Annotated in this window: 49 protein-coding genes, 1 tRNA gene and 1 pseudogene; 20 read left to right on the top strand and 31 right to left on the bottom strand. The window is 43.0% G+C overall.

Annotated features, from left to right (window positions below; all coding sequences use genetic code 11):
• A partial coding sequence (locus tag H6F41_RS12995) for an IS630 family transposase (RefSeq protein WP_190401965.1) occupies positions 1 to 446 on the top strand: 446 nt, incomplete at its 5' end.
• A 4-nt stretch (positions 447 to 450) separates the two neighbouring features.
• On the opposite strand, the gene H6F41_RS12990 is transcribed toward H6F41_RS12995, so the two are convergent.
• From H6F41_RS12990 to pcrA, 3 genes are all read right to left on the bottom strand, one after another.
• Positions 451 to 789, bottom strand: coding sequence for a hypothetical protein (locus tag H6F41_RS12990; protein ID WP_190403902.1), 339 nt, complete (start codon positions 787 to 789; stop codon positions 451 to 453).
• Between the two features lie 76 nt (positions 790 to 865).
• Positions 866 to 1,699: a hypothetical protein gene (locus H6F41_RS12985; RefSeq protein WP_190403901.1), complete on the bottom strand. Its 834-nt coding sequence runs from the start codon at positions 1,697 to 1,699 to the stop codon at positions 866 to 868.
• A 384-nt stretch (positions 1,700 to 2,083) separates the two neighbouring features.
• Positions 2,084 to 4,459, bottom strand: a complete 2,376-nt coding sequence (gene pcrA / locus H6F41_RS12980) for a DNA helicase PcrA (RefSeq protein WP_190403900.1) — start codon at positions 4,457 to 4,459, stop codon at positions 2,084 to 2,086.
• 130 nt (positions 4,460 to 4,589) lie between these two features.
• On the opposite strand from pcrA, the gene H6F41_RS12975 reads away from it, so the two are divergent.
• The 6 genes from H6F41_RS12975 (at position 4,590) to rnc (ending at position 9,865) form a co-directional block, all read left to right on the top strand.
• Entirely contained in the window at positions 4,590 to 6,044 is a 1,455-nt protein-coding gene (locus tag H6F41_RS12975; RefSeq protein ID WP_190403899.1) for a protein kinase domain-containing protein, read from the top strand.
• 307 nt (positions 6,045 to 6,351) lie between these two features.
• The gene (locus H6F41_RS12970) at positions 6,352 to 7,695 is read left to right on the top strand and encodes a nicotinate phosphoribosyltransferase (protein ID WP_190403898.1); all 1,344 of its coding nucleotides are present in this window, start codon (positions 6,352 to 6,354) and stop codon (positions 7,693 to 7,695) included.
• Between the two features lie 129 nt (positions 7,696 to 7,824).
• Positions 7,825 to 8,055, top strand: a complete 231-nt coding sequence (locus tag H6F41_RS12965) for a DUF433 domain-containing protein (protein WP_190403897.1) — start codon at positions 7,825 to 7,827, stop codon at positions 8,053 to 8,055.
• Positions 8,052 to 8,384 carry a DUF5615 family PIN-like protein gene (locus H6F41_RS12960; RefSeq protein ID WP_190403896.1) on the top strand — a complete coding sequence of 111 codons (333 nt, stop codon included), beginning with the start codon at positions 8,052 to 8,054 and terminating at the stop codon, positions 8,382 to 8,384. The genes H6F41_RS12965 and H6F41_RS12960 overlap by 4 nt, the downstream gene beginning before the upstream one ends.
• Before the next feature lie 318 nt (positions 8,385 to 8,702).
• Entirely contained in the window at positions 8,703 to 9,098 is a 396-nt protein-coding gene (locus H6F41_RS19385) for an HNH endonuclease (RefSeq protein ID WP_408962544.1), read from the top strand.
• An 86-nt stretch (positions 9,099 to 9,184) separates the two neighbouring features.
• Positions 9,185 to 9,865, top strand: a complete 681-nt coding sequence (gene rnc / locus H6F41_RS12950; protein ID WP_190403894.1) for a ribonuclease III — start codon at positions 9,185 to 9,187, stop codon at positions 9,863 to 9,865.
• On the opposite strand, the gene H6F41_RS12945 is transcribed toward rnc, so the two are convergent.
• From H6F41_RS12945 to H6F41_RS12935, 3 genes are read right to left on the bottom strand one after another with little or no spacing between them, the layout of a single operon-like run.
• A complete protein-coding gene (locus tag H6F41_RS12945; RefSeq protein ID WP_190403893.1) occupies positions 9,842 to 10,009 on the bottom strand; it encodes a hypothetical protein in 168 nt (55 codons plus the stop codon). The genes rnc and H6F41_RS12945 overlap by 24 nt on opposite strands.
• Positions 10,006 to 10,239, bottom strand: a complete 234-nt coding sequence (locus tag H6F41_RS12940) for a hypothetical protein (RefSeq protein ID WP_190403892.1) — start codon at positions 10,237 to 10,239, stop codon at positions 10,006 to 10,008. Before H6F41_RS12940 ends, H6F41_RS12945 begins: the two co-directional genes overlap by 4 nt.
• Positions 10,220 to 10,498, bottom strand: coding sequence for a BrnT family toxin (locus tag H6F41_RS12935; RefSeq protein ID WP_190403891.1), 279 nt, complete (start codon positions 10,496 to 10,498; stop codon positions 10,220 to 10,222). Before H6F41_RS12935 ends, H6F41_RS12940 begins: the two co-directional genes overlap by 20 nt.
• 268 nt (positions 10,499 to 10,766) lie before the next feature.
• On the opposite strand from H6F41_RS12935, the gene H6F41_RS12930 reads away from it, so the two are divergent.
• Positions 10,767 to 11,003, top strand: a complete 237-nt coding sequence (locus H6F41_RS12930; RefSeq protein ID WP_190403890.1) for a hypothetical protein — start codon at positions 10,767 to 10,769, stop codon at positions 11,001 to 11,003.
• Complete coding sequence (locus tag H6F41_RS12925) at positions 10,993 to 11,406, top strand: type II toxin-antitoxin system VapC family toxin (protein WP_408962546.1); 414 nt, start codon at positions 10,993 to 10,995, stop codon at positions 11,404 to 11,406. The genes H6F41_RS12930 and H6F41_RS12925 overlap by 11 nt, the downstream gene beginning before the upstream one ends.
• Before the next feature lie 340 nt (positions 11,407 to 11,746).
• On the opposite strand, the gene H6F41_RS12920 is transcribed toward H6F41_RS12925, so the two are convergent.
• The 8 genes from H6F41_RS12920 to H6F41_RS12890 all read right to left on the bottom strand — a co-directional run bounded on the left by H6F41_RS12920 (position 11,747) and on the right by H6F41_RS12890 (position 14,424).
• Positions 11,747 to 11,977: a type II toxin-antitoxin system HicA family toxin gene (locus H6F41_RS12920; protein WP_190403888.1), complete on the bottom strand. Its 231-nt coding sequence runs from the start codon at positions 11,975 to 11,977 to the stop codon at positions 11,747 to 11,749.
• Positions 11,974 to 12,210 carry a type II toxin-antitoxin system HicB family antitoxin gene (locus H6F41_RS12915; protein ID WP_190403887.1) on the bottom strand — a complete coding sequence of 79 codons (237 nt, stop codon included), beginning with the start codon at positions 12,208 to 12,210 and terminating at the stop codon, positions 11,974 to 11,976. The genes H6F41_RS12920 and H6F41_RS12915 overlap by 4 nt, the downstream gene beginning before the upstream one ends.
• Before the next feature lie 144 nt (positions 12,211 to 12,354).
• A complete protein-coding gene (locus tag H6F41_RS12910) occupies positions 12,355 to 12,615 on the bottom strand; it encodes a DUF4926 domain-containing protein (RefSeq protein ID WP_190403886.1) in 261 nt (86 codons plus the stop codon).
• The gene (locus tag H6F41_RS12905) at positions 12,615 to 12,959 is read right to left on the bottom strand and encodes a DUF6883 domain-containing protein (protein WP_408962545.1); all 345 of its coding nucleotides are present in this window, start codon (positions 12,957 to 12,959) and stop codon (positions 12,615 to 12,617) included. Before H6F41_RS12905 ends, H6F41_RS12910 begins: the two co-directional genes overlap by 1 nt.
• Before the next feature lie 9 nt (positions 12,960 to 12,968).
• On the bottom strand, positions 12,969 to 13,094 hold the full coding sequence (locus H6F41_RS19165; RefSeq protein WP_277873994.1) for a hypothetical protein: 126 nt from the start codon (positions 13,092 to 13,094) through the stop codon (positions 12,969 to 12,971).
• A 4-nt stretch (positions 13,095 to 13,098) separates the two neighbouring features.
• Complete coding sequence (locus H6F41_RS12900; RefSeq protein WP_242023036.1) at positions 13,099 to 13,443, bottom strand: type II toxin-antitoxin system RelE family toxin; 345 nt, start codon at positions 13,441 to 13,443, stop codon at positions 13,099 to 13,101.
• Complete coding sequence (locus tag H6F41_RS12895) at positions 13,349 to 13,558, bottom strand: hypothetical protein (protein WP_190403884.1); 210 nt, start codon at positions 13,556 to 13,558, stop codon at positions 13,349 to 13,351. Before H6F41_RS12895 ends, H6F41_RS12900 begins: the two co-directional genes overlap by 95 nt.
• Before the next feature lie 281 nt (positions 13,559 to 13,839).
• Positions 13,840 to 14,424, bottom strand: coding sequence for a Uma2 family endonuclease (locus H6F41_RS12890; protein WP_190403883.1), 585 nt, complete (start codon positions 14,422 to 14,424; stop codon positions 13,840 to 13,842).
• 135 nt (positions 14,425 to 14,559) lie between these two features.
• Between H6F41_RS12890 and nagA the strand changes: the two genes are divergently transcribed.
• Positions 14,560 to 15,567, top strand: coding sequence for an N-acetylglucosamine-6-phosphate deacetylase (nagA, locus tag H6F41_RS12885; RefSeq protein ID WP_190403882.1), 1,008 nt, complete (start codon positions 14,560 to 14,562; stop codon positions 15,565 to 15,567).
• Here nagA and accD read toward each other — a convergent pair.
• Both accD and H6F41_RS12875 read right to left on the bottom strand, forming a co-directional pair.
• Positions 15,503 to 16,477, bottom strand: coding sequence for an acetyl-CoA carboxylase, carboxyltransferase subunit beta (accD, locus tag H6F41_RS12880; protein WP_199288768.1), 975 nt, complete (start codon positions 16,475 to 16,477; stop codon positions 15,503 to 15,505). The genes nagA and accD overlap by 65 nt on opposite strands.
• 158 nt (positions 16,478 to 16,635) lie before the next feature.
• Positions 16,636 to 17,232 carry a hypothetical protein gene (locus H6F41_RS12875; RefSeq protein WP_190403881.1) on the bottom strand — a complete coding sequence of 199 codons (597 nt, stop codon included), beginning with the start codon at positions 17,230 to 17,232 and terminating at the stop codon, positions 16,636 to 16,638.
• A gap of 158 nt (positions 17,233 to 17,390) precedes the next feature.
• Between H6F41_RS12875 and aroH the strand changes: the two genes are divergently transcribed.
• The 5 genes from aroH to H6F41_RS12850 all read left to right on the top strand — a co-directional run bounded on the left by aroH (position 17,391) and on the right by H6F41_RS12850 (position 22,821).
• Entirely contained in the window at positions 17,391 to 17,771 is a 381-nt protein-coding gene (gene aroH / locus H6F41_RS12870; RefSeq protein ID WP_190403880.1) for a chorismate mutase, read from the top strand.
• A 91-nt stretch (positions 17,772 to 17,862) separates the two neighbouring features.
• Positions 17,863 to 19,935 carry a tetratricopeptide repeat protein gene (locus H6F41_RS12865; RefSeq protein WP_190403879.1) on the top strand — a complete coding sequence of 691 codons (2,073 nt, stop codon included), beginning with the start codon at positions 17,863 to 17,865 and terminating at the stop codon, positions 19,933 to 19,935.
• Positions 19,936 to 19,976: 41 nt separating this feature from the next.
• Positions 19,977 to 21,029: a UDP-3-O-(3-hydroxymyristoyl)glucosamine N-acyltransferase gene (gene lpxD / locus H6F41_RS12860; RefSeq protein WP_190403878.1), complete on the top strand. Its 1,053-nt coding sequence runs from the start codon at positions 19,977 to 19,979 to the stop codon at positions 21,027 to 21,029.
• Positions 21,030 to 21,439: 410 nt separating this feature from the next.
• On the top strand, positions 21,440 to 21,994 hold the full coding sequence (locus H6F41_RS12855; RefSeq protein WP_190403877.1) for a hypothetical protein: 555 nt from the start codon (positions 21,440 to 21,442) through the stop codon (positions 21,992 to 21,994).
• A 137-nt stretch (positions 21,995 to 22,131) separates the two neighbouring features.
• Positions 22,132 to 22,821 (top strand): GUN4 domain-containing protein, encoded by a 690-nt coding sequence (locus tag H6F41_RS12850; protein ID WP_190403876.1) that lies wholly within the window; start codon positions 22,132 to 22,134, stop codon positions 22,819 to 22,821.
• 80 nt (positions 22,822 to 22,901) lie between these two features.
• Here H6F41_RS12850 and dnaK read toward each other — a convergent pair whose 3' ends face one another.
• The 6 genes from dnaK to H6F41_RS12820 all read right to left on the bottom strand — a co-directional run bounded on the left by dnaK (position 22,902) and on the right by H6F41_RS12820 (position 30,104).
• Positions 22,902 to 24,761 (bottom strand): molecular chaperone DnaK, encoded by a 1,860-nt coding sequence (gene dnaK, locus H6F41_RS12845; protein ID WP_190403875.1) that lies wholly within the window; start codon positions 24,759 to 24,761, stop codon positions 22,902 to 22,904.
• A 214-nt stretch (positions 24,762 to 24,975) separates the two neighbouring features.
• A complete protein-coding gene (grpE, locus tag H6F41_RS12840; protein WP_190403874.1) occupies positions 24,976 to 25,722 on the bottom strand; it encodes a nucleotide exchange factor GrpE in 747 nt (248 codons plus the stop codon).
• 267 nt (positions 25,723 to 25,989) lie between these two features.
• Positions 25,990 to 27,930, bottom strand: coding sequence for a pentapeptide repeat-containing protein (locus tag H6F41_RS12835; protein ID WP_190403873.1), 1,941 nt, complete (start codon positions 27,928 to 27,930; stop codon positions 25,990 to 25,992).
• Positions 27,927 to 28,823: a protein phosphatase 2C domain-containing protein gene (locus H6F41_RS12830; protein ID WP_190403872.1), complete on the bottom strand. Its 897-nt coding sequence runs from the start codon at positions 28,821 to 28,823 to the stop codon at positions 27,927 to 27,929. The genes H6F41_RS12835 and H6F41_RS12830 overlap by 4 nt, the downstream gene beginning before the upstream one ends.
• Positions 28,824 to 28,931: 108 nt before the next feature.
• On the bottom strand, positions 28,932 to 29,273 hold the full coding sequence (locus H6F41_RS12825) for an MgPME-cyclase complex family protein (protein WP_190403871.1): 342 nt from the start codon (positions 29,271 to 29,273) through the stop codon (positions 28,932 to 28,934).
• A gap of 69 nt (positions 29,274 to 29,342) precedes the next feature.
• Positions 29,343 to 30,104: a TIGR01548 family HAD-type hydrolase gene (locus H6F41_RS12820; RefSeq protein WP_190403870.1), complete on the bottom strand. Its 762-nt coding sequence runs from the start codon at positions 30,102 to 30,104 to the stop codon at positions 29,343 to 29,345.
• Positions 30,105 to 30,253: 149 nt separating this feature from the next.
• Between H6F41_RS12820 and H6F41_RS12815 the strand changes: the two genes are divergently transcribed.
• Positions 30,254 to 30,553, top strand: a complete 300-nt coding sequence (locus H6F41_RS12815; protein WP_009627931.1) for a 30S ribosomal protein PSRP-3 — start codon at positions 30,254 to 30,256, stop codon at positions 30,551 to 30,553.
• 97 nt (positions 30,554 to 30,650) lie between these two features.
• On the opposite strand, the gene psbC is transcribed toward H6F41_RS12815, so the two are convergent.
• From psbC to H6F41_RS12790, 5 genes are all read right to left on the bottom strand, one after another.
• Positions 30,651 to 32,042 carry a photosystem II reaction center protein CP43 gene (psbC, locus tag H6F41_RS12810; protein ID WP_190403869.1) on the bottom strand — a complete coding sequence of 464 codons (1,392 nt, stop codon included), beginning with the start codon at positions 32,040 to 32,042 and terminating at the stop codon, positions 30,651 to 30,653.
• Between the two features lie 206 nt (positions 32,043 to 32,248).
• Complete coding sequence (gene psbD, locus H6F41_RS12805; RefSeq protein ID WP_190403868.1) at positions 32,249 to 33,316, bottom strand: photosystem II D2 protein (photosystem q(a) protein); 1,068 nt, start codon at positions 33,314 to 33,316, stop codon at positions 32,249 to 32,251.
• A gap of 414 nt (positions 33,317 to 33,730) precedes the next feature.
• Positions 33,731 to 33,804 (bottom strand) — tRNA-Pro (locus H6F41_RS12800).
• 103 nt (positions 33,805 to 33,907) lie between these two features.
• A complete protein-coding gene (locus H6F41_RS12795; RefSeq protein ID WP_190403867.1) occupies positions 33,908 to 35,242 on the bottom strand; it encodes an ATP-binding protein in 1,335 nt (444 codons plus the stop codon).
• A 13-nt stretch (positions 35,243 to 35,255) separates the two neighbouring features.
• Positions 35,256 to 35,546 (bottom strand): DUF7734 family protein, encoded by a 291-nt coding sequence (locus tag H6F41_RS12790; protein ID WP_190403866.1) that lies wholly within the window; start codon positions 35,544 to 35,546, stop codon positions 35,256 to 35,258.
• A 146-nt stretch (positions 35,547 to 35,692) separates the two neighbouring features.
• Here H6F41_RS12790 and H6F41_RS12785 point away from each other — a divergent pair, with 146 nt between their 5' ends.
• Together H6F41_RS12785 and H6F41_RS12780 are read left to right on the top strand one after the other, a co-directional pair.
• Entirely contained in the window at positions 35,693 to 37,285 is a 1,593-nt protein-coding gene (locus H6F41_RS12785) for a hypothetical protein (RefSeq protein ID WP_190403865.1), read from the top strand.
• Positions 37,286 to 37,428: 143 nt separating this feature from the next.
• Positions 37,429 to 38,118 carry a response regulator gene (locus H6F41_RS12780; RefSeq protein WP_190403864.1) on the top strand — a complete coding sequence of 230 codons (690 nt, stop codon included), beginning with the start codon at positions 37,429 to 37,431 and terminating at the stop codon, positions 38,116 to 38,118.
• A gap of 37 nt (positions 38,119 to 38,155) precedes the next feature.
• Here H6F41_RS12780 and lpxA read toward each other — a convergent pair whose 3' ends face one another.
• Positions 38,156 to 38,986, bottom strand: coding sequence for an acyl-ACP--UDP-N-acetylglucosamine O-acyltransferase (gene lpxA, locus H6F41_RS12775; protein WP_190403863.1), 831 nt, complete (start codon positions 38,984 to 38,986; stop codon positions 38,156 to 38,158).
• 251 nt (positions 38,987 to 39,237) lie between these two features.
• Here lpxA and thyD point away from each other — a divergent pair, with 251 nt between their 5' ends.
• Positions 39,238 to 40,158, top strand: a complete 921-nt coding sequence (gene thyD / locus H6F41_RS12770) for a thylakoid membrane protein ThyD (protein WP_190403862.1) — start codon at positions 39,238 to 39,240, stop codon at positions 40,156 to 40,158.
• Between the two features lie 54 nt (positions 40,159 to 40,212).
• Here the strand turns inward: thyD and acsF are convergent, their stop codons facing one another.
• Together acsF and H6F41_RS12760 are read right to left on the bottom strand one after the other, a co-directional pair.
• The gene (gene acsF / locus H6F41_RS12765) at positions 40,213 to 41,286 is read right to left on the bottom strand and encodes a magnesium-protoporphyrin IX monomethyl ester (oxidative) cyclase (RefSeq protein ID WP_190403861.1); all 1,074 of its coding nucleotides are present in this window, start codon (positions 41,284 to 41,286) and stop codon (positions 40,213 to 40,215) included.
• Between the two features lie 206 nt (positions 41,287 to 41,492).
• Positions 41,493 to 43,205 carry an alpha/beta hydrolase gene (locus H6F41_RS12760; protein WP_190403860.1) on the bottom strand — a complete coding sequence of 571 codons (1,713 nt, stop codon included), beginning with the start codon at positions 43,203 to 43,205 and terminating at the stop codon, positions 41,493 to 41,495.
• 250 nt (positions 43,206 to 43,455) lie between these two features.
• Here H6F41_RS12760 and chlP point away from each other — a divergent pair, with 250 nt between their 5' ends.
• Positions 43,456 to 44,676, top strand: coding sequence for a geranylgeranyl reductase (gene chlP / locus H6F41_RS12755; RefSeq protein WP_190403859.1), 1,221 nt, complete (start codon positions 43,456 to 43,458; stop codon positions 44,674 to 44,676).
• 362 nt (positions 44,677 to 45,038) lie between these two features.
• On the opposite strand, the pseudogene H6F41_RS12750 reads toward chlP, so the two are convergent.
• A pseudogene (locus H6F41_RS12750) lies at positions 45,039 to 45,281 on the bottom strand (hypothetical protein); the annotation flags it as partial.
• Between the last annotated feature and the right edge of the window lie 463 nt (positions 45,282 to 45,744).

Genomic DNA, 45,744 nt, shown 5'->3' with positions numbered 1-45,744 from the left:
TTCCCTATGCTTGGCAAGAGAAAGGGACGGGTTTAAGCTTACCCAGTCAACGCAGTAAGAGGTTAAATGTCGTGGGTTTGATGAATCGAAACAATGACTTATCTGCTTATGTTTTTGAACGCAGTATCACCAGTGCAGTCATTCTCGCTTGTATCGATGACTTTGCTCGTCAATCTACCAAGCCAACAGTGATTGTTATGGATAAAGCCTCTATTCATACCAGTCAACTGATTCAAGAGAAATTAGAGCAGTGGAAGAACCAGCAAGTTGAGATTTTCCAGTTACCCCCTTATAGTCCCCAGTTGAACTTGATTGAAATTTTGTGGCGTTTCATGAAGTATGAGTGGATTGAACTCAATGCATATGAATCTTGGGAAAGTTTAGTCTCTTATGTTGAAAAAGTTCTTCGAGACTTTGGTTCAACTTATGTAATTAATTTTGCTTAGCTACTTATGTGTTATCAGTCTTGTCTACAACAATCTTATATTGTCCGATCAATTTGCAACCTACATCAGACACTTTTTTAGGTGCTGTAGCTTCAATTGTCCTCTTACCATCAAGACTCCTGATTTGAATCTTTTTTGGTTCTTTCACAATACTGATTATGTCTACTAGAACTGAAAAAGTCAAAGTGTGTACAAACTCACCATCACCATTATCTTCTATGGTGTTTTCAATCTGAAAAGGTACAAAACCACTACTAACTTTAGCGTTATTGGAGTTGTGGTAGTTCAGTAAAAACGAAACAGGTCGTGTGAGCTTTTGCTTGTGATTAAATGAAAGCTGCATTATTTACTCACTAAGTTGATGCATATAATTAAATTTACATAGAAAAAGCTAAAGTCTACTAAACACAGTCTTTTTTCTATGTACTTTTCTTAGTTCGCAAGTTCTCTACTTGAGTTGACCTAGCCTCACCGTAAAACATCTCTCTAGCCCAATGCTCACAGTTATAAAGCAACTTATTCCAGAGCTTATCTTTAGCTGCGATGAACTTCTTTCTTGACTCATCTATACGCGACTCTATTTGGCTGTCAGAAACAGATTCAGGTCGCTCTTTAAATAGCCACTCAGACTTATAAGGAGAGAAATAGACATAACCTAACCCAACTTCTGCAACCCGACCTTGAGGTCTAATAGTCTCAAACGTAAAGAAGTGCGCGATACTATAGCCCTGATGAGTTGCCCTCACAATTCCATAGTGTTCATAAGGTCTTTCCTCCTCATCTTGAGACGGATAAATAACCAGATCATTAGGTCTGATTACATTACCGTTAAGATCGCAAATGTCAGGAACAGCACTTAGAAGAGAAACCAACTGTCCAAGCCTATCTAACTGAGCATCTGTAGCTTCTTGCAATCTTCTATACCAAATAGGATCGCAATTTTCTAAGAAGGGCTTAACCTCCTTATACTTGTCCTTAACCCAAACACCGTGATTTTGAAGCTTTTTAACAGCATCAAAATGTTGATTGACATCATTTCTTACAAAAGCTTGGTCAAACTCTATTTGTAATAACTCTGCAATCGCCTCACAGTTTTCGATTACCTTCTTGTCTTTAGTATGTCTAGCAATCTGACTTAAAGCCTTCTTGATAGTGTCACCATCGTATAAGCGATCTTGAGTCTCAGCAAATAAGCGTAATACCCTAGACGGATTTGGATTCATCAGCTTTAGGCTTTGCTTTTTTCTGCTCATCTTCTTGTGTCATCTTTTTGATAACGTATTCACTCACAACACCTGTAGCTTTCTTACTAGATTGCTTGACAGCATCATCGTTGACCATAAGTTACCTACACTTTTTGTATAACTTTCCCTTGGTAAACAATACAACCAACTTTAAAAGAAAGCTACGGTGTCACGAAAAATAAAAAATTAAACTGATTATTATCTTAATTTGTATCCTAATAGCAAAGATGGTAAAGCATTTGCGGATCGAGATTTTGCTGGGAAGTTACAAAATAGCGGTGCAAATGCTCTACCCCTACGCTTCTCTTGGGATATACATTTGATTGATTAAAACGCAAAAAAATCTTGTCTATCTCATTTTTGCGATCGCAAAAATCTATAAAACCTACCAGCTTAGATCTTCTGAATTGGGGCAATTTTAGGATCGATGATTTTTTTGCCTTGTCCTGCAAAGGCCACGGCTAAATACATCTTGTCGCCAGTACCTAACAAATTCGAGACTTGACCTTCGCCAAATTTTTCGTGCATGACGCGATCGCCGACTTGCCAATCGATGCGAGGTTTTGGTTTTACCGCATTGACCTTCGGTGGTGCAACGGTGCGGAGTGAACCTCTGACACTGGTGGCTTCGGCGCGTTGACTCGCTTTACTGATAAATTTATCGATGCCATGTCCTGTGAGATATTCCTTCGGTAATTCCGCAAGGAATTGTGAGGGAATCGCGTATTCACGATTGCCATAGAGGCGGCGGGCTTGGGCATGACTGAGAAATAGTTTCTCTTGGGCGCGAGTAATCCCCACATACATCAGGCGGCGTTCTTCTTCAAGAGCCATGGGGTCATTAATAGAACGGAAGCTAGGAAATAGTCCTTGTTCTAGACCCACGAGAAATACAACAGGAAATTCTAAACCTTTAGCAGCATGGAGAGTCATCAATGTGACTTTCTCCGCATTCTCGCTACTGTCATCAAGGCTAGAGGCAAGAGCCGCATTGGCTAAGAAGGCATCAAGGGAAGCATCTTCGTTTTCTTCGGCAAACTGGACAGCGGCATTATAGAGTTCCTGCAAGTTGGCGATGCGATCGTTGGCTTCATCATTGCTCTGTGACTTCAATTCATCGACATAGCCCGATTCCGCGAGAATACCCTGAATGATATCGGCTGCGGGTGTGGTGGCTACTTTTGCTTGCCATTTTTGCATCAACTCCACAAAGGAAAGAACGCCTCGTGCCGAGCGACCTGCTAAGGTCTTGACCGTGGTTTCGTCACTAATGATTTCCCAGATCGGGACACTCAGTTCTTGGGCAGCTTGTTGGAGTTTATCGAGGGTAGCTTTGCCGATACTGCGTTTAGGAACATTGATAATTCGCATCAAACCCAGTGTATCGGCGGGATTAGAGAGTAGTCGCAAATAGGAGAGAATATCTTTAATTTCTTTGCGATCGTAAAAGCGTAAACCGCCGACGACTTTGTAAGGAATATTCCAACGTACTAGCATTTCTTCAAAGGGACGGGACTGCGCGTTAGTGCGATAGAGAATTGCAAAATGTCCAAGATTAGCGCTGGGAGTTTTAGATTTAACCCGACGAATCTGCTCGATCACAAACTGGGCTTCATCGACTTCATCATCGGCACGAAATAGCTCAATCAATTCACCATCGGGTCTAGTGGCTTTGAGAACTTTATCAATACGTTGGGAATTGTGGTCAATTAATTGATTGGCGATTTCGAGAATATTGGCGACGGAGCGATAGTTCTCTTCTAGCTTGATCATTGTGCCAGTGTGAGCATCGGGCAGACGATCGCCAAAGGCTTCCTGAAATTCCATCAAGATCGTGAAGTCGGCGGAGCGGAAACTATAAATCGATTGGTCAGCATCACCGACGACAAAAATGGAACGATCTTCCCAAGTGGGCTTGGTGTCATTGGTAGCAAGCAGACGAATTAAGTCATATTGGGTGCGATTGGTATCTTGATATTCATCAACAAGAATATGCTTGAAGCGACTATGCCAATAGTTGAGAACTTCAGGATTTTGCTGAAAGAGGCGCACAGGTAGAAAGATGAGGTCGTCAAAATCGAGGGCGTTATTGGTGGCTAGCTGATTTTGATAGAGGTTATAAACTTGGGCGATGGCGCGTTTGCGAAAAGGCGAATCATCACTTTGCTTTTCGTATTCTTCAGGAGTCCAGCCTTTATTTTTGGCATTACCGATCGCAAAACGGACTGACTTTGGCTCAAACTTTTTCTCGTCAAGATTTAACTGGTTGATCACAATATCTTTGACCAGTGATTGCGCGTCAGAATCATCAAAAATCGAGAAATTCTTTGCCCAGCTTCTACCGTTACTATCTTTGTACTTATCAATATCAAGGCGTAAAATTCGACAGCACATACTGTGAAAAGTCCCCATCCAGAGACCATCTTCGGCAAAACTATTGATATATCGCTTATAAACTTTTTTCCGTAATTTATCCTGTTCCCAATCTTCAATTTCGCTTAAAGCCTTACCTAATTCCCTTTGCGCGATTTCTTGCAATAGCAATAATTGAATTCTTTCATTCATTTCTTTGCCAGCTTTGTTGGTGAAAGTCACCGCTAGGATCTGCTCAGGTGCGACATCATGATTGAGCATTAAGTTGGCAATGCGGTAGGTCAATGTCCTTGTTTTCCCTGAACCTGCACCAGCTACAACCAGCATCGGGCCATGCAGATGGCTTGCTGCTTTTTGTTGAGCGGGGTTGAGATGATGCAAAAAATTGGAACTCATGGGCGCAGCAGGGAGAAACTTAGGTAGACTCTAATACAGTATGCCAAAAATGTTTACTTATGATCGTTTGCGATAGTCGCAGCCTTGTGCCGACTGTCGATTCTTTAAGCTCTAATTTAATGATTAACCAGTGGATATTTACTGCACACGCCCCAATTGTCTCAAGCCGTTAAACTCCTTTGCCGATCTCGATAGCGGCAATACGCTCAAAACGATTACCCAAAAGTTTTGTACGAGTTGTGGGATGCCTTTGTTGCTAGGCGGGCGCTATATTGTCGAAAAACCGCTTGCAAGGGGAGGATTTGGGGCAACATTTTTGGCGCGGGATCGCTACACCCCTGCGATGAAGCGTTGTGTGGTGAAGCTATTGCAACCCGTGGGGCTGACGAGTTCGCAGATGGTGACAGCCAAGCAAATGTTTGAACGCGAAGCCACGGTTCTAGAGGATTTGGGATCACATCCCCAAATTCCTGATTTGCTGGCTTATTTTGAGGTGCAGTCGGGACAGGATGAGTTTTTTTATTTAGTGCAAGAGTTTGTTGATGGCTTTACTCTTGAGCAAATTGTTGAGCAGCATGGTGCGATCGCAGAATCGGATGTGTTGGAAATCATGCAAAGTCTGTTGCCTGTATTGAATTTTATCCATGAAAAAGGCTCAATTCATCGGGATATCAAACCAGCGAATATCATGGTGCGTAAGCTCGATCAGATTTATTATTTACTGGACTTTGGGGCAGTTAAGCAAGTGGCAGGTGCAGTCCAAGGTCAGAAGTCCACGGGCATTTTTACCCCCGGCTATGGTGCGCCAGAGCAGATGCGCGGTGATACGGTGTTTCCATCGACCGATCTCTATGCCTTTGCGGTGACTTGTCTGTATCTGTTGACGGGCAAAGAGCCAGATGAATTATTTGATGTCAATTACAACAAGTGGCAATGGGATCGCTTTGTCAAGCTTAGTCCTAACCTTAATAAAGTGTTACAAAAAATGTTGGAGACTGCCCCCAGCGATCGCTTTACCTCGGCGGCTGATATCCTCACAGCCCTGAGTTCCCAGATGGTTGTGCAAGCGCCACAAACGCCAGTACCAGCAACGCCACAGGCAAAACACCAGACGAGTATTCAAGTTCCTGTCCCTGCCCCTCTGCCTAATTTTTCGCCGTCTGTCCCCAAATCGGTAACTCCGCGATCGCAAAAAACACCTTGGTTGCTGTCAGCATCGATCCCCACGCAGTTAATTGCTGCTTTTTTATTGGGGGTCGAAGCGATGCTGCTATGGCAGGTGACGATGACTGTAGGGTTAGCATTGCTCAATATGCCTGCTAACTTAATTACCTTTGCGATCGCCATGATTGTCATTTTGGTATTGCGAGTCAGTACAATTTTCGACAATAAAGACCTGTTTGTATTTGTAAACCTGTTGAGCCTTGCGGCAATCTGGGGCGGGACATTGTTTGCTAAAGCGCAGTTTGAGAGTCTGCCCGCATGGTTAGACCTTGCTCAGTATTGCGGCATTGCAGGTTTTGCGGCGATTGCCGTTATGTCAGCGTTTCGCCTCATTTTTCAAATCCTTTATTCATTCCTCTAATCTCTTAAAAGTAGCTACGTCATTTTTAGGCTTGAGAGATAAGCAAAACCCAAGAATTTAGTTGCGGCGCTTCGTGCCGCAACTAAATTCTTGGGTTTTATGGTTTATCACTATATTATGCAATTCACTATAAATGATAATTTTACATGTTGATATTTATTGCTACAAAGTATAGATTGCTATCACTAAATCACTAAAAAGCGTTGCTGACTTTAGCAATATACTCAATATATTACTAAAAATATATTTGTAATTTTGGTAAAAATAACTATAATAGAAATATACAAGCCTCTACCCCAACAAAGTCATGAGCGCTATAACTGACCGTCCTGCCATTAGTCTGAAATCCGACACCTTAAATATTGCTACGGATGAATATGGACTGCTCACCGACCTTTATCAACTGACGATGGGTGCTTGCTATGTGCATGAAAATTGCGATCGCAAACGTGCAAGTTTTGAATTATTCGTGCGTCGCCTCCCCGAAGGATTTGGCTATTTGATTGCTATGGGCATCACCCAAGCCGTGGAATATTTGCAAAATCTGCGTTTTACCTCCGAGCAAATTGAAGCATTGCAAGCCACAGGTATCTTCGCCAACGCCGATCGTCGCTTTTGGGAATTATTGAAGAACTTTCGCTTTGAAGGTGATCTCTGGGCGGTAACCGAAGGAACAGCCCTGTTTGCCAATGAGCCTTTTTTGAGAATTGAAGCTCCCCTCTGGCAAGCGCAACTAGTGGAAACCTATTTGCTGAATACAATTAACTATCAAACCTTAATCGCTACTAGAGCCGCCAGAATGCGTGATGTCGCAGGCGATGACATTACCCTCTTAGAATTTGGCACAAGACGCGCCTTTAGTCCCCAAGCTTCTCTTTGGGCAGCTAGAGCGGCACTCGCCGCAGGAATGGATGCAACTTCTAATGTCTTAGCGGCTCTTAAACTGGGCAGACAACCGAGCGGCACTATGGCTCATGCGTTGGTCATGGCACTAGCTGCCACCGAAGGTAGTGAAGCTCAAGCCTTTAGCGCGTTCCATCAAGTGTTTCCGAATAGTGCATTATTAATCGACACTTTCGACACGATCGCCGCTGCTCGTAATCTTGCGGAGAAGGTCAGATCTGGCGAAATGCAAGTAAAAGGAATTCGCATTGATTCAGGCGATATTGCTGCAATTTCTAAAGAGGTAAAAGACTTACTTCCTGATACTTCTATCTTTGCTAGTGGCGATATTGACGAAGCTGAGATTCTTCGTTTAAAAGCATTAGGAGCACCCATTGACGGCTATGGCATCGGTACAAAATTGGTTACAGGTGCGCCCGTAAATGGAGTTTATAAATTAGTGGAAATTGATAATATTCCCGTTTCCAAAAAATCAAGTGGCAAACAAACGATCGCAGGTCGCAAACAAATCTGGCGCAGTTTTGAGAATGGAATCATGAAAGGCGATCGCCTCACCCATATTTCTGAACTTCCACAAGCGAATGAACAACCTTTACTAGAATGCATTATGCACAATGGCGAATTGCTGAAATCTTTGGAGGATTTAACTGCGATCGCAAAACGTACTCGTAATTCTGTGCAGTCCTTGCCTCAAGCAGTTCGCAATATTACCGAACCAGAGACAATTCCTGTAAAGGTTGATATGTAATGCAAATCCTGACTAATGACTCAATCAATTTGGGTCATTGCTGAATTATCTTAAACTGGTAATAGATAAACATCATCTATTTACCCTGTGTTAGACTTTGGCTAGCTTGTTGCTTAAAAAGAGGCAAATATGAACTACCGAAACATTATTACAATTGAGGCGGATAAACGAGGTGGCAAGCCTTGTATTCGTCGAATGCGTATTACTGTATATGATGTTTTGGGTTGGTTGGCATCTGGAATGTCTCACGCAGAAATTTTAGATGATTTCCCAGAATTGACAGAGCAAGATATCAGAGCTTGTTTGGAATTTGCTGCTGATCGAGAACATAGATTGATGGCTGTTGTGGGTGCTACGTGAGATTACTATTCGATCAAAATTTGAGTCGTAAGCTTGTGGGGAAGTTGGTTGATCTTTTCCCAAACTGTAGCCATGTTCAGTTTCATGATTTGGCAGATAAAACTGATACGGAGACATGGGAGTTTGCAAAGAATAACGGTTTCTGCATTGTGACTCAAGATGCAGATTTTGCAGAGAGAAGTCGTTTGTATCGTTCTCCTCCCAAGGTGATTTGGTTGCGCTGTGGAAATGTTCCCACAAGCCAGATTGAGAAAATACTACGTTCTGGAGTAGAAGTAATTCAGGAATTGGGAAATAGTTCAAATATAGATTGCCTTGAGCTTTATTAGACACGATAACGCTGTTTTTAATTCCGATCGCCCAACACACTAAGAATCTGTAAAATTGTTTGTTGAAATTAAAATGCCAACTCAGACAAACTTATTTTGTAAACTATTGACAAAATAAGTTTGTCTGTAGTTAAATAAGCTAAGACAAATAAATATCAATTATTTGATTTTCGTCTTATACATAACACCTGAGTTGCTCAGTTTTGTGCAGTTTCACTATCTTGACTCAGCACTGATTGCAGAATACACATAGTACTTCTAACAAGAGTATTGGTTCAGCATACTGAAGTATGCACTGAATTGAGCGACACAGGTATTATGCTTAAGACGTTTATGTTCAAATATACTAGGGAAATACGCTACTCAAGCATATGCTTCTCTCATATTTGGCAATTTGATATTTCAAGTCTGTTAAACAACTATTTAACGGAGTGCTTTGAAATGGCTAAGCAAATGACTAAGAAGCAAAAAGATGCTGTAAAACATCTTCTTGCATATGATTGGGAATTTGGTTTGGTTTGTTTTTGGTGTCGGCAAGATTTCCTATTTGAGCAACTTACCCTTGATCACTTGCGCCCTTCAAGTAAAGGTGGATCTAACAATCCAGAGAATTTACGCCTTACTTGTCGTAAATGTAATGGCTCACGTGGTAACAGCCTATTTCCACCTGAGCAAAGGCACAAAAGTTCGTCTTTGAACAACTCTGGCAAATAACTTTTGGCTCAACTAAAACCTAGGTTTTATACTTATGTTTTAGTTGATTTAGACAACTATATTTCTAACAAATATACTCAATAAAAATGCATAAACTTTTGATTTTTAATGACGAAAAATTACTTCGTCGTGCGCTTACTCATCGCTCTTTTGTTAATGAAAACTTTGATGAATCTGGACATAATGAAAGACTAGAATTTCTTGGCGATGCCATTCTCAATTTTATTAGTGGGGAATACCTATATGAACAAAATCCTGAAATGGCAGAAGATGAAATGACTCGCAGACGGTCTGCTCTTGTGGATGAAAAACAACTTGCTCGATTTGCGACTGAAGTTGGACTGGATTTTAGAATCCGTTTGGGAGAAGGTGCAAAAAGAGAAGGTGGTTATACCAATCCTAATATTCTGAGTAGTACATTTGAAGCGGTTGTTGGCGCTTACTACCTAGATAATAAGCGTAATATTGATGTGCTTCGTCCTCTTGTAGAACAATTATTTGACTCTGTACCAAAAGATGTCATGGTTATTCGCGCCAGCAAAGATTCAAAGAATAAGCTTCAAGAATTTGTGCAGGCGAATGGAGAGACAAAGCCAAACTATGAAACTGAACAGGTTGGTGGAAAGTCTCACGCTCCAGAATTTCTCTCAAAAGTTTATGTGATGGGTAAAATCTATGGTGAAGGCAAAGGTAGTAACAAGAAAGATGCAGAGAAAGAAGCTGCTGCCGATGCGCTGGCTAAACTAAAAAAAAGGGGATTGCTCTAACATCCTCAATCCAAAGAAAATAGGTGTTTTGATTGATTTGAGGATTTTTGCGATCGGGTTTTGGGTGATGAGGGTGCGATCGCTGTTTGATGTGGGGAATTTGCGATCGGGTTTCTGAGTGGTGAAGGGCGATAAATTATTCACACCTTACCCTGTTTTGCATAAGCATCCACAAGTTGGCAAATCATCTCTTGATATGAAGAATTATGGCGTTTAGCCTCACGCTTAAAAAACTCAATACTTTCTTGAGTAAATTCCATCGTAATCATTACCGTCTTTTGCCTCGGAACTAACTGATTCACTGGGGGCAAAAAATCTTTAACAATAGTGACATTTCCAATTGGTTCAGCAGGATCAGGAATTGTGTTGTTCATAAAATTTTCTCCATTTACGCCATTGAGCAGCCCCAAATATCCGAATCACTCCATCTCGATAAGTAAAACGCACTGTCAATACAAGATCATCTACTTTGCCAATACAAAACCAACGTTCCTCAACTTCACTATGTTCTGAGTCATGGACAATCAAACGCTTGGGATCGAAAAAAGCATATTGAGCAGTTTCAAAATCTAAGCCATGCTTTGCCTTGTTATCAGCCTCTTTTTGCTCATCCCACTCGAAAGTGGTACTCATCTCAACACACCATAAACACTATAAACCATAAGCATTTTAATCAACAATTCATAGCTATTTTAAGACATTTAAACTTTTACAACCACTTTTAGTTTTTTGATGTGACATAGCTGTTTGATGTGGAGTTTAGGCGATCAAGTTTTGGGTGTTATGAGGTGCGATCGCTGTTTTGATGTTGAGATTTAGGCGATCGGGTTTGCGGGTGATGAGGGGCGATCGCTCTGTAAATAAAGATATAATGTCAGCAAAGCAGCATAAGCAAAAAATTATGATTCAAACCTTAGACGCTCTTTATGATGGTGTAACCCTTGTCCCTGAAGTGCCTCTAAACATCAAATCAGGCACAAGAGTACGGATTGTTGTTGAAAGTCTTTTGCCTGATGCAAAACCACCCAAAAAATCATTCTTACAAACTGCTAAATCTTTAAACCTGCAAGGTCAACCCGACTGGTCAGAAAACATCGATCAATACCTTTATGGTGAAAATATCTCAGATAATGCGTGAAATTTTTTTAGATACATCCTTTGCGATCGCACTATCTGCAATTACCGATCAAAACCATGCAAAAGCAGTAGAACTAGCTGAAAAGATTGAATCTCAAAATATAAGCCTAGTAACCACTCAAGCAATTTTACTGGAAATTGGAAATGCACTTTCCAAACAAAAATATAGAGCCGCCGCAATCGAACTTCTTGAATCACTAGAATCAGATCCAAACGTTAAAATAGTTCCTCTAACAAATGAACTATATGATGCAGCATTTCAATTATTTAGAAGCCGCCAAGACAAAGAATGGGGACTAGTGGATTGTATTTCATTCGTAGTTATGCAAAGTCTTTCAATTACTGAAGCCTTAACTGCTGACGACCATTTTAATCAAGCAGGATTTCGAGCATTATTAAAATGATTTTCGCAGTTTGATTTGAGGGAATTTGCGATCGAGTTTGTAGGTGTTGAGGGTTGCGATCGCAGTTTGATTTGAGGGGATTTGCGATCGGGTTTGTAGGTGTTGAGGGTTGCGATCGCTGTTTGATTTGAGGGAATAGGCGATCGGGTTATGGGTGGTGAGAGGCGATCGCTGTTTGATGTGGAGATTTAGGCGATCGGGTTTTGTTTGTGATGAGGGGCGATCGTTGTTTGATGTTGAGATTTAGGCGATCGGGTTTTGTGGGTGATGAAGGGCGCGATCAATGTTTGATTTGGAGGAATGTGCGATCGGGCTTTGTGGGTGATGAGGGGCGATCGCTTTATTCTTGCAATAATTTAAAAAAAGTCTCTTTGTCAACATCAATATCTTGAATCATTCCCATCAAAGTACCTTGTTTAATATCTTTTCCAGAATGAATTGGAACAACAACTCTTTTTCCCTGAATATTTTTGTAAATAGCATGACTTCCTTTTTGGCGATCGAAATAAAACCCCAACTTTTCGATAACCCTTATAAACTCCTTAGCCTTAACGCTTGGAAAGTTGCTCATACTAGAACACTCAAAGGTTTGACAATTAAATTTTCTCTAGGGACAGGCTGACTATCAGCTATTAAACTTTCAATATATAGCTCAATAGCTTCCGTAATATTAGCGATCGCCTCTTCAAAAGTATCCCCCTGAGAATGACAGCCTCTGAGAATAGGACAAAAAGCGTGATAGCCTCCATCTTCTTCCTTTTCTAGAAGCACCGTATAGTTGTAGGCTTTTTTGCTGGTTTTCATATATTCTTGAATTTTTTAAGATATCAATCTCTATATTTCATCTACTCGATCATAATTGATTTTTGTTGATTTAGTCGATCGCTGTTTGGTGTGGGGAAAAGGCGATCGGGTTTGTGGTTGTGAGAGTGCGATCGCTCTAAAATCCTAAGCCGCAGCAAGCTCATATTGTAAAGTAAGAAATTCATTAGCCTTTAAATAGGCGATCGCAAACTCACACCCATCAGAATCCGCAAACTCCACCAGATAATCAACTCCCTGATTATCCTGATGAATATCCACAATCGTACCAACTAAACCCACTGGCAAAGCTGAATTAAAATCATATTCTGCTTCCATCAGAGAAAGTCTATCTATAGAAATTGGTTTTAAAATAGCGATCGTATCAAGCAACTGCGGAGTTTTCATTATTTCTCTCTCTTTAAAAAAGCACTAATCAAACGAGGATAACCAGACTCTATACTAACTTCCCAAATAGTCCTCAGTTCAGAACCTCCTGTATTAGGAATTTCCCAGTCCACCTTATATTCCTTACCAAATCTTGTATTACTCTCCTGCACAACTTCACCTTCAACTGCCGCAACTTGAATTAATTCAACCAAGCGATCAGCATTTTGAACTGTAATACCCAGTCTGGATTCAAACACTCTTGCCTTGTCTTTACCCTTATCATGGTTGATGTTTAAGCAATATCCTAAAATCTTTTGCATAGAAATTTCAGGGCGATCGCCATTTGGTAATTTCCTAGGCAGAAGTCAATACTAAATTAATCTTAAGTATACCCAACTGTGAGGTGATCGCTGTTTGGTGTAGGGAAAAGGCAATCGGGTTTTAGGTGGTGAGAGGCGATCGTTGGGCGATCGTTGTTTGATGTGGGAGGCGATCATTTATCTAATCGTAAATTTCCCTGCGATATCCAATTTGACGAATAATGAGACCTTTTTGTAATTGGGCGATCGCATAGATAACTCGATAATCTCCAACACGCAGCTTAAAAAAACTTGATAAATTACCAGAAAGAGATAGAGGTGTAATTTGTTCAGAATTCTCTCCTAACCACTTGATTTTACGAGCTATCCGTATTTGATTAGTGCGATCAATTTTCGCAAGATCAGCGATCGCCTCAGAAGTAAAATCAATACTATAACTCGTCCCAATTAAGCCCCAATGATTGCATAGCTTGAGCCGCAGGGATAACAGTTGGTTGCTGTTGCTGTCGTAATAAACGTTCCACAACTGCTGTTTTTAACTTCTTGCCTTCATCTAGATCGATATATTCTTCTAATACTTCAATTACAACTTCACGAACTAGTAAACGAAACTGTTCAGTAGTGGGTTCTTTTATTTGCATAACACTAAGGATCTACTACTTGGTTTTAAACAATTTTAACTTGGTCGTCAATATAATCGCTGTTTGAGGTGGAGAAAAGGGCAATCGCTGTTTGATGGGGAAATATGCGATCGGGTTTGATGGGTGATGAAGGGGCGATTTGCAGATTGTCTAAACGAAGAGAAACCACTCCCTTATTTTTTTGATGTAGTGCATTATGAAGCGATCACTGAGCCAAAACTCAAAGAACATATTGATCGCTTTGGCATCAACATTTACAGTCCCAGAGATTGCAACTAAATTTAAAATAGTTCATTCCAATTGAAAATCACTTCAGGAAAAGCAAGCATTGATAAAACATCATTCTCATCGTAACGCCTGATTAATTTATATCCATTTGCCGATGGTTGCGAATATCCTTCGATCGCTTTTTTATTAGCATCAAACAACCACATTTCAGGAATTCCCGCCAACGCATACAGAGATGCTTTTACTTCGCGATCGTAATCAATGGAACTATCGGCAACCTCGATAATTAACAAAATATCATCAGGTGTTGGCAATCCCTCCTCATAAAAATCAGCGCGAAATTTCAAAATGGCAAGATCGGGCTGTGGCTCTGAATGATCGCTCAAGCGGATTGAGTTTTGCGGCCAGATTATAGCTTTACCAAAAAGACGATTAGTAAAAATTGCATTCAATCGAGCAACACATGTAGCGTGTTTTCTGCCGATTGGGGACATAGTTTGAATTTCTCCATTAATTAGTTCAAGGCGATCGCCCTCTTGAAAAACACCAGCTTCGTGCATGAGATGATATTGCTGGGTCGTCAACAGAAACTTATTCGCCAACTTATTCTGTTTTTGCGTAAGCAATTGAACTTTCATAAGATTAGAATTAAATTACTTGGAATGATGTTAACGATCATCATAGCTCAACCTATAGCAATCCTAGAGAGTAAACCCTGAAGGTGATTACTCTAGTATCGGTTCGATGAAAATAATTTGCGATCGCAAAAAATCATGACAGACGCACATAAATTTATCTGTTTTTCTCAAGGAGCAATTGACCTACAAATTAATGGAGCTTTAGGAGTTCCTTTTAATGATTTAACTCGCGATCGCGCCAGCAAGTTGCCAGAGATTTGTCGATTTCTATATCAACAGGGGCTAGATGGATTTTTACCGACCCTCGTAACCGCTTCTATTGAACAATTCCATCGATCGCTATTTTTCCTCGCCGAAGCGATCGCAAATCAAAAGCAAAATCCCGATCCTCACGCAGCCAAGATTTTAGGCGTACATCTCGAAGGATCTTTTTTACATCCTGACAAGCGCGGCGCACATCCACAGCAACATTTATTACCGCTTAATCTCGATAATTTACAAAAATTACTAGGTGATTACACCGAAATTATTAAAGTCATTACCCTCGCGCCAGAACTCGATCCATCAGGGAAAACGATCAAATATCTTGGCGATCGCAATATCATCGTCAGCCTTGGTCACTCCACCGCCAACGCAGCCCAAACTAAAATTGCGATCGCACAAGGAGCAACCATGGTTACCCATGCCTTTAATGCCATGCCCAGTCTACACCATCGCGACGTTGGACTATTGGGAGAAGCAATTTTAAGCGATCGGGTTTGGTGTGGACTCATTGCCGATGGTGTCCATGTTTCACCGCAAATGGTCAAACTGCTTTATCGGATGACTAATCAAATATTTCTTGTTAGTGATGCCCTTGCGCCCCTCGGTTTACCCGATGGCACTTATCCTTGGGACGATCGCCAAATTACAATTAAAAATGGCACAGCCCGACTGCCCGATGGCACATTGTCAGGCACAACCTTGCCTTTATTAGATAGCGTCAATAATCTAGTGCAATGGCAGATCTGCAAGCCACAGCAAGCAATTGACTTAGCCATCTTTGCGCCGCGCCGCGCTCTCAATCTACCAACTGAGTCTACAAATCAACGGCTAGCTTGGCATCAGACAGATTCGGGGCAACTGGTTTGGCATCACCGTTAAAATTGCGATCGCGAGAACCACCAACCTGTGGTTGATGCATTTTTAAAACCATTGCCAAAGTTGCTTTGAGCTTAGTTCTAGGCACAACCGCATCTACAAAACCATGATCAAGTAAATACTCAGAGGACTGGAAACCTTCAGGAATTTTTTGCTTCAAAGTCTGCTCAATCACTCGTCGCCCTGTAAACCCAATCAAAGCCTTTGGCTCAGCCAAAATCAAATCGCCCAACATCGCAAAACTAGCTGTGACCCCACCCGTAGTCGGGTTAGTCAAAACTGGGATATACAGCAAATTTGCTTGACGATGCCTCTCCAAAGCCGCCGATGTCTTTGCCATCTGCATCAAGCTCAAAATTCCTTCCTGCATCCGCGCCCCACCCGATGCACAGAAAATTAAGGCAGGATAACGTTTTGCTGTCGCAGTTTCCAGCATACGGGTAATTTTTTCACCAACCACCGAACCCATACTGCCACCCATAAAGCGGAAGTCCATCACTGCAAGAGCCGCATCACAGCCATCGATCTTGCCCGTGCCAGTGATTACGCCATCACTCAAACCAGTTTTTTGCTTATATTCTTTAATGCGATCGATATAAGGCTTACGATCCTTAAAACCTAATGGATCACAGGAAGTCAAATCTGCATCCATTTCTTGCCATGTGCCAGCATCAATTAGCTGGGCAATCCGCTCATGGGCATTGACTTGATTGTGATGACCACATTCAGGACAGACCATCAAATTGGTTTTGAGATCCTTTACATAGGTCAAAGCACCACAACTAGAACATTTGTGCCATAAACCATCAGGAATTTCGCGTTCTTGAGAGTCTTGATTTAGATTAGGTGTTTTGCGATAGTATGCTTCACTGGCGCGCGAGCGTGTTTCGGCAAACCAATCAAAAAGTGACATAGTGGCTTACGGTTCACAGTACAGGTGTATGGTTGTCAATCAAAGCGATTGTCAATTGCAGCTAATGATACAAACATAGCAGTTTCATCATACAGCGCTTTGGACTTCGGAGAAAGTCAGTGATCATGCTTTAGGTGTCCCATGTCTTAGAGCTAGCTTTACAAAGGTTGTGGCAAAGTCAGAGAAGTGTAAATTGTCCAGACATCCATCAGCATCAGCATCAGCGTAAAGACTAACAAAATTAAATACATCCAAGGCTGGGCTAAAGGACGCACATCACGAGTATCAATCCCTGTCTTTGCTTCGACTAGTTGCACTAACCTTGCAAAACCGACCACCCGCATCGGTAACAAGTAAGCTTGATCAGAGTTTTTACTCACAAAATAATAAACAATCCCCCCCTGTCCTGTAATTCTTGGCTTGAGAGCCGTGATATCTTGCCAAGCCAATGACCAACCCTTACGCAAGAAACTGGGAAACCATTTAGGATATGCCACACTAATTCCCTGAGCATCAAGAATGACGCGATCGCCAAGTGCACCATACAAAAATACAAAGCCAATTACTAAACCGATACTGAGCCATGTCGCAGGAATTACTGAATGCGTAAAGTTACTTAAAAACGGCAAAGGTACAGTCAGCGAGATATAGAGCAGTAGCAAAGTCACTCTAATCAATGGTGAAACATAAAAAATATGATTAGAGTTATTAGTGCGGTTAGAGTCGTCAATTATTGAATCTGCGGCTTCAGTCATAGGGAGCAATCAATTTGGTTTATTTTCGATGCGATCGCAATTAACTTCATCAATTAACTTAACATTGTTTTTTAGGGGTAATCTGATCAATGATCGATATGATTAACAATCAAATTAATCATCAAAAATACATACATACAGTACGGATGGTGTAAAACGTGGGTTGGCGTGTACGTGGCGTTCGTGGAGCAACAACAGTTGAAGCAAATACATACGAAGCCCTAGAGAGGGCTGTCCTAGAGCTTATGGAGGAAATCGAAGCCCAAAATGACATCGATCCGCGTGAAATAGTCAGTGCGACTTTTTCGGCAACTGCCGATATTGATGTGGTCTTTCCTGCCAAAATTGCGCGATCGCGATCGCAATGGGAGCATGTGCCACTATTGGACGTGCAGCAAATGCATGTCAAGGGCAGCCTAGAGCGCTGTATTCGGGTCTTAATCCATGTCAATACACCGCTTGAGCAGCATCAAATCAAGCATGTTTACTTAAACGGAGCGCGAGGTTTACGCCCTGACTTGGTTTGCGCTCAAATTTAAGAAAATAGAAGCTTGGCAAACTGCTTAGCCTGTCTTGACTGTATTTATAGGTTTATTGCGATAAAATCAGTTCAAACGTAAGATAAGCCCTATGGTCACCAGAATTTTCCTGTGTAACGAGCAGACAGAGCCAGAGATTCGCGATTTTATTCGTGAAGCGATCGCCGACATCTCTGAAGGGGAGCAGTATATCGTTACGTGGAACTGCGGCAACATTCAAACTCTTAAGGTGGGAGATCGCGCTTATTTCAAGCGAATTGGCAGCACCAATCAGGGCTATTTTGCGTCAGGGACTGTAGTTCCTGCCGATCGTGAATATCAACTCAAATTGCGATCAGCGAGATATCGTGAACTTAGCGAAGCCTATGACATCGACTCACAGGCAAATAACTTTCGAGTTTGGGTTGCTTGGGATGCTTGCGTTAGTTTCGATGAGCCACTCCGCACCGACTATTTGCGCCAACTACCTCACTTTCAAGGAATGCCCCTAGAGCCGCAGTCCGATGCGGGAGTATTTCGCGAAGAATATGTGCGAATGCTCGATCGCGAATGGGAGCGTCAAACCCAAAAAGCATTTCGGGCAGGTAAGGGAATTAACCTTGTCGATGTCTACTACCGATGGGGTTTAGAGGATATTCAGCAAGGTTTTCCAGAGGATGCCCTAGAGTCGTTTCGACAAGCGCTGAAACTCAATCCTGATTTTATTAAGGCATATCTGGGTTTAGGGGATGCCCATGTGAGCTTGCGCGAATATGGCAAAGCCGTGGGCGACTATGGCAAAGCCATCTCCATGCGTCCTGACAAGGCAAGACTTGCTTACCATAAACGTGGTGAAATCAATCTCTTGCTGGGGCAGTATCAACAAGCAATGACAGATTTTCAGTCTGCAATTGGCATTGACCCTAACTACGTCGATGCTCACTTTGCCTTGGGCAATACTTACTTCAAGCTCAAGAGCTATGAACAGGCGATCGCCTGCTATACCCGTGTCCTAGAACTTAGTCCCGATCGCGATTTGGCAGTGTATCGCCGTGGCAGATGTCATTACATTCTCAAAGAATATGCCGAAGCCTTGAGGGATTTTAGCCATGCCATCGATTTACAGCCTAGTAATGTTGATGCCTATTACTATCGTGGCTTGACCTATTCTCAGCCAGCCCTTGCCGATGAAACCCTTGCGGGAGACGACTTGCGTAAGGCGATTATTCTCTATCAAACGCAGGGCAAACCCGACAAAGCGAAAAAAGCCAAGGAATTACTAGCAACTTTTGCGATCGATTCTTTGCCCAAGGCAACGCCTAAAAGTCATCATGCAATCGCAGCGTCCCCCAGCGACTCTCCCACTAACGATCTCAATACAGCAAATGAATCAAGCGATACTCCATTAGCCATGGCAGCTAGCTCCGATTATTCCGATGATGACCAAGACGAAGAAACCAGCAAACTGATTATTGAAACCCCTCCTGTTTCCAACGAGGAAGCGATTTCAGAGGCAGCCATTGCTATCTCTAATGCTGAGGAAGCAATTTCAGATTTGACAGATGCGATCGAGAAGATCGTCGAAGTTGAAAAAATTGTCGAGAAGATCGTCGAAGTTGAAAAAATAGTTGAGGTGGAGAAGATTGTTGAAGTCGAAAAAATTGTCGAGGTCGAAAAATTAGTTGAGATCGAGAAACTGGTTGAAGTCGAGAAAATCGTCGATCGCGTCGTTGAGAAAGTCGTTGACCGTGTTGTCGAAAAGCCAGTACCTTTCTCGATTGAAGATCCCAGCACAGCGGAAAAACTAGCGATGATTTCCGTGATGGCGCAATATATGCGTGATGGCTGGATGGTGCGCTCGGTGGATAAATCGCAAGTTGGCTACGATCTCGAATGTACCAGAGATGACGTATGCGAAGCCGTTGTCATTAAAAGCTTTACTAGCGATCGCGAATCCTTTGCCATTTCTGCGATCGAGATTGAGAATGCCCGCAGCAATAAAAACTTTGTCCTCTGGGTCGTCAGTGGTGCGGCCGAAAATCCTGAGTTGCGCTGCATCCGTGGAAGGGAACTATTCGAGCAGTTTGACCTCGATCCCCTCGCGTTCGCTGCGAAAGTGCGTCAAGCCGCAGTGCAACTAGAATTTGCGCCCATCTCCCTAGAGATGCCGCAATTTGAAGCGTAATTCACATAAATTTTGAATACAAATTGCATAAAAATCCGATCATGACATCAACGATTAGTTTTAAGCTATCCGCCCTTGCTGCCGAATTTGCTGCCGCTCTACCCGATTGTAAATTTGAGTCCGATGGTGCTGATCCAGTCATCACAGGTGTCGCAGCGATCGACAAGGCACAGGCTGGCGAGATTACGTTTGTGTCTTCATCCAAATTTGTGGCACATCTCAAGGACACCCAAGCTAGTGCCGTCATTCTCGATCTCAAAACCCCTTCGCCTCTGCCCTGCATTCGTACCGCCCATCCTCGGATTCTCTTTGCCAAGGTTCTCGAAAAGTTTTATCAACCACCGACTCCCCCCAAGGGCATTCACCCCACCGCAATTTTAGGTGCAGATGTGCAGCTAGGCGCAAATGTGGCAATCGCCCCCTATGTTGTCATTAGCGATCGCGTCAAGATTGGAGATAATGTCACCATTTATCCCCATGTCACCATTTACAACGATGTCGAGATTGGGGCAAATACCACCATTCATGCTAATTGTGTAATTTGCGATCGCACTCAAATCGGTGCAAATTGTCTATTCCATCCCAGCACCGTATTGGGTGGTGATGGCTTCGGTTTTGAAATTTCTCCCAATGGCACTTGGTACAAAGTCCCACAAATTGGTCATGTCGTAATTGAGGACAATGTGGAATTAGGTTGTTCCTGTGCCGTTGACCGTCCTGCCGTTGGTGTCACCATCATTCACAAAGGTGCAAAGCTAGATAACTTTGTGCAAATCGGTCATGGTGTCGAAGTCGGAGCACATTCGGTACTTGCCTCACAGGTGGGACTCGCAGGAGGTGTAACTCTTGGTCATCATGTGGTGATGGCAGGTCAAGTCGGCGCAGCTAATCATATTCACATCGGTGATGGTGCAGTTATCGGGGCAAAGTCTGGCATTCCCAGCGATGTCCCCGCAGGTGTCACTATGATGGGCTATCCTGTAGTTCCTGAAAAAGATTGGAAGCGGATCGTCATCGCGGAGCGACAACTACCTGAGTTATTACGCACGGTTCGCAAATTAGAGCAACGTATTGCCGAATTAGAATCCAAATAAAACCCTAACTGGAGTGGTTGCTTACGACTGAAGCGAGTAGCGGCGCGAATCGCCGCCACTCGCTTCTTGGGGTTTGGTTTGTACTAGCCAACTCTGTGGTGGTGGAAAATCAAAATACCTTATGAGTTATATCAAGATGTCCTATGAAGACAACAAAAATAGTCGCTAAATCAGTCGATGGCTGATTTGATATAGCATTGAGATAGCTTTGCTTGAGTACATTTTGATATATCAAAGCTATAACCAATCTGTCAAAAGGTTAATAACATTGACTTTTTCTGTAGAATTAACTTCACAGGTTATAACTTTAAAAGTTTTTAAGCGATCGCAAACACAATTACTTACCAAATAAGAGCAATTGAAAGCAATCAAAAGCAATTAAGAGTTTTTATTAAATTTGAGGATAAAACATGAGTACAGGCAACGAAGCAAAACCAGATAGCGCCAAACCTGAGACTACGGAAAAAAGTCGTCCTACCAAAGCGAAGTCTGAAGCCGAAACCAAAACTAGCTCCGTCGATATTGCAGCTTTGGCTGTAAAGGAAGAAGTCAAGCCCGCAACTATCACCCAAAAAGGATCACTGACTGTGACTGAAACACTTAAACATTTTGGCGATCGCCCAATCATTGATGGTGGCTTTCGCGCAGTTGAGTATTTCAATAGCTCAGGTGAACGTCCTATCGAAGCCAGCAAATTAGCAATTAGCAGCACCTATACCACCATGGGCGGTGAACGTCCTATTGTTAGCACTGGTGCTCATGTAACTGGCACATTCTTCTCCTCTGGCGAACGTCCTGTATTTGAAGATGGATTTGTCATCGTCGATAAGTTCTACATTGCAGGAGAGCGCCCCGTTGGTTCTTCAGGACTAGTAATTGATGATACCTATTCACAAATGGGTGGTACAAGACCTGTTGCCTCCAATGAAATCGACAACGCTGGACTGATGGGTTACATCGATTAATTTGTTGAAGATTTAAAAAGCAGCACCCAATGGGTGCTGCTTTTTAAGTTCTTTGGGCTAAGTAAAGGTGTAAATTCAAAGTGGTGTAATTTTTGCGATTTTTTTTGCGATTTTTTTTGCGATTTTTATAGGGTCTGATGGATACAAAACTAACTGCGCTGCGAGATAAGTTGTTTTCAGGTAAAGAGGCAAACCAATTACCTGCGATCGCGGAAATAGTAGACTTTGGAGAAGATGGTTTACAAATCTTGGATGAATTTATCCAAGCACGTAAGGCTACGAATACAGAAGTGACATGGGTTGACGGCAAAATACATCAAACATTGCTCAAAAGTAATTTGCCAAGAGCGGCAGAATTAGCCCAACTGCATTACCCCCATGGAGTGGTGACTCTCAAGTCAGAAAAGTCAATTGATTATCAAGAAATTCAAATACTGCTAGCAAAACAGGACTTTGAAGAGGCTGATCGCATTACCAGCAAAAAACTGTGTGAAGCAGCAAGTTCAGATGCCTTGGCGAGAGGTTGGCTATATTTCACCGAAGCCAAATCAATTCCGATTAGTGATTTACAAACAATTAATCAACTATGGCTCGTTTATTCTGAAGGCAAGTTTGGTTTCTCGGTACAGCGTAAAATTTGGCTAAGCCTAGGCAAAGGTTGGGAAAAATTTTGGCTCAAGATTGGCTGGAAAAAGGATGGCTCGTTTACCCGCTATCCCAACGAATTTATTTGGAGCCTTGACGCACCGAGAGGTCATTTGCCCCTGTCGAATCAGTTACGGGGCAATAAAACCATGCAGGCAATTTTCTCTCATCCAGCTTGGTAAATATAGCAAAAAGAGACAAATCAAAAAAGGAGGTGCGGCGCAACTCCTTTTTTTGCAAAACTTCAACTGCTGCACTCTCTCTATGACAGAGTATCTGACGGCTTTTGCTTTACTCGCTCAACTTGTGAATATTTTTCAATCGCCTGTGTCACATCAAACAAAGATTGCTGCAAAGGCTTCAGAGCAGCTTGAATTTCTTCGTAGGTGATTTCTTCCGATTCGTAAATATTTTTGAGAGCTTCTACATTTTGCATGGTTGGCTCACGCAAACTTTGCGTAATCACCGATGGGCCATTATCTCGCAGAATGTCCTCAACAGTACGAATGAGATTAGAAGCTTGGTTTCGCATATTAGCCAACTCACGACGCGCTTCATCCTCTTCAGCATATACTTCAGCTTCCATCCGCATTCTTTCAATTTCGGTAGGACTCAAGCCACCAGTATTCGTGATACTAATACTTTGCTCAACCCCCGTATCAACATCTCTTGCTGATACATTGAGAATGCCATTGGCATCAATATCAAAGGAAACTTCAATTTGAGGAATCCCACGCGGAGCCGGTCGAATACCCTCTAATTCAAACTTGCCAAGGCTCTTATTGTCCTTTGCCATCGAGCGCTCGCCCTGTAACACATGGATTTCCACAACTGATTGGTTATCAACAGCCGTAGAGAAAATTTGTGACTTGCTAGTAGGAATAGTAGTATTGCGTTCTAGGTTTTTCGTAAATACACCACCTTGAGTTTCCAATCCAATCGAAAGCGGAATTACATCTAGCAGCAATAGATCCTTGACTTCTCCGCCCAAAATACCCGCTTGTACAGCCGCACCGATCGCCACCGCCTCATCAGGATTAACTGACTGATCAGGTTTTTTGCCCTCAAAAAATCGCGATATCGCTTCTTGAACCGCAGGAATACGGGTTGAGCCACCAACTAAAATAATGCGGTTGATTTCCTTTGGCATGAGTCCCGCATCTTTGAGGGCTTGAGCCGTAGGGTCGAGGGTTGATTTGACCAAGGCAGCCGTAATCTGCTCAAACTTGGCACGGGTAAAATCAATCTCAATGGTTTTGGGTCCATTATCATCGGAAGCAATAAAGGGCAAACTGATCAAGGTAGAAGGCGCACTAGATAGCTCAATTTTGGCTTTTTCCGCAGCCTCTCTCAGTCGTTGCAAGGCAGTCTTGTCTTCCGAGAGATCAATACCTTCTTTTTCCTTAAAGTCAGCAACTAACCAGTCAACGATCTTTGCATCAAAATCATCGCCCCCAAGATGGTTATTACCAGAAGTGGCTTTAACTTCAAAAATACCGTCACCTAGTTGCAGTACTGACACATCGAACGTACCGCCCCCAAGGTCAAACACCAAAACAACTTGATCTTGATCCTGCTTATCTAAACCATAGGCGAGTGCGGCGGCAGTAGGTTCATTAACGATCCGCATGACCTCTAAACCTGCAATTGCCCCAGCATCCTTTGTTGCTTGCCGCTGTGTGTCGGTAAAGTAGGCAGGAACCGTAATAACAGCTTGAGTAACTTCCTCACCAAGATAATTTTCAGCATCCTGCTTCAATTTCTGCAAAATCATTGCCGAAATTTCTTGGGGCGTATAGCTTTTGTCAGCAATCTGCACATCAACGGTGTCATCTTTACCCTTGATCGCCTTATAAGCAACTCGCCGACGTTCTTCTTCGGTTTCACTCCAACTGCGCCCAATAAAGCGCTTGATACTATAAATAGTGTTAATAGGATTAGTTACAGATTGACGCTTAGCCACCTGTCCCACAATTCTTTCGTTGCTATCCTTTACAAAAGCAACAATACTTGGTGTAGTGCGACCGCCTTCTGCGCTAGAGATGACAACAGGCTTGCCACCTTCTAAAACCGAAACACAACTATTTGTCGTACCAAGGTCGATACCAATTACTTTCGACATAACCGCCAGTTCCGTTAAAAGCTTTTTTTAAGTTTAGCTTAGTGAATTTCTGAATAATGTACCCTAAGAATGCATTTTGAGATGCATTCTTCGTTGTAAAAGTTTATCTTTATTTGAGGAATTAGGTCTAAGCTTTTTTAAAGATAAATATTGAAACCTAAATAAAAGAGTCTGCGATCGCAGACTCTTTTATTTATCCTTTGTGATCTAGTATTTAGGCTGATTCACCATTGTCATTGTCAGCATTAGCAGATGTACTCTCATCACCATCAATTTTGCCAGAAGATACTTTAACAAGGGCATGGCGTAGCACTCGATCATCACTGACTAAATAGCCAGGACGCAATTCTTCGGTAATAAGTCCCTCTTCATGTTCAGGTGAAGGCTCCTGCATAATTGCTTCATGGAAGTTAGGGTCAAATTCCTGACCAATGCATTCCATTCTTGCCACGCCTGTTTCTTTTAAGCATTTAAGCAATTGCTTATAAACTGATTGATAGCTTCTATGAATTGAAGCTTCTCCATCCGTTTTCGGTGTAATCTGCAATTGTGCACGTTCAAAGTCATCAACTACAGGCAAGATTTTTTTGAGGATTCTACTAGTAGTAGCCCCTTCCTGCTCCTCTTTATCTCGCTCTGTGCGTTTACGAAAGTTTTCAAAGTCAGCATATAAACGTAAATACTGTTGCTTACGCTCATCTAGCTGCTCTCTAAGGGCGGTTGACTCGGCAATCAAACCACTAATTTTTTCTAGCGTTGCCGCCGCCGCCGCTTCACTCTTACTAGGTTCAGCTTTCGATTCGCCTGTGGCATCTGACTGACTAGGAGCCGAGTTTGCAGCTTCTTGGTTAGAAATGTGATTTAGTTCATCGATCGCCAGTTGTTGCAACCGTGACTCAAGTACCTCATCGTCTTCATCGATCAGGTCGTCAGAATTTAGTGTTTTTTCTTCTTCAATCATTGCTGTAATACTCTTTTCGGGCTTTTCACTCTAGTACATTATTTGGCAGCTAATTGCTGAGAAGTGAAATTTGGCAATTGCTTTTGACGATTTTTGCCAATCACATCAATTCTACTCTTGATCTGAGTCAACTTATACCAAAACACAAAATGGCATAGCCATTTTGTGTTTTTAAAACCCTTGCTGGGTTTAGTTTTTAATTCACAAAAGTGTTATCACATCTTCGTGAATTGGTATGAGTACCCATGAGCACTATGCGATCGCAATTTATGGCAAACAGTTGAGGGTCACTTTTGTGGGTATACCTGTCTCAGCAATATTTCCAGAGGCTAAAGAACAAAAATATTGACGGACATTATTGGCAAGACTAGTTACATCCGTAAAATCTGCGGATTCAATACTGCCCATATTTTCAACGATCACATTCTGTAAATTTGCCCCATTTAGTTTTACTCCTGCCAACTCTACTAAATTAAGATTCGCAGCCGTGAGATTCGTAGAGCTAAGATCCGCATTGGTAAAACTAGTTAGGTATAGTTCCGTTGATCTCATATCGGCAAAGGATAAATCTGCGCCATCTAAAATCGCATTACTCAAGTTGGCGGCGGCTAGATTACTATTTTGCAGATTTGCTTTCACTAAATTTGCTCTACGGAGATTGGCTAACAGCAGATTAGCTCCTTGCAAATTTGCGGAGTTAAGATCAGCTTCACTAAGATTTGCGCTCATTAACTCCGTTTTTTGAAGGTTTGCCGAGCCGAGTTTAGCTTGAGACAGATTGATCCTTAGAAGGTTAGACTGTTCCAGTTTGGCATCAGTCAGGTTAGAGGCAGTGAGATTTGCCTCAATCAAGCTAGCATTGCTAAGATCCGCACCACGCAGATCAACTCTGATAATTCTCACACCATTTAAGTTGGCATTTTTAAAAATCACTTGCCGCAAATCAATACGCTCAAGCACAGAACCACTGAGATTAATATTGCTAAAGTCTTGTCCCTGTAGACGATCGCTTTGATTTCCTGTCAACTGCACAAACTGAAAATTGCGCTGCCCTTCCGCATATTTAGCCATGAGAGTCTCGGCGTTAATAGGAGTCAATTTGGGGCTAGGGGGAATAACAGGCGATGGGGAAATATTAGGTGTGGGCAAACTCACTGGGGTGTTTTTGGGAGTTTCTGGAATCAGAGGTGGGGAAATAGTGGGGGTATATTGATTAATTTTCCAAGCCCAAAAGATACCGCCAACTAGGGCAATCACGACTAAACCTAATTGGAAAATAGTTTTAGATTGATCATTGAGAAACTGTAGCTGGGGGAATTTGGTTTCCATAGCTTGGCTTGGATCTTTGCCATAACACCGCAGAATTAAGCGATCACAAATTTGGCGCGTATCATCACTATCTAAATTTGCGATCGCTTGAAAAACAGGCGATGAATCAGGATCTTGAAAGTCATTTTGCCGAAAGATAAGATTTTTATTGTCTTCATGGAAAGTCTCCCACAGACTTGGTTGCAGCGCTAAAGCTCTCAGAGAGAGCGAGATGACATCAAAGGAAAAATCATCTAACTGCTCACCAAAGTCCTTGAGCGATCGCAGAGGTGGCTGATAATTGGGATGTCCCATCTCCAGAGGTGGCATCCCTAGCAATGCAGGGACATACATGCCGTCATAGTCAACTAATCGTAGTTCCCCAAGATCATCGACCATAATATTGCCATGCTGTAAATCTCCATGGGCAATGCTTGCTTGCCGAAGATCCTTTTGCAGTTTTTGGAGTTGCAAATCAAGGCGATGTAAAACACTCGGCTCATCAATATTTTCACCAATATAGCGATCAATTTCGACTCCATCGACCCAATCCATCTTTAAGATCGGATACCATTCCCCCTTGACTAAAATTCCCTTAGCAACAAACTCAAAATCTACTAAATAAGGAATTTGATGTTGGCTAAGATATGCACTAATTGCTTGATAGCGTTGTTGCACATCAGCTTGGGGAATGCGGGTAAAACATCGCACAGCCCAAGACTTTTCACCTTTGGTTAGTTTATAAACCGTGGCAAAATTCCCTGACCATAGCAAAACCCGTCCCCGCGAGTTTTTGGCTGTACTTGATTGTTTGAGGTCAGCATCTGCAAAACAAAGTTGCGGGTTTTGTACCGCCAACGTGAAGTCAATATTTAATGGCCATGTCTGGATATATGTCATGACTCACAACCAGTTTGAGACATAGTCTGAATTTCTAGGCAAAGCAAGGTAGTGTCGTCATTAACTATTTGTTGACAATCGCGTAATTCATTCACCCAATTCACAAATAAGTCTTGAGATGAAATCTGTTCTAATTTTAGCCAAGGATCTTGATTTGCTTCTATTTGCTTAAAAATCCAACAGGCGATCGCATCGGTTGCCAGATAAAAGCGATCACCTAGTTTGGCCTTACCGCTAATTTGGCGCATATCGTTTACTAATTGCGGATACGTCGCCAACAGGCGCGGATGATAGTTAAACTGGTCACTATTTTGGATTGGGAAGCTACGAAGTAACTGATGATCGCGAACCATAAATATACAGGAATCCCCTATTGCCATTGCTTTCCACCTAAAATCAGAGCAAATCTCTAAGCTCACAAAAGTAGCGAAAGCGCCCACGGCTGCCTTGCGCTTGGCAAACCAAGACAAGTTCTGCTCTGCTAACCCGCTTTGCCAAGATTTTTGCGATCGCAATAGCCAGTTTTGCCAATCACCATCTCCTATTTCATGACGATGGACAAAATTTGTGACCAATTCCTTTGACCATTCGCGGGCAAACGATGATTCGGTTGCCCCATCCGATAGGGCTAGTGATATGCCCATATGGTGCTGAACATAGTCCCACATGTCTTCACATTCTGCGATCGCATTACCTGCTTTTTGTACTGAAAAACTTTGGACTAACTGAAACCTTGCCAAGCCTCTGGCTGTGGGCTTATGAATTTGAGCATATAAACTGCGATCGCAATATTTTTGCGAATAGTTAGAGACAAATGACTTAAACCCAAAGTTGGCATAGCCATATGGAGAAGGCAATCTCGAAACAGCAATATTGCAAGAAGATTTAAACACAGTATCTATAGGCGATCGGCAAGGGGAGCGGAAAATTTCAAGTTACCTTAACAGCAGAAGTACGCAAAATAAAAGCCCGCAGATGCAGGCTTTTATTTCTTGGCAGATTTAGGCGATCGCTAAAGATGCTAGGGGGTTAGGAATTGTGGCACTAGGTGCAGTAAACTCGCCCGTAATCACAAACTCCAATCGCAATTTCAACCAGCGCATCGTATTCGGATCAGTGGTGATGATCGCCGCTGCAGGTTGAGGAATTTGCTTTTTGATGCTTGCCATTTCAGGAGCTTCCAAGAAAGCAGGCTGCTCAATTAACCAAAAATTAATTTCTTTGTTGCGAGCCTCAAAGTTGCGGCGACGCTCCGATAGCGTCTCACCCAAAGGTTTCCCTTCGTCTTCACACAAATACTTACGGCTAGCAGCCACAAAATAATACTGCTGGGACTCTGACATAAATTTTTTTTAACTTAACAAGGTAATGGCTTGTAAAGCCAAATCTATGTTAACGCTAATTCAACTTGCCTAACTTTTCGATAAATTAAGCTGCGGTGTCAGCTCTAATACGCTTTGCAAAACAATATCTGCACCATTTTCCTTAAGTAAAGCTGCATAGCGCTCACGAGATTCTTCTCCAATATGAGGCGGAATCACTCCCACAGCCAGATATTTATAACTAGGGTCATACTCCCTTGCCTTTAGTACGGTCAGCATGTCGGCAACCGTATCACCCACATATACCACCAGATCTGCGATCGCATTTTGCGTTGACTCAATCTGCTTAGTTGCCAGCAAAAATCCTGTGGGATCAGGCTTACCTGCGGCATCTTCCATCGCAACCAGTACAGGACTGCTAATCTCTAGCCGATGCAAAACATAGCTTGCCGAAGCCCTAGTTGCACCACTAAAAAATCCCCAACCGATATTCGCTTCGGTCAAACCAGCGAAATATTCTTGATTAGCAATCAAAGGCTCAGAGGCAATATACCCATCCGACCAGTCTGACTGAGTACCACGATAGCGACTCTGGAAAAATGCCACGATATCTTCATAACTGACTGTGAGAGGTTTCTCTTGGAGATAACGCTTGATTAACTCCTGCGAAGCTTCCCAATCATTATTCCAAATACCTTCTGATTTCAAATCATCAATCTCTTCGGGGCTAGGACGATAAAGCTCTCCCTGCAACTGCATTACAAAATATTCTACCGTATCCGCCAAAGCCCGCCGATAGGAACCTGACACATCACGAATCACCCCATCAATATCAAATACAAAAATAGTCATAGCCTAATTTCACTTCTCCCGCTTTAGTTTTAAAGCATCTAACCGAAGCTACGACCTTGAACTGTAGTAGCGTTGATATGGCTGACTATGCTACTATGGAAGATCGCTACTTTAATATGTAATTTAAATTTTGTTGGAGGTAGGTAGCATTGTCCCAGTTTATTCTAAAAATCTTATGGTTAGAGAATAACGTAGCTCTTGCCGTTGACCAAGTCGTCGGTAAAGGTTTCAGCCCTCTCACCAAGTATTTCTTCTGGCCCCGTGATGATGCTTGGGATCAACTCAAATCAGAAATGGAAAGCAAGCCTTGGATTGCCGATCAAGATCGGATCGAGATTTTAAATAAGGCAACCGAAGTAATTAATTACTGGCAACAAGAAGGCAAAAATCGCCCAATGACTGAAGCTCAAGGTAAATTCCCTGATGTCATATTTACTGGTAGTAACTAAGCATCAGAAAACAAAAAAGAGGAGAAAGCTTGGCTTTCTCCTCTTTTTCTTTTTCCAAAAATGTCAGCGTGCAACGCTGACATTTTTTGTTTAATGATCAGCCGTCAAGGTCAGGCATAGAAAGTACAGCCTCAGTCTTGCGGTCAATACCCTTTTCAAAGCCAGCAACAGCCGCACGAGCGCGACCAGCATGCCATAGGTGACCTACCAAGAACATAAAGGACAATACGAAGTGAGAAGTAGACAACCAAGAGCGAGGAGATACGAAGTTAACTGCGTTGATTTCAGTGATAACGCCACCAACTGAGTTCAAAGAACCCAAAGGAGCATGAGTCATGTACTCAGCAGCACGACGTACTTGCCAAGGTTGAACGTCATTCTTGAGTTTGTCGATATCCAAACCGTTAGGACCACGGAGAGGCTCCAACCAAGGACCACGGAAGTCCCAGAAACGCATGGTTTCACCACCAAAGATGATTTCGCCAGAAGGAGCGCGCATTAGATACTTACCAAGACCTGTAGGCCCTTGTGAAGTTGCAATGTTTGCACCTAACTTTTGGTCACGCACAAGGTAGGTGAAAGCTTGAGATTGAGAAGCTTCAGCGCCAGTAGGACCAAAGAATTCGCTAGGATAAACAGTGTTGTTGAACCAAACGAAGCAAGTAGCGATAAATGCCATCAGGCTCAATGCACCAAGGCTATAGGCAAGATATGCTTCACCAGACCAAACCAAGGCACGACGTGCCCAACCGAAAGGCTTAGTAAGGATGTGCCAGATACCACCACCGATGCAGATAAAGCCGATCCAAATATGTCCGCCAACTACATCCTCAAGGTTGTCAACACCAACAATGTTGCCTTCGCCACCAAAGGGAGAATTTAGCAAGTAGCCAAAGATAACAACAGGGTTAATGGTTGGATTGGTGATAACACGTACATCGCCACCACCAGGAGCCCATGTATCGTAGAGACCACCAAAGAACATCGCCTTGAATACGAGCAGAAGTGCGCCACATCCTAACAAGATCAAGTGATAACCAATGATATTGGTCATTTGATTCTTGTCTTTCCAGTCGTAACCGAAGAATGAGGAATAGTTTTCAAGAACTTCAGGACCGCGCAATGCGTGGTAAATTCCACCAAAGCCAAGTACTGCAGAAGAAATAAGGTGTAAAACACCAACTACGAAGTATGGGAATACGTCAACAACTTCGCCGCCAGCACCCACACCCCAACCTTGGGTTGCAAGGTGAGGCAAAAGGATAAAGCCTTGCTCATACATTGGCTTTTCGGGAACAAAGTGCGCGACTTCAAACAAAGTCATTGCGCCAGCCCAGAATACAATCAAACCAGCGTGAGCAACGTGAGCGCCCAGCAGTTTGCCAGAAAGGTTAATGAGTCGTGCGTTGCCAGACCACCAAGCAAAACCTGATGTATCTTGTGTACGCCCGCCCACTCCTAGCGAGTTTAAGTTAATGGTCGTCGTCACGAGAGGGTATCTCCAGAGAGCTTTTTATAGGTTTTTAGAGTGCAAATAATTTTTTAGCTATCAGATACCAGTTTAGGTAGCTGCTAACATTTAGAAGTTTGATGAAATCCATCATAATCTAAAAACTAGTCGAACTGCGCTGACATCTAATAGCTAATAAGAGATTTTGTACAGCAACAAGCGCTGTACAAAATGTTTCAAGAAAATTACAGTGCGTTACCACGAGGCAATACTTCTTCAGGGAAGATGAATCTTTCGGCTGGTTGGTCTTGAGGAGCCATCCAAGCGCGAATACCTTCATTCAAGAGCAAGTTCTTGGTGTAGAAGGTTTCAAATTCAGGATCTTCCGCAGCGCGGACTTCTTGAGATACGAAGTCATAGGCGCGCAAGTTTAATGCTAAACCAACAATACCGACACTGCTGAACCATAGGCCAGTTACAGGTACGAATAGCATGAAGAAGTGCAACCAACGCTTGTTGGAGAATGCAATACCGAAGATTTGGCTCCAGAAGCGGTTAGCTGTAACCATGGAGTAAGTTTCTTCAGCTTGGGTGGGGTTGAAAGCTTTGAAGGTGTTAGAGCTGCTGCCTTCGCCATCTTCAAATAAGGTGTTTTCAACGGTTGCGCCGTGAATAGCACAGAGCAATGCGCCACCAAGGATACCTGCAACACCCATCATGTGGAAGGGGTTCAAAGTCCAGTTGTGGAAACCTTGTAGGAACAAGATGAAACGGAAGATACCAGCTACGCCGAAGGTTGGACCGAAGAACCAACCAGACTGACCCAAGGGGTACATCAAGAAGACGGATACGAATACGGCGATGGGGCCAGAGAAGGCGATCGCATTGTAAGGACGGATACCGACTAGACGCGCAATTTCAAACTGACGTAGCATGAAGCCAATCAGAGCGAACGCACCGTGCAAAGCCAAAAATGTCCAAAGACCACCGATTTGGCACCAACGGGTAAAGTCGCCTTGGGCTTCAGGGCCCCAGAGCAAGAGCAAGGAGTGACCAACACTCAATGCGGGAGAAGATACAGCTACGGTCAAGATGTTGCATCCTTCGAGGAAGCTAGAAGCTAGACCGTGGGTGTACCAAGAAGATACGAAGGTGATCCCAGTAAACCAACCACCAATAGATAAAAATGCGGTGGGGAATAGCAACAAGCCACTCCAGCCAATAAATACAAATCTGTCGCGCTTTAGCCAGTCGTCGATGATGTCAAACCATCCTCTTTCGACTTCCTGCGACCTGCCCATTGCAATGGTCATAATTTTAAATCCTGCTTTAACTACTAGTATTTATATGGATTTGAAAATAGCTTAACACATCTTTACGTTTGACTTCTGATCAAATAATTAAAATCGTCAAAAGCTCTCAGCACAGATGTTTTAGGTATATTTACTGATCACATATAGAGGGGTAAACAATCTTAAAAAAGTGTTAAATAGATTTTGTCTGCTTGACAAAACAATAAATTTATCAACTAATTTGTTAAAAAAATGAATTTTTACAGCTAGTTGATTTAGATCTAGACTCTAAAGATTTTAGGTCAGATATCTTCAGATATCTATCGTAGGCTAGCGATCGCAAATTAGGCAATAAACCTAAAAAGCAAAGCGCACAAGACTATCTGGAATTGTGCGCTTTGCTTTAATTATATTTGAGTTGCTTAGATTTTTGAATCGGGATGATAGGATTCGAACCTACGGCATCCTGCTCCCAAAGCAGGCGCGCTACCAAGCTGCGCTACATCCCGTTGCGAATATCTATGTTACTACATAAATTGCTAAATACAATAATTTATTTTCAAAAATAAAAAAGAATCGAGGGTCGGCGCGAAGCGCTGCCCCTCGATTAGGCTATTTCTGAGCTTGGAGATCTGCTTGTAAGTAGTTGATAAATTGCTGAGCAGTACGCCCTGACTGACCATTATGACGAGTTGCCCATTGTAAGGCTCGAAAATCAAGATCGGATGGTGATAGGTCAATACCTGCACGTTTAGCGAGATGATGGACGATTTTAAGGTAAATCTCTTGATCGGCTTGCAAAAATGTCAGTGTTAAGCCAAAGCGATCGCTGAGAGATAATTTTTCCTGCATCGTATCCCAAGGATTAATCTCTTTTTGATCACTAAGATCTTTGAGACTAGGCCGATCGCTAAAATATTCACGCAGTAAGTGGCGGCGGTTGGAAGTGGCGTAAACCAATAAATTATCTGGCTGCGATGAGAGGTTACCCTCTAATACTATTTTCAGAGCCTTGTAGTCTTCACTTTCTTTTTCAAAGGATAAATCATCCACAAAAATAATAAATTTCTGTGGAACTTGGCGCAGCAGATCAGCAATTACTGGCAAGTCCTTAAGATCATGCTTGGCAACCTCGATCAGGCGTAAACCGCGATCGCGATAGGCATACATTAATGATTTTACTAGCGATGATTTGCCAGTGCCACGACTGCCATAGAGTAATGTGTGCAGCCCGTGATATCCCGATAGAAAGGCTTCAGTATTTCGGTAAAGGGTTTGCCGTTGATGTTCATAACCTACCAAGTCAGATATTCTTACCAAGTCAGGATATGTAATTCCCTCTAGACGATCTTTACTCCATCGGAAAGCATCGTAATTGGTAAAGATGCCTGTGCCTGCCTGTTGATAATAGTTGGCTAATTCAGGCAACAACTGCGTCCAGTCGTCGGTTACTTGAAATTTACGGATTAGCGATCTCTTGGTTTCGGAAAGATGGGACAAATCACTGAATTCCAACTGCCAAGGCACAGCACAACTATCGTCCTCAAGCAAGCCAATTAATTTATCACCACCCCAGAGACTAATTTCTTCTAAGACTCGCAAGTCATGATTTGACGCGGCAACTAAAGATGACGGCATTTGTTCAAGGGAAAGATTTTGCGATCGCAAGCTAAAAGGATTCTCTGAGGCAAGAATTTGAGAAATTATATAGTCGCGCCAGTTATATCCCGTCGCAGCAATTTCCCTAAACCATTTGCCATAGACAGTTAAATAATCTAGCCGACTTGCAGATTCCTGTTGATGGTCACTGGGAGCGTAGTTAGATAAACATTGCAGGAGTCTTTTGTAGATTTCGCCAATTTCTTGCTCTAAAACATTTTGATAAAGCAACAAAGCCGCAATCTTGACCTGTTTTACATAAAGGGATTGCCGCATCTGATCAAGCATATTTAGTCCAAATTTAAAGCTTCTCAATTTCCTGAAACTGTTCCCATGTTATCCCCTGTTGAAGGTAGTTGGGCTGGCTGGGGTTGTAAGGAGCTGCGAGGCGATCGATGGTCAAAATTTTGGCGCGATCGCAAATTATGGGTACATCAGGATCAAAGGCAGTCGGGCGCATCAACGAACTAGAAAAACCTCTGAAGATCATCACCTCATCTAGTTCGTCGTCGACCTGTAGCTTGACCAGTAGAACTTCCTGAGGGTGTTTATTAGTGTAGTTTTCTAATTGCTGACCTTGATTTACGGACATAGTAAAGATTCTTTATTTTAATTTTAGACTAGGCAGTGTAAATCCATACAATATATAGCTTATATAGCTATCTAAGCGAGTGAACTCGTTCTTGACAAGACTAGCGACCTATACAGTTCTAACTAGAGTGGCAAAGGCATTTAACGATGATGTGGAAAATGGGTAATAATCGATCGCTTATTCAGGCTTTAGTATTTGCAAGCTTGACCCTGCCTTTATTTAGCCTATCGGCAATTGCCCAAACTAGTTTTGGAAGGACTGGGCAAGATGGCGAAGTTGGTCGAGATGGTCGTAGTGGTCGAGATGGACAAGACTTGAGAATTAGTGCTGATGGTAGACCTGCGACCTATGATCTCACTGGCACAATCGGCGAAGATGGCGAGGATGGCAGATCAGGACGCTCGGCAAGTAGTTGTGAACAACCCTATAGACCCGAATTTTCTCTTATAGGTGCATCGGGTGGACGGGGCGGCAATGGCGGCAACGGCGGTAATGGCGGTAATGGCGGCAATGCCACGATTTTTTATACCAATATTGCTAATTTACAGCAAGTGGAAATCCGCAACTCAGGTGGGCGTGGTGGTCGCAATGGACGCGGAGCCTTGGGTGGCTCTGGCTGTGAATGCAATGAGGACAAATGGAGAGTTCAGTATTGCACTATCGAAACCGAGCGTCGCCCCGTCTTCGATGCAGATTCCGCATCGGCGGACAAAAAAAACGTCGTTTGGCAAGCTTACTCTAGCGAAACTAGAATCTGTGGACGCTCTTCCGATGAATGGCGCAACGATCGCAATTCAGAACGATTTACGCGCAACTCGGAATATGTCGAAGGAAACTGGCGCTATCGTCGTTTCAACAAAGGTGTTGCTCGCACTAGTTATTACCAATGTAGTGATGGTGAGAATGGGGCAACGGGCAACAATGGGCGGCTTGGCACTACGGGCAGCTACGGCAAAATCACCCTCATCCCGCGTTTAGACATTCCTACAGAAGTTATTAGCGATCGCAAACCCTTAGCAGTTGCATTGGGCAAAAAAGTGACCCTCGTCAAAAATATTTGGGTTGAGCGCAGTGGACTATTGCGCCTGTTGCGCCCTAGTTCTGATGTCCCTGATCGCTACACCTATTTAAAGGATACGGCGCGACTCGCCTATCAATTTGAATGGGCCGCACCGATGACACCTGCATCGTTAGGGATTGAGCGGGTAGAAATTGGAGCAACCGTGAATGTCAACAATGAAATCGCTCAACTTGAGTACGACTTACCAGGCACGTTGGAATACCAAGTTATTTCTAGTCAGTCCCCTGACAGCTTGCAAGTGATCAAAATTACAGGAGGATTCGCCCCCGATCGCGTCAAAGCCTTCCAACTTCAAAGCATTTCAGGAGTCAGCACTGATAACCAACTCGTCCTCAGCGATCGCGGCAATGTCAGAGAACTGCTCAAAGAGGCGGAGATCGAAGTGGAATGTTTTAGCAAGCAATCGGCAACGGGTGCAGTGGCTAGTGATTATCAATCCAGACGTAAGATTGCGTTTAAAATTCCACCCAAAGCTGAGCCAAATAACGGTGCTGTCGTTAGTGGGAATACCTATACTTTGCCGATTGGTCGCTATTGCTCACCTTGGCTCAGGGAGAATAACAACGCCGCCTATGGCATTGTGATCAATCAAATTACCAAGAGTGGCGCAAAATATAGCCAAAGTATCGACAAAGCCTTTGTGGTAGGAAAAAATTAAGGATCTCAGCATATTTCCTGAACCTTTGCCGCAAGCTGTGTGTGCGGCAAAGGTTTCTAGCCTAACTACTTAATATTAGTTTTTGTACCTTTCTATGAGATTCTGGTATCAATACTGACTATGCATAATCTGCACAAGTGCTTATGAGTTCGATTCGTGTTGTCCTAATTGAAGACCATGACCTGACCCGCATGGGCATGAAGATCGCTTTGCAACAGCAGGTCGATCTGGTGTTTGTAGGTGAGGCGGCAACGGGGAATGAAGGCGTTTCCTTAGTAAATAGCCAACAACCTGATGTAGCCATTGTTGATTTAGGTTTGCCTGATATCGATGGGGTGGAGGTAACTCGCCAAATTAAGGCTGCTGCCACGGAAGCAGGGAGAGCCACTAAGGTTTTAATTCTGACCCTGACCGATAATCAAGAGACGGTTTTGGCTGCCTTTGCCGCAGGTGCAGATTCCTATTGCATCAAAGATATTAGTTCCGATAATCTTGTCCAAGCATTAAAACTCACTGCTGAGGGCAACTCATGGATTGATCCTGCGATCGCAAATATTGTTTTGCAACAGGTACGTCGCCGTGAGGCAACTGTCGAGATTGATGCTGCCGAAGCAGACTACAAACAGGTGTTACAAGCGACACCTCTAACCGAGCGTGAGCTAGAAGTTTTGTCGGAGATCGTCAATGGCAATAGCAATGCTGAAATTGCCGAAAGACTTTATATCACCGTCGGCACGGTCAAGACTCATGTGCGTAACATTTTGAATAAACTATGTGCGGATGATCGAACACAGGCGGCTGTCCGCGCTCTGCGAGCAGGTTTAGTCAAATAGCTAAATAAATAAAAAAAGAGCGCTCTGCGCTCTTTTTTTATTCACGATCTTCTTCAATGCGACTAGCGCCGCGTTCATAGAGCTTACAAATGCCGCGTGAGCTAGCTTTAATAAAATTGCAAAAGAGTTGAATATCGGGATTTTCTGCAAACTCGGCAGAGGACTCCAAGAATTGCAAAGCTTGAGAACGATTGCGTCCTGACCGATAAATAACATCATAGGCTGCCAAAATTTGACGACGGCGCTCATGGCTAAAACCATTACGACGTAACCCAAGGCGATTTAAGCCCAGCACCATATTTGTGTCTACTGCCATGCAGTAGGGTGGGACATCCATACCAAGGCGAGTTTGTCCGCGTACCATTGCATAGGAGCCAATCCGCGTAAACTGATGTACCACGGAGTCGCCCCCCATAAAGGCGTAATCATTTACCTCGACATAGCCCGCTAGCAAAACGTTGTTGACTAAAATGACCCGATTGCCAATTTTGCAGTTATGGGCGACATGTGCGCCAGTAAATAGCAAATTGTCATTACCGATTTTGGTAACCGAGCCTTCCTTCGTGCCACGGTTGACGGTGGCATATTCACGAAAAATATTGCGATCGCCAATTTCTACAAAGGTCACTGCCCCCTTATAGGAAGTGTCCTGCGGCTCAGAACCAATAATTGCACCATAGCCAACTTGATTGTCATTACCAAGCTTGGTATGCCCCGTAACGATCGCCCTTGCCCTAATTTCGCAGCGATCGCCAATTTCCACAAATTCATCAACAATGGCATCAGCACCAATAGATGTACCTTCACCAATTTTGGCGTTGGGATGAACGATAGCGCGAGGATGAATCGTAATATTAGTATTGGGCATGAAAATGGGGAAATGTGAGGCTACGGTCTACAGCAATAGCAAAGTAAGGAACAGTCTACATCAAAAAATTCCCAACCAAGTGATTTAGGATGACTATGGATATTAAGTAACTAAGCATAATTAAATATAAAGCCTTAGAACCTGTGGCGCACGCTGCGCATGCGCCACAGGTTCTAGCTCTGGGTTTTAATTAGCTAGCTACTTAAGCAAATCATCTCAACCAGATTACAAATTAGATTACAAATTAGATTATGAAAATTGTCATTACGGGTGCTACGGGATTTGTTGGCGTAAAGCTAGTTGAGCGCTTACAGGCTTTAGGAGATCATATTGTTGTGCTATGCCGTAATGTCGAAAAAGCTAGTCGTCAGTTTCCATCAGAGGCATTTCCTAATGTCAAAATTGTTGGCTACAAGCCCTTTGCCTTAGGTGATTGGACTCAGGAGATCTCTGGCAGTGATGCAGTGATTAATCTTGCTGGTGAACCAATTGCAGGTGTGCGCTGGACAGATAAACGCAAGCAGGAAATTCGTGATAGCCGCGTTTTGACTACCAAGATCTTAGTGGAGGCGATCAGTAATGCTGAGGTAAAGCCCAAGGTATTAATCAGTGGCTCGGCGATTGGCTATTACGGGACAAGTTTAGATAAATCCTTTGATGAATATAGCGATCGCGGTAATGACTTTTTAGCCGATATCTGTCGTGATTGGGAAGCAGCAGCCGATCCTGTCACTAATTTGGGAGTACGTCTAGTTAAACTCCGCACAGGTATTGTCTTGGGAATGGGCGGTGCGATCGCAAAAATGCTACCGATTTTCCAAGTTGGTGGTGGCGGCAAAATTGGCTCAGGGAAACAGTGGTTTTCTTGGATTCACCGTGATGATTGGGTGGAGCTAATTATTTATGCACTCAACAATGATCAAGTTACAGGTGCGCTCAATGGCACTGCTCCTCAACCTGTTACTAATGAGGAGTTTACCGTTGCTTTTGCCAAAGCGATTAAACGACCTGCTTTCTTACCAGTCCCCGCCGCCGCCCTAATTTTAGTGTTTGGGGAAGGCGCATCGGTATTGCTGGATGGTCAGAAGGTATTACCGCACAAAGCCGAAATCAATAAGTTCTCGTTCAAATATCCCAATATTGATCGGGCGTTGGGTGAAATTTTCAGCTAAAATCCGCAGAAAAAAAGGTGGTGCAAAGCACCACCTTTTTTGTTGATTGACTGATTAGAGAACTACGCCCTTAGGAGCAGGAATTGAAGGCTGGAGATACATAGTCAAAAACTGCACCCCATTGTTGGCAAGGTAAGGCAGTTTCTTAATCTTCTTGAGCCATTCAGGAGCATTAGACTCGTCGATCGCTACTAACTTAGCGTTGTTTTCTTCACACTTCTTCAGGCAAGACCAGAACTTAGGATTTTCCAAGTCCATAATTACAGGGAAAGCCTTGGCTGCGTCACGGTTGGTTTCGCGGAGAACTTCTTCAACATATTTGCGAGTATCCATGCCAATCGATTCATAGAACTCATTGCGAACACAAATATCGTTGAGATACATAGTCGCAAATACCGAGAGCAAGAAGAACTTGCTCCAGAGATTAGCTCTGATGCCCTTGATATTATTCTGCTCACTGCGGAGAAGTAAGCTACAGAAGTCACCATGGCGGCTCTCGTCTTGACACCAATTTTCAAAGAAATTGAAGATTGGGTAAATGCGATATTCAGGATGAGCAAGGAAATGTTGGTGAATCTTGATATAACGCCAGTAGCCAATCTTTTCTGAAAGATAGGTGGCGTAGAAAATAAACTTCGGTGCGAAGTAAACGTATTTCTTGGTCTTGGAAAGTGTGGAAAGATCTAGTTGCAGATCAAAGTCAGGCATAGCTTTATTCAAGAAGCCAGCATGACGCGCTTCGTCACGGCTCATGAGGCTAAAAATTTCTGCCATCAAAGGGTTCTTGTCTTTGATTTTGACAGCAATTTCCTTGTAAAGTAAAAATCCCGAAAATTCTGATGTACAAGATCCCTCAAGGAAGACGCGGAAATGTTCCTTCACTGTTGGATCGATTTGACTCCAATCTTGATTAAAATCAGCAGTCCGTACAAAGTGACGACGGTTATAGTCAAACTTAAATTCTTCAAGGATAGCTTCGTAATCTGGCTTGAGATCGAAGATGTCCATATTTGCCATCGCTTCAAAGTCGGTGGTGTAGAAGCGTGGGGTCAGGATAGTTTCGCGTCGGCCAGTCCCGTTCACCTTTTGGTTTGACTGGACATCGGGTTTAGAAGGGGTAGCTACCATATGTTCGTATTTTTTAAATGCCGCTAAAGGATTTTGCTAATAAATTGCAGTGTATATACCTATATGACTGCCTATTTTACGACTAGTCTCTAGTTTATGGGTAGTTATATCTAGAAATAAGGTTTGCTTGTTAAGAAGCATTAAGTATATTATCCAAGCCACCCGTTAGGCGGGCGGCTTGGATATCTGGGGTTTATTTAAATTAATTAATTTGCGATCGCATTACTCACGGTTTCTATACTTAGTGATCGCAACAAGCTCACCTGTGCCGCAGGTGTTGAGATATTGGCAAAATATGCAGAGGTTAGGTATTCGGCAAAGTTATTTTCTTGGGAAAGGTGATTTTTAAAAAAAGCAACGCTGAATAACTTGAGGTAATTTTGGGCTGCGATCGCATTGGGACCCGCAAGGATATTACTAATCTCAGGACTAATGCGATCACTTGATGTAATTGCTGTCACCGCCGTATGTCCAGCCCGATTGAGCAGTAACAAATAACGATTGGTTGCCGTTAGCCATGTAAATGGCACGACTTGCTCAGAAACTAGCGGGGCAAAAGTATCATCAGAGCTACCAACTAGAGCGATCGGTACAGTAATTTTGCTGAGATTTGGTTTACCTAAAACATGGCTAGTCACAGGGTTAACCGCCATCACAGCTTTAATGCGGGGATCACCCAGTTGATAGCTTGCAGTATTTGGCAGTTTCAAAGCCACACATTGCAGGAATAAAGAAGCATTCCATTTCGATTTTTGACATGCTTCCGCCAAATCAGCAAATTGAATCTTGGCATCACTAACTAAAGCAAGGGCTGCATAGCCACCAAAAGAGTGACCAATCATGCCGACATTTTGCCAATCAATTTTCTGGCTATTCGGATTATCGACTGGTGCTGATTTTTCGATGTAGTTCAGCACTGCTGTAATGTCATTAGGACGCTCAATAAAACTTTCTGGCGGCGCAATTTCACTAGCGACCCCAATAATCAATTTATCTAACTGTTCTTGGCTACTATTGGGTGAAATAGTCAGGACAACCGCAAAGCCATAGGATGCTAAATGTTCTGCTAAATAAAGCAACGGCTCACGAGTAGAGATTAATCCAGGATAGATCACGATCGCATTAATCTTATTTGGTATAAGTGCAGAAATGCCCGACAGACTAGAATTTTTGGGGACAAATAAATAGAAGGGAATTTCATATTTTTGGTCTAAAGATGGCGCATTGAGACTATAGCGATCCCACTGCGATTGCCCCTTATTTCGCAAATCAGCTAACTGCAATGGCTGTGTTGTCGCACTTGCCTGAGACTGTGTATTCGCTTGATCATTAACCATTTGCACCACTTTTTGGGTATTTTGCAATAGGTCAGTCAATTCACTTACAGTTTGTAATCCCGATTGAATATCAAAATAAATATCTGAAGTCGGAAATTTGCGTAAAAAGTTTAATAACGTCAGTCCATTTTCCCGATCAGCAGTTGCCAAAACCGCTGCCGCCCGAATTGCTCGATTTCCCGATAAGTTGGGTCCCGTGGTAATAAACTCACCGAGAATATCGAGGGAGCGCTCACCTTGAGATGTATAGAGAAATCGTGATAGCAAAACAATCGGCACATCGGCACGTTCAGATAAAATCCGCCGAAAATTTGCCATATCCGCCGCAGGAATGTACCGAGATGCCATGTCTAATGCTCCCCGCAATTCCCCTGACTTCGCAAAAGTTTCCAAGTCATCAACCGATACGGAAACTTCAAAAAGACTATAACGAAAGTTAACTGTGTCGGCAGCTTCACTAGGCTTGACCATCGCCACACTTGCGATCGCACTTAACAAAATCATCAAGGCAGCCGAACGGGGTATCAACCGCTTCGTAATAGTTTCAATTACTTTTCCAATCGGCGAGTTGAGATATTTCATATTTGGATCGCCTTATATATAACAGATGGATGATTCAACCTAACACAAAATTTTATTTTCCTGAATAAGTCATTAGTTCTCTTCACAACCTCGCAAATTAATTCCGCAACTCTCTTCTTGTGTTTTGCGATCGCACTATACAAAACAATACAAATGTTAATATTCGTCAATTTTGCCCCAATCTCTAGGGCGTGAATGCTAACATCCAGAGTAGTTAAACCTTGATTAAATAAAGCTTTAGGAGCGCATTTTGACATTACGAGTTGCTGTTGTAGGCGGCGGACCTGCGGGTTCTTGCGCGGCTGAAACACTTGCCAAAGCAGGAATTGAAACCTACATATTTGAGCGTAAGCTGGACAACGCCAAACCCTGCGGTGGAGCAATTCCTCTATGTATGGTTTCTGAGTTTGAGTTGCCTGACGAAATCATCGATCGTCGCGTTCGCAATATGAAAATGATCTCTCCCAGCAATGTGGAAGTAGACATTAAATTAGACAATCCCGATGAATATATCGGCATGTGTCGCCGCGAAGTTCTCGATGCATTTTTGCGTAACCGTGCTGCTGATCTCGGCGCAAAGCTGATCAATGGTCGCGTCCTTGATATCAAAATTAATAACAACGGGAATCAGCCCTACGTCATCACCTACTCCGACTTTGCCGAAGGTGGTAACGAAGGTGTAATCCGTACCCTCGAAATTGATCTGATTGTGGGTGCTGATGGCGCTAACTCCGTAGTTGCTAAAGCTATGGATGCTGGTGATTATAATTATGCGATCGCATTCCAAGAACGCATTCGCATCCCCGCAGACAAGATGGAATATTACAAAGATCTTGCCGAAATGTATGTGGGTGATGACGTTTCACCCGATTTTTACGCATGGGTCTTCCCTAAATACGATCACGTTGCCGTTGGTACTGGCACAATGCACAAAAACCAACGCATGATCAAGCAATTGCAAGCTGGTATTCGCGCCCGCGCTTTACCTCGCATCGAAGGCGGCGAAGTAATCAAAGTTGAAGCTCACCCAATTCCTGAGCATCCCCGTCCTCGTCGTGTCGTTGGTCGGATTGCCCTTGTTGGCGATGCGGCTGGCTATGTGACTAAATCTAGTGGTGAAGGTATTTACTTTGCGGCTAAGTCTGGTCGGATGTGTGCTGAAGCGATTGTTGAGTTTGCTGCCGCAGGTAAGCGCATCCCCACCGAAGCCGATCTCAAGGTTTACATCAAGCGTTGGGATAAGCAGTATGGCTTGACCTACAAGGTTTTAGACATTCTTCAGAATGTGTTTTACGCCACCAATGCAACCCGTGAAGCTTTTGTAGAAATGTGTGCGGATAAGGATGTGCAGAAGCTCACCTTTGACAGCTATCTCTACAAGACTGTCGTTCCTGCTAATCCTTTAACTCAGTTAAAGATTACCTTCAAGACAATCGGTAGCTTGCTGCGTGGCAATGCTCTAGCGCCTTAATAAAAAAGATAGAAAACTAAAGACTGGTGTAGTGAGATTTTTCTTGCTACACCAGTCTTTTTATCTTGAAATATAGCAGTAGCTAGTTATGTTAGGACAACCCCAAAACCCAAAGAAGAGTTGCGGCGCTTCGCGCCGCAACTCTTCTTTGGGTTTTATGTCTTAGCTTACTTGGCTATAGCTAAATAACGTTTTACTTCTTAACGTAATGGTCGATGGTCAATTAAAGAGTGATTTTCTAATTTTTAGGATTAGTCAAAATATACTCACGTAGGGAATGTATCTCTTGATCACTCCTGATAATTCTTTCATGATATAGAAAAAAAGGATAGTTAGGACAAATCACAGAGGGAGCATCTCAATTAGGCACTGAGTAAATACTTAGGAGAATAGCAATAGCCATTGAGATAAGCGCAACGATATTTCAAAACTTGAGCAACATTGTCTTTATTCCACTGAGCGCCAGAAATCTTGCCCCGACGACCAATCTGCTTAATTGTCGATTCAACTGAGCCTGAGCCGATGGTAACTCCCTGATTCTGTAAATAGCCATACTCAGAAATGCGCTGACGGTGATTGCGTAAGTAAGCCAGAAAATTGATAGCCCATTTTGGGTGCATTTCAGATCGCATATGGGGTATTAGCTTTCGCTTGCGGTGGTCTAGCCCTATATGGCATCAACCTATTTGCTAGAGGTCAGTGGTTTTATTAGTCACTAGTCAATCATCGTCACCATAACCCCAATTGCGATCGCAATAGTCCTAAGCGAACAGCTTCTCAGGAAAAAACATTGGTAGCCTGCTCTTGGGTAAATCCCAGATGCAAGCCACCAATGCTAGCAGGTAAATCAATAAGTGGATTGATTCTATAAAAACATTGATCACTTTGAGATAACTGAGATCTTGCACCATTCCTAAAAGAGTTAAGTGGGAATGGGTTTGAGAATAATTTCAAAGCCATGACGAGCAGCAATATCGGCACTAATTTGAAGATACCTGAGAAGTTTCAACCAAAGGACAGAAGGGAATAAAACTGAAAGAGTTAAATCACAAGTAGCTTTCCAGTCCA

It is taken from the genome of Pseudanabaena mucicola FACHB-723 (genome assembly GCF_014696385.1).
In the GTDB taxonomy this organism is placed as follows: Bacteria; Cyanobacteriota; Cyanobacteriia; order Pseudanabaenales; family Pseudanabaenaceae; genus Pseudanabaena.
This window is presented reverse-complemented; position numbering and strand designations above follow the sequence as displayed.

Excerpts from the sequence above, each read along its gene's own strand:
- H6F41_RS12990 (WP_190403902.1), bottom strand. The coding sequence starts at position 789 with ATGCAGCTTTCATTTAATCACAAGCAAAAGCTCACACGACCTGTTTCG.
- H6F41_RS12985 (WP_190403901.1), bottom strand. The coding sequence starts at position 1,699 with ATGAGCAGAAAAAAGCAAAGCCTAAAGCTGATGAATCCAAATCCGTCT.
- pcrA (WP_190403900.1), bottom strand. The coding sequence starts at position 4,459 with ATGAGTTCCAATTTTTTGCATCATCTCAACCCCGCTCAACAAAAAGCA.
- H6F41_RS12970 (WP_190403898.1), top strand. The coding sequence starts at position 6,352 with ATGAGCGCTATAACTGACCGTCCTGCCATTAGTCTGAAATCCGACACC.
- H6F41_RS12965 (WP_190403897.1), top strand. The coding sequence starts at position 7,825 with ATGAACTACCGAAACATTATTACAATTGAGGCGGATAAACGAGGTGGC.
- H6F41_RS19385 (WP_408962544.1), top strand. The coding sequence starts at position 8,703 with ATGCTTAAGACGTTTATGTTCAAATATACTAGGGAAATACGCTACTCA.
- rnc (WP_190403894.1), top strand. The coding sequence starts at position 9,185 with ATGCATAAACTTTTGATTTTTAATGACGAAAAATTACTTCGTCGTGCG.
- H6F41_RS12940 (WP_190403892.1), bottom strand. The coding sequence starts at position 10,239 with ATGAACAACACAATTCCTGATCCTGCTGAACCAATTGGAAATGTCACT.
- H6F41_RS12935 (WP_190403891.1), bottom strand. The coding sequence starts at position 10,498 with ATGAGTACCACTTTCGAGTGGGATGAGCAAAAAGAGGCTGATAACAAG.
- H6F41_RS12930 (WP_190403890.1), top strand. The coding sequence starts at position 10,767 with ATGATTCAAACCTTAGACGCTCTTTATGATGGTGTAACCCTTGTCCCT.
- H6F41_RS12920 (WP_190403888.1), bottom strand. The coding sequence starts at position 11,977 with ATGAGCAACTTTCCAAGCGTTAAGGCTAAGGAGTTTATAAGGGTTATC.
- H6F41_RS12915 (WP_190403887.1), bottom strand. The coding sequence starts at position 12,210 with ATGAAAACCAGCAAAAAAGCCTACAACTATACGGTGCTTCTAGAAAAG.
- H6F41_RS12910 (WP_190403886.1), bottom strand. The coding sequence starts at position 12,615 with ATGAAAACTCCGCAGTTGCTTGATACGATCGCTATTTTAAAACCAATT.
- H6F41_RS19165 (WP_277873994.1), bottom strand. The coding sequence starts at position 13,094 with ATGATCGCCTCCCACATCAAACAACGATCGCCCAACGATCGCCTCTCA.
- H6F41_RS12895 (WP_190403884.1), bottom strand. The coding sequence starts at position 13,558 with ATGCAAATAAAAGAACCCACTACTGAACAGTTTCGTTTACTAGTTCGT.
- H6F41_RS12890 (WP_190403883.1), bottom strand. The coding sequence starts at position 14,424 with ATGAAAGTTCAATTGCTTACGCAAAAACAGAATAAGTTGGCGAATAAG.
- nagA (WP_190403882.1), top strand. The coding sequence starts at position 14,560 with ATGACAGACGCACATAAATTTATCTGTTTTTCTCAAGGAGCAATTGAC.
- accD (WP_199288768.1), bottom strand. The coding sequence starts at position 16,477 with ATGTCACTTTTTGATTGGTTTGCCGAAACACGCTCGCGCGCCAGTGAA.
- H6F41_RS12875 (WP_190403881.1), bottom strand. The coding sequence starts at position 17,232 with ATGACTGAAGCCGCAGATTCAATAATTGACGACTCTAACCGCACTAAT.
- H6F41_RS12865 (WP_190403879.1), top strand. The coding sequence starts at position 17,863 with ATGGTCACCAGAATTTTCCTGTGTAACGAGCAGACAGAGCCAGAGATT.
- lpxD (WP_190403878.1), top strand. The coding sequence starts at position 19,977 with ATGACATCAACGATTAGTTTTAAGCTATCCGCCCTTGCTGCCGAATTT.
- H6F41_RS12855 (WP_190403877.1), top strand. The coding sequence starts at position 21,440 with ATGAGTACAGGCAACGAAGCAAAACCAGATAGCGCCAAACCTGAGACT.
- H6F41_RS12850 (WP_190403876.1), top strand. The coding sequence starts at position 22,132 with ATGGATACAAAACTAACTGCGCTGCGAGATAAGTTGTTTTCAGGTAAA.
- dnaK (WP_190403875.1), bottom strand. The coding sequence starts at position 24,761 with ATGTCGAAAGTAATTGGTATCGACCTTGGTACGACAAATAGTTGTGTT.
- grpE (WP_190403874.1), bottom strand. The coding sequence starts at position 25,722 with ATGATTGAAGAAGAAAAAACACTAAATTCTGACGACCTGATCGATGAA.
- H6F41_RS12835 (WP_190403873.1), bottom strand. The coding sequence starts at position 27,930 with ATGACATATATCCAGACATGGCCATTAAATATTGACTTCACGTTGGCG.
- H6F41_RS12825 (WP_190403871.1), bottom strand. The coding sequence starts at position 29,273 with ATGTCAGAGTCCCAGCAGTATTATTTTGTGGCTGCTAGCCGTAAGTAT.
- H6F41_RS12820 (WP_190403870.1), bottom strand. The coding sequence starts at position 30,104 with ATGACTATTTTTGTATTTGATATTGATGGGGTGATTCGTGATGTGTCA.
- psbD (WP_190403868.1), bottom strand. The coding sequence starts at position 33,316 with ATGACCATTGCAATGGGCAGGTCGCAGGAAGTCGAAAGAGGATGGTTT.
- H6F41_RS12795 (WP_190403867.1), bottom strand. The coding sequence starts at position 35,242 with ATGCTTGATCAGATGCGGCAATCCCTTTATGTAAAACAGGTCAAGATT.
- H6F41_RS12790 (WP_190403866.1), bottom strand. The coding sequence starts at position 35,546 with ATGTCCGTAAATCAAGGTCAGCAATTAGAAAACTACACTAATAAACAC.
- H6F41_RS12785 (WP_190403865.1), top strand. The coding sequence starts at position 35,693 with ATGATGTGGAAAATGGGTAATAATCGATCGCTTATTCAGGCTTTAGTA.
- H6F41_RS12780 (WP_190403864.1), top strand. The coding sequence starts at position 37,429 with ATGAGTTCGATTCGTGTTGTCCTAATTGAAGACCATGACCTGACCCGC.
- lpxA (WP_190403863.1), bottom strand. The coding sequence starts at position 38,986 with ATGCCCAATACTAATATTACGATTCATCCTCGCGCTATCGTTCATCCC.
- thyD (WP_190403862.1), top strand. The coding sequence starts at position 39,238 with ATGAAAATTGTCATTACGGGTGCTACGGGATTTGTTGGCGTAAAGCTA.
- acsF (WP_190403861.1), bottom strand. The coding sequence starts at position 41,286 with ATGGTAGCTACCCCTTCTAAACCCGATGTCCAGTCAAACCAAAAGGTG.
- H6F41_RS12760 (WP_190403860.1), bottom strand. The coding sequence starts at position 43,205 with ATGAAATATCTCAACTCGCCGATTGGAAAAGTAATTGAAACTATTACG.